We start from the raw sequence: 57671 nt of genomic DNA, 5'->3' as shown, positions 1-57671 counted from the left end.
AGATGAACTTTGAAGAAGAAAAACTGGAACTCCAAACCAGAGTCATCAAATATGCGACTGACATCGAGAACGGCACTATCAAAGCGGGGAAAAAAACCAAATGGATGGTGCGACGATTCTTTAAGGATTTAAAGCAAATTGAAAGTAAGGACTATCCTTTTTATGTGGATTGGAATGAACTCTTGAAGTTTAATCGATGGTCAGGCATGTTTAAACACACAAAAGGAATTTTAGCGGGACAGCTAATCGATTTAACCGACTACCAGTTGTTTTTGGCTGCTAATATTTTTTGTTTCAAACAGAAAGTTAATGACCTGAGACGATTTAGAGAAGTTTACATCCAAGTGGGACGTAAGAATGCCAAAAGTCAGTTTTTGGCCATCGTGGTTTCATACGTGGCATTTTTGTCTGATGAACAAGAAGAAATCTATATTTCGTCTTGGACGAGAGAACAATCTCAATTGGTGTACAACGAAACTCTTTCTCAAATTAGAAAAGTGGACATGTTGCGAGAAAAGTTTAGTGACGCCTATCAAAAAATTACCGTTCTTAATAATGGGTCTGTCATTAAGGCATTGTCTCGTGAAGCACGGAAAACAGGGGATGGGACAAACCCAAGTTTAGCGGTTCTTGATGAATACAAAGATAATCAAACATCTGAATTACGTGACACACAAAAGACGGGGATGGTGGCACGAAAGAATCCGTTATTAGTAGTTATTACAACTGCGGGATTGGATTTGAACGTGCCGTGCTATTCAGATTATCAGTATTACACAAGAATATTGGATCCTGACGATGATGCAGAAAACGAAGAAATCTTTATTGCTATATATGAGTTAGATGTGGGGGACGATGTCAAAGATGAATCTAACTGGATTAAAGCTAATCCTATTGTGGCTACTTATGAACGTGGCTTAGAAGCTCTACGTAGTGACTTGAGAATTGCGTTGGAACAGCCTGAAAAAATGCGGGCCTTCCTTACTAAGAACATGAACATTTGGGTTGACCAGAAAGAAGATGGTTATATGGATATGGCTAAATGGCAAAAGTGTCGAATCCAAACCTATTCCAACAAGGATATGAAACTATTATTGGAGGGATGGAATACATACACAGGAGTCGATTTATCCATGACTACGGATTTAACCAGTGTGGGAATTGTCGCTGTGAAAGGCGGTAAATTCAGAGTGTTCCAGCATTCCTTTATGCCTGAAGAGAATTATCGTGAACGCATGAGCCGAGATCAAACACGCTACGATTTATTTAAAGAAAGCGGCTGTTTAGAATTAACACCTGGTAATGTTGTCGATTATCGCTTTGTTAAACAGTGGATTCTAGATTTCCATAAAGATAACAATATTTTGGAAAATGGTTACGACAAATGGAACGCTCTACATTTGGTTCAAGAGCTTGAAGCCAGTGGCATTACTAACGTGGAAATTCCACAAAATATTTCACATTTGAGTATACCTACAAAAGAATTTCGAGAAGCAGTTTATAGCGGTAAAGTGGAGCATTTTGATGACCCTGTTTTAAAGTGGGCGCTAGGAAATGCTGTCTTAAAAATGGATGAACAAGAAAACGTCATGATCGGCAAAAAAGTATCAAAAGAACGAATTGACCCAGCCGCGGGAGTCATCAACGCCTTTGCCAGAGCAATGTATGATAATCAGAGGATTGACTTGAACGAAAGAATTATGAGTGATGATTTCACATTTTAAGGAGCTGAAAAATAATGAATAAAAAAGCAAACTATTCAAATTTAACTGTACCTGTAACCGTGATGTTAAAACCACGATTTAAATTAGTCATGTGGTATCTAGCAATTCTATCAAGGTTACGACTAGTGAAGCAGATGAAAAAAGTTCATGATCATGTGATGAATAATCCCAAAAGTTATTATGAAGTGAAAGTTGGGATTCTAAAATGAAAACACATTTGATTGAAGGGGAAAATCATCTAGTTGTCGCTCTCGGAGACCTAATTTTGCCAGAAAGTGGCATAGAAAAAGTAAAGCATATTCTCGGTGTAGAATTTCCCGGTTATGACATCACTGTCATCCATGGAAAATTTCAAATGGAGAGGTATCCTAAATATTTGGAAGTCATTAAACAGGAGTTGGCCGAAGGAAATATTTCGGCAAGTGAATACAAAGTAAGACTGAATGACTATTTGGCATTCTTAAAAAAAGAAGAAATGAAAGGTGTGGTCTAAATGCGCAATGCATTATTCGACATTATTTTTGTTATCGGGATGTTGATGATTCTATACCCAATCTTTAATTTTAATGTAGATTTGGGCTTCTTTGTGACAGGTGTTGTATTAACTGTCATTGTGGCCATTTATCAAAGAAAGAAAGGGGGTGATGATAAATGATTGTAGAAACTCTTTTCTCACAAACCACGCGTGAGAAAAGGAATAGTGAGCCAACCAAAGAAGCAATACGTCCGGAAGGCGGTGGCTTCAATTTTTTGATGGATTTATTTGGAAAAAGCAACAGAAAAAAGATTCGTGAAGGAAATGCGGATATTTTTGATGATATTTATTCGTGTGTTAACACTTTGAGTGACGATGTGGCCAAATTACCAATAAAGGTATATCGAACAAAAGACGATAAAATTGTTCGAGTTGGAAAAAAGGAACACAAGCTGGCGAAGCTATTAGCTGGTCGCCCAAACGAATACATGAATACAAGTGATTATATCAAGCTGTTAATGGTCGATTGTCTGATAAGCGGGCAACACTTTTCATTAATTGCTTTTGATGAAGATGGGGAAATAGAAAAATTACTCCCTTTATCAAGCTCAACCAAACCTGTTATTAGTAGTGATGGAAAGCTCTATTATCAAACTACTTTAAAAAACAAAGTCAGAACCTTTTATCCGTGGGAAATCATTCACATCAAAGGTTTTACCAGAGATGGTATCAATGGCTTATCTCCTATTCAAGTTATAGCTGATCGTGTACAAGCGAATGAGATGGCCAATGATTATAACATCAAAATGATTCAAGAAGGTGGGACACCGAACGGGATTTTAAAAGTACCAGGTGTATTAGGTAAAGAAGCTAAGGACCGTGTGAAAGAAGAGTGGAAAAAGGTAAATGGAACGGATGCCATTGCTGTCATCGATAGTGGGCTAGATTATCAACAAATGGGGCTGTCCCAGCAAGACATGCAGTTTATTGAATCACAAAAATACAACACTCAAAAAATTACGGCAATCTACAAAATGCCGTTACATAAAGTGAATGAGCTTGGGCGGGCAACGTATGCCAATATTGAACATCAAGCCTTAGAGTACGTTAAAAATACGCTACAACCGTGGATAACCCGTATTGAACTAGAATTCAACACAAAAGCTTTTACTCTTGAGGAGCAAGAAGACTATTATGTCAAATTTAATTTGGATTCTGAGCTTCGTGGTGATTCGAAAACAAGAGCAGAAGTTCATAAGATTCAAATAGAATCGGGGGCAAAGACACTGGATGATGTTCGTGCCTCAAATGAAGATTCACCATATGACGAAGAGTGGAGTACTGAGCCATTCATCACATTAAACTGGACTCCAGCAAGTAATATAAAAGTTCTACAAAATACGAAAGCGGGAGTTTATAAGCTAGTCAAGGATGATGGCACGCTGAAGGAAGGAGGGATTTTAGAAGATGAAGATAAAAACGGGGAAGAAGGAGCTACGCCAAGTAACGACAACGATTAGTCTTGTTGAGCGCCGTGGTGAAGATGGCGCGATGGAAGAAGTCATTGAAGGTTACGCTTTGAAATTTGAGCGGTGGAGTGAAGTTCTTGGTGGCTGGTTTCGAGAGCGATTGGCAAGGGAGTGCTTGAGAGAGGCTGACATGACAAATGTTGTCGCGCTGTTTAACCATGATGAAAGCCAAATTCTCGGACGTTCTGGTATTAACGTGGAACTTGAAGTTGATGGTATCGGCCTTAAGTTTGTTGTAAAGCCAACCGAAACAAGTTATTCTCGCGACCTAATGGAAAACATTCGTCAAGGCATCGTTAATCAATGCTCGTTTGCCTTTACTGTGGAACGAGAACAAGGGGCAGAGGATTGGCAAGAAAATGAAGAAATGAAGATATACGAGCGGACAATCAATAAAATTAGCCGTATTTTTGACGTTTCAGTTGTCACAACACCAGCTTATCCGGATACGGAAGCAGTGGTTGGTGTCAGAAGTAAAGAATTAGTTGATGATTTGGAGAACCAGAAGCGTTCATTGAATTGGGAAAAAGAAATTGAATTACTTTCGTTAGAAGCAGAATCATACGCTTAATTGTGTTGGTTCTATTTTTATATAAAAAATTGAAAGAGGTAGAAAACCTATGAATGAAAGAGAATTACGCCAATTAGTGGCAAAACGTAAGAAAGCTTATGACGATGCAGTCGGCGAGAAGAAAAGTGTCGATGAATTACGCGCTTTAGTGGCGGAACTGAAAGAAGCCCGTGACTTGTTAGATTTGGAAATTGAAGCCCGTGGTTTAGAAAACCCACCAATTGATCCAGACCCTGAATCAGTCAAACGAGCACGTAAAGATGAGCATGATGAACGGGGACTGGATGAACTGGAAGACGATGAAGTAGAAGCAAGGTATACGAAAGTCTTCCTAAAAGCGATTCGTGGGAAAAATGTGACTCGTGATGATGAAGCAATCTTTGAACGAGTGAAAAACATTCGGAAATTTGAGTCTTCAGTTGATGAAGAGGGCGGTTTAATCATTCCGGTTGATATGCAGACAAAAATCAATGAGTTCCGTCGTCAATTTATTGCGTTGGAAAACCTTGTAACGGTTGAAATGGTTATGACAAAATCTGGTTCCCGTGTTTTAGAGAAATTGGCCGATATTACACCATTCGCAAGCATTGAAGAGTGGGATGAAATTGGGGAAATCGAAAATCCTAAGTTCCAGAATAAAAAGTATGCAATCAAGGACTACGCGGGTATTTTACCAATCCCAAACACATTATTGCAAGACAATGATGCCAACCTTATGGCTTATGTCTACAAGTGGATTGCGAAAAAATCAATCATTACTCGTAACGTGACGATTTTGGTATTGTTAAAGACATTACCTAAAAAAGCGGCAATTACAGACGTGGATAGTTTGAAAGATGTTTACAATGTGGAATTAGACCCAGAATTACTAGCAAGTTCAAGTGCCGTGATGAATCAAGATGCTTTTAACTTTTTAGATAAGCTAAAAGACAAAGATGGGAAGTACATTTTACAACCTAACCCAGTTGATGCCACTAAAAAATTGTTGTTCGGGTCTTATCCTGTTGTGACATTGGGGAATAAATTCTTGCCAACAGTTGCTAAAAAGGCCCCAATCATCATGGGAGACTTAAAAGAAGCCGCTATTGTGTTTGATCGTGGTGTTTATGAAATTAAAGCCACTGACGTTGGTGGGAAATCATTTACAAGAAATACAACGGATATTCGTGTTATTGACCGCTTCGATGCCCAACTATGGGATGATGATGCGGCTATTTGGGGTGAAATTGATTTAACCGCTGTGCCAGCGGGAAACGAGTAGCGCCCTCAGCGTTCGGGGGCGAAGTAACTGAATTGCCTTTAAACATTAAGACGATGAAGAAAGCCCAATTGTGGGCAGAGTTGGACAAGCGCAACATTCCTTATGATGAGTCTGATACTAATGATGTACTTCGAGAGAAATTAGGTGGAGTCAATGGCTGAGATGATTACAGCGGAACAATTAGTTGAAGAACTGCGTTATGAAGAAGAAGACCTTAGTATGGTAAAAGGACGGTTAGCAGCAGCCATTGTGATACTGAAAAATGGAGATGCTTATGATGAAACAAGTGACCTATTACCATTGGTATTATCGATGTTGGTAGGGTTCATGATGGAAAATCGTGAAGCAATGAATGAGGGAGTAAACAATATTGCCATGTTCCCCCTCTCCATTCAGGGACTAGTAAATTCGATGAAGTACAGTATAAAAGAAAGTGGTGAGGGGGATGGCGAAGCGAACCAAGATAGCACGGTATAACAAGCGAATCCAATTTTTCTTTGTTAATCCTGATGACCCATACACATATGATGATGGTGGCAATCTTGTGCCTAATTTTGTGCCGTTTAAGAAAAGGTATTGTAACAAGAAAAACTTGGTAGGAATTAGCCAAGAAAAAACAGAAAGTCTTGCAAATACTGCAACAAAACGTGTTCGGTTGGCATTAAGATATACACAGCTCATTACAAATGATATGTGCTTTTACTGTGATGGCGAGGTCTATGATGTTATTACAGTCGGTGACCCAGATGGATTTGGCAAAGAAACAATTATCATGGGAGAGGTGAAGGCTGATGGCGGACGGAATTGAGTTTAATATAGACGAGCTCATGAAGAACCTTGATTTAACCGAGCAAAAAATGAATCGTGGTGTAAACAAAGTTCTCAAAGAATCAGCCAAGCCTCTTAAACAAGAAATAGAGAGCAGAACGAACCGTTCTGATGCAGTTCATAAGTTTAATGACGGCCACGCAGCAGATGACGTAGTGATTACTAATGTAAAAGGTGGCATGTCCGATGAAAAACATTTGCAGGTGGGCTATCAAAAAACGGCGTGGCGAATGTTTTTTGTTGAGTTTGGCACTTTTTCTATGGGCAATTCGAAGGGCATTGCCCCACAACACATTGTGCAACGATCGATTGTTGTTAAGAAAGCTGATGTAAGACGAATACAGGTGGAAGGGTTAAGGAGGGTGCTTGGAACATGATCATTGATATGACAAGAACGATTGTCCAAACGATTGCTAGCATTCCAGAAGCGATAAACTGGGTGGTGAAAGTCAATAAAGTACCAAATATATCAGCTAACAAGCTACCTCATGCCCAATATCCAGCGATTTCCGTCTTTGAATCAGGAAACGACCCAGAGATGCATGCGGATGACGAGGAACAAACTAGCATGATTACGTATCAGATTTCGTTAGTTTCAACAGATGGTAGTCATGGAAGAGTTCAAAACTTTATTGACTCAAAAATGAAAGAGATGGGATTTATTCGTTTAGCGAATGTCCCTATTTTATTTGATGAAAAAACAACAATCACGAATCGAGTATTGTTATACACACAAGAAATTGAACACTCGGTCTACGAGTAGAAAGAAGGAAAAAGATTATGGCTAAAATTGGCGTACAGCAACTATTTGCATGGGAAATTGATAAAGAAACAGCTGATGCATTACCGACTTATGGGGAGCCTTTTCGTATTGCAAAAGCAATTGAAGTGAGCATGAACCCTCAAAATACTGATGGGTCTTTATATGGCGATGATGCACTAGATGAATTTGAAAGTTTTACGACGGGTTATGATATTAGTCTCCATACGAATGATCTACTACCAGGTATTGAAGCGAAATTATTAGGTCGAAAAGTGGATAAACATGGTGGAGTAACGACTTCTACGGAAGATGAAGCCCCGTTATTTGCGATTGCTTTCCGAATTCCATTATCTAAAGGGGTTGGCGGTGGATTCCAATATCGTATCTTATATAAAACTCGTTTCACACCATTCGGGGAGACCTTTACGACAAAAGGTGAAAGTATCAACTTCCAAACACCTACAATTACAGGGAAGTCAATGCCTCGTGATTTTGACGGGAAATTTAACTATAAGTTAAATGGCGATGACAGCAAAGAAGAAGTAAAAGCAATTACCGAAAAATGGTTCAAAGAAGTGACGGAAGAAGCTGGAGAAGCTGCTTAACAAATAAAAGAAAAGGTTGACCTTAGTGGTTAGCCTTTTTATTTGATATGGAGGGAAAACAATGGAACTAAAACTAAAAGTTAACGGAAAAGAAAAGAAATATAAAAGTAAAGTCATTTCTTTCAAAGTGATGCGACGTGCATTAGAGATGGTCACACAATACGGCGATGAGTTTTTTGGGTCAGGAAGCAATACCGCTCAGCAAATGGATGAAGCTCTTGAGCTTATTCACGCGTACTTTGGTATACCGATTGAAGTGTTTGAAGAACATTTTGAAGGTGAAGGCATGCAAGATTTTTATGAGTTCTTCTTTGGTGTGCTTAACGATATCCAAACAAATGGTGGAAAAAGAAAACCAGAGGTGGATAGTGAGGGAAAGTAGTCTCGTCCCCAAATGACATGGACCCGATGCATTTTGTTAAAAAATTCTACAAATATCTTATGGAAAAGTATAAGTGGAGTCCAGAGAAAATTGATGACGAGGATTTCTTTTATACACAAGAATTAGAATTTGGCGAGTGGTCCAATGAAGTCAGCAGTGAGCCTGTCTATCAATATGCGGACCAATTACCTTTCTAGAAAGGAGGTAAAACATGGCAAGTGGAAGTTTAGGCGTATTAAGTGCCAAAGTAGCGCTTGATACAGTTGATTTTTCCAAAAATCTAACAGCGATGAAGCGGGAGCTTAAAATAGCGAAGTCAGAAACAGAACTCGCCAGTAAAGGTGTTATTGGTTTTGGGCAATCAACTAAAACAGGCGCGGCGCAACTTGAGGGACTGACGAAGCAAATCAATCTTCAAAAACAAACATTAGATACTTACGATGCAAAAATGAAAACGGCGATTGAGACAAAAGGTCGCGATAGCCAAGCGGCACAAAAGGCGGCACTGGATTATAACAAAACAGCTTTAGAAATCCAAAAATTGGAAGCTGAATATAAACAACTTTCTGCAACGATGGCTTATAACTCGAGCGGATATAAAACAGTAGGTGAAGGTTTAGAAAACATTGGTTCCAAGGCTCAGGCTGCTGGAGATGGCATGATATCGGCTGGAAAGAAATGGTCGGTTGCTGGTGCTGCTGTTGCGGGCGTTGCAATTGCGGGAGCAAAAGCTGCTATTGACTATCAACACAGCTTTTCAGATGTGACGAAAACAGTTGACGGAACGGCAGAAGAATTAGACAACTTGTCCAATGGTATCCGGAAGATGGCTACTGAAATACCTGTCTCAGCCAAAGAGTTAGCGCAGTTAGCTGCCACTGCTGGTCAGTTGGGGATAGAAACTCCAAATATAGAGAAGTTTACTCGAACTATTGCTGATATGGGGGTTGCTACCAACCTTGCTGGTGAAGAAGGTGCAGCTACGATGGCTAAGTTCGGTAACGTCACGAAGATGTCACAAACAGACTTTGATCGATTGGGTTCTTCGATTGTTGAATTAGGGAACAACTTTTCGACAACAGAAGCTGACATTATGAATATGGCTATGCGGTTAGGTGCTGCGGGAACACAAATCAACATGAATCAGGCCGACATTCTTGGAATGGCGACTGCTCTTTCAAGTGTTGGTTTGGAAGCAGAAGCAGGTGGCTCAGCCTTTAGCAAGCTGATGATAAACATGCAATTGGCTGTCGAAAAAGGAACTGGCTCATTTAGTGAATTAGGCGAAATGGCGGGAAGCGTTGGTCTAACCCTAGACGAAGTTGGCCAAATTGTTGGTAAAGGCGGAAAAGACTTAAAAGGCTTAGCAGAAAGTCTAGGGATGACATCATCAGACTTTAAGAAGATGTATAAAGAAGCCGACAAATCAAAAACGTCATTGGAAGATTTTGCAAACGTTGCAGGCATGAGTAGTGAACAGTTTTCAAAAGCTTTTAAGGAAGATGCCACTGGAGCAATTGAAGCCTTTATTAAAGGATTAGCAAATGCTGATGAGACGGGCCAAAGCGCCATTATGATGTTGGATAATATGAACATCAAAGAAGTTAGGCTCCGTGATAGTTTACTTCGTGCGGCCAATGCTTCGGATAAAGTAGGCGAAGCTGTTACTATGTCAAATAATGCATGGTCAGAAAATACTGCATTAACTAAAGAAGCCGAAACTAAATATGGAACAACAGCTAATCAAATTGAGATCGCCAAAAATAAAATTAACGACTTAGCGATTAGCTTCGGAAATGAATTATTACCAGTCATTGCAGATGCTTTAGAGCAATCTGCACCACTAATTGAATGGCTAAAGGGCATGATTCAAGGGTTTGCGGATGCAAGCCCAGAATCAAAGAAATTTGCATTGGCTTTGGGGGCTATTGCAATTGCTGGTGGACCGGTATTAATAATGATTGGTTCATTAACCAAAGGCTTTGGTAGCTTGTCAGTCGGTGCGGGAAAAGCAATTCAGTGGTTAGGAAAAGGGAAATTTGGACTGCTGGAGTTAGGTGGTGCAACTAAAGTTGCCGAAGCGGGAGTTGGAGCACTTAATGTGGCAACTGCTGGGGCAACGGTGGGAACAAGTGGTTTTGCTACAGCACTAATTGCTGCCGCACCGTGGGTTCTTGGAATTACTGCTGTCGTTGGAGCAGGTGTTGCAGTTTGGAAACTTTGGGGAGAAGAGGCATATAATTCAGCAGAAAGAACTAAACGTTGGGGTGTTGATGTAGGTGGTGTAACAGATCAAACATTAACCACTATTAAGGAAAACACTCAAAAAGCAACTGGACAGTTTGATTTACTAGCCGAAGGTTTTAATGGCAATAGTGAAGCTATGGCATCCAATTTCGCGAAAATTGGAGACACGATTGAACAGAGTTTAATCAAAAAAATAGAGGGTCTTGATACATTAATCAAGGAGTTACCAGCTTCTATTGACTCTAGTTTAAAAGAATCAATAGAACTGGAAAAGGCAAATGCAGAAAGTTCTTTAGAGATTATTCAACAAAATAATGATCGTATAGCTGATATTCGTAAGAAAGCATCTGATGATAACCGAGAACTAAATATTTCTGAAGCTAGAATTATCCAAGATTTGGCTAAAAATACGACTCAAGCATACGTTGAAACTCTTGATTTGTCAGCAGCCGAAAAGAAAAAAGTGTTATCAGCGATGACGGGCGACGTCGCCAATGCTTCGGAAGAAGAAGCAAAATTATGGTTACAGTCTTTAGGGAAACAAAGACAAGCTGCCGCCGAGCATATGACGGTTAGTCGACAAGAAAAGGAAAAGTATCTTGAAGACTTAGGCTATAACTTGGATGGAGAGTTTGCACAGAAATTTATCAAAGCATGGGATGACATAAACAGAACAACTGTAGATGGGTTTGACAACCAAATGGCAACTATTCTACAAAAGTATCCCGAATTGATGAATGAGGTATTACTTTCTAATGGCCAATTAATTAGTGCAACAGACCAATCAGCTGGTTATATGATTGCGAGTAATCGTGAGATTTTGGAAAGTGCTAATGATATGGCGGATCGTCTAGCAAAGAATGCTGAAAAAAATGCTCAAACTTTGGCTTGGACAGCTGATGAGTTTGGGAAATCAGGTAAGCAAGCAGCTCAAACGTGGAATAATTTAGAACTGATTGACAAAGAAGGAAATATTAAAACGAATGCTCGTGAAATTGTCACTGAAGCAACTAAAGATACAAATACATGGAACCAAATGAGATTAGTTATCCATGATGCTAATTTAGATTCCAATGCTAAATTAATTATTGGAGAAGCAGCCATTGCAAATGGTTGGTGGGATGGTATGGCTTGGGATGATAAAGCGGCAATTCTAAATAGTAACACAAGTGAAGTAGTTATTAAAGCTTTGCGTGATGCGGGAACATGGAACGAGTTGAGCTTGGAAGATAAGACAGCGTTACTATATTCAAATACACCAGAAATAATGGCAGAGACGATGTTCAATCTGGGATTATGGGATAGTTACAATCCATTGATTAAGGACTTGAGAGCTGAAAATTATGAATTATTCCAAGTGTTGTCTTCATCAGAAGAAATGTTGGGTAAATACAATGCAATCCCAATCGAATTAAAGCAATTGATATCCGATGATTCTGGGTCTACCCCCACTGTTAAACAAGCTGAGAAAGCGTTAAAAGATTTCAGCGATCTACCAATTGATATTAAAACACTTTTGAGCGATAACACAGATGTCATGTCAAAACTGCGAGTCGCACAATCAACTTTAGAAACGTATATTGGTACGACACCAGATACGAAGACATTACAAATGCTATCTGACTTAAGTGGTTACTATGATTATGTCAATGCCATGAGCAATGTCCATGATAAAACAGTTACTGTAAGAACCGTTTACTTTGCGGAGAATATTAATGATGCGCCACCAGGTGCAATGGTAGCGACTAGGGAAAAAGGAACCCCTTATCATTATGGCGGTGGCATGATTGTCAACGATCAAAAGGGGGCTTTGCATCGAGAGGCAGTCCGGTTTCCTGGTGCAAATTGGTTTATACCACAAGGAAGAGATGTTTTTATCCCTCATGCTCCAGCTGGAACACAAGTAATGCCAGCTGGGTTAACCAAAGCAATGTTCCCCAATTATGAAGGGGGTGTTGGGATAGACCAGAGTTTAGTTAGGAACCTACAAAACAGTATGATTCCGTTCAAACAGCCACAAGAGTTCACCACTATCTCGCAAGAGTCTCTGCATTCTGGAACTGAACGAATTCTTGCACAATTGATTTCAGAAATGAAAAGTATCAAGCAATCAATTGCTGGTGGCAAAGGTGAAAGAAACTTAAGAGGATTGTTTGAAGGAGCGAATTTTAACTGGAGTGGGACAGAAGATATCCGTAAGTTTATGCAAGACATGGCGTTTGTCATGGATACCGAAGGAAGGAGACTAGAATAATGGAATATGCTGGAAGAAACGCAAAAGAGTTCTATTTAAAATTTACAAGTGAGTTTGATTTGACAAGTGCGGCACAAGACATTGTTTTAGTTGAAGTCTCAGGAATCGACGGTGATCTGGCCATGAGTAATGACAGGCTAAAAGGAGTGAGTAGATCCTTTCCATGTGAAATTCGTTTGCCACCGGGGAAAAGAATTGAAGAAGAGTCTCAGCGTATTACTGATTGGCTACGGACTGGACCAGAAAAATGGCATGACTTTAAGTATGCGGGAGACACGAAATATGTGTACAAGGCTAAACACATTGAAGAGTATAGCGTACAAAGACTACTTAGTAGAATGGGCCGATGTGTATTAGTGTTTCGTTTTAAGCCAATCAAATATTTGATTTCAGGAATGCAACCACTCATTGTCGCTAACGGACAGACAATTAATAATACTGAGAATACCATAGCTAAACCGTTAATCACTATTACTGGCAGTGGTAATATTACCGTGAATATTGGGAAAAGCAAATTGCAATTAGTAGGAGTTGACAAAGGAATTGTGATTGATTCTCAAAGTAAATCTGTTTATTCTCTCGATGGACAACGACCGCAATGGGGGCAAATGGTCGACATCGGAGGATTTCCAGTGATTGAGTTAGGAAATCAAGTCATCACTTGGACAGGTAATGTAACTGAAATGAAAATTGTACCAAGACTGGGGGCGAAACTATGAGTGATGCAATCTTATACGAAAGTAATGAGGTTAGTTTTAGCACTTATGGTCTGGGCCCATTATCAGAAGCTACGAAAGTTCATGTCACAGAGGAAAGGAATGGCATATTTACCCTTGAAATGGTCTATCCAACTAATGGTCCTCATTTTAAGGAGTTGAAAAATAATCGTATTATTAAAGCTCATGCGGGGCACAATCTAAGGAATCAACGTTTTAGGATTAGCAAAGTAGGTAAAGAATTTCGACAAAATGGTCAACGTTATGTCACTGTTTTTGCTTTTCATGTTTCCCAACTAGCCGAAGACTTAGCGATGAAACCGATCGTTCATATCTTAACTTTAAATTGCCAAGAAGCACTAACAGTTTGGAAAGGTGCGATTCTTGATTCTAACCCGTTCATGGTGTCTAGTGATATTACAACAATTGCAAGTACTAACTGGCATATTAAAGATGTACAAAACCCGAGACAAGCCTTGGGTGGCGTAAGAGGGTCGATTTTAGATAAGTATGGTGGGGAGTACAAATTTGATAATTACCATATTTCACTTTTAAAACAAAGGGGAAAGCGTGCAAATACAGTTATTGCGTATGGCCGAAACCTAACAGATTTACAACAAGAAGAAAGCATTATGAACACTTATACCTCTGTTTATCCGTATGCGATATATACAGAAAATGACGAAGAAAAGATGATTACGGTTGATGGGTATATTCTTGATTCTGAACATGTATTAAAGTATCCTAATCGCAAAGTTCTTCCACTTGATCTATCTGGAGAGTTTGATACAGAGAATAATAAGCCAACTAAAGCCAAGGTTAAGAAATTAGCAGAAGAATATATTAAGAATAATAATGTTGGTGTACCATCCGTATCAATGAAAATTGAGTATATTGACTTAACGCAAGTTCTTGATTATAAGGATACAGCAGTACTGGAAGAAATCAATTTATGTGATGAACTTCCAGTGTATTTTGAGTTGTTTGATATTAATACTAGTGCAAAGGTAATTCGCATTGTTTGGGATCAACTAATGGACCGTTACGAATCGGTTGAATTGGGTCACTCAAAACCAACATTTAGCCAAATTGTCAACAACATTGAAAAACAAGTTAATCAAGTACAAACAACGATTAATGAGGTCCAGATTGCTGCTAATGGTAAAAACATGGTCTTTCGTGGACCAGATACGCCGACGGCTCAAAGTGTCGGTGACTCATGGTACAAACCCAATGGAGACGATGTTGAGCTTTACATTTGGGATGGCGTTACATGGGAATTTATTATGAGCACTAAACCCGATCCTAAAATTCAAGAAGCGATTGACGAAGCCAAAGAAGAGGCAAAACAAGCTAAAGAGGATGCTGACACTGCAATGTCAAAGGCAGATGAGTCAAATGCGAAAGCCATCCAAGCGGTATCAGAAGCTGGCTTTGCAAAAGATCAAGCCAATCAAGCTCAGATACTTGCTAATAGTGTTAATAATCAGTTGCCAGCAATCAAGGCGGATGCTAAGGCAGCGCTTGATGCTTATGAAAACATGGAAATCGGTAGCCGAAACTTATTGCTTAATACGAGTGATTTTTCTGGTGGCGTTATTGGACCATCTATAGAAATTCTTCCTCCCAATGAGACTTATAATGGTAATAAAATTTTACGAATGCCAAAAGGAGCTACCGGAGGGACTGCATCTTACATAGACATGTATAGTCCAAGAACGACGGTGAACGTATCCGCTGCGGGGCAATATACATTGAGCATTTATGCAAGAGCTGAGAATGCGAATCAGATTGCAACATTTCATTTTTATTCACCAAACACGACTACACGAGCTGTTACCTCTCAAGGGAATAGCTCAGCTGGAGTTGATGGAGGTATTACGCTTCGTTTAAGTACTTCATGGCAGTACTATTGGATTACGTGGACCCAAACGGAAACCAACACTGGAACTAAGGCTGTAATTATCGGAAGAATTCAAAAAGCGGGTGCTGGTTATGTAGATTTTAATTCCCCTATGTTGGTAAAAGGTAATAAAGCTATGCAGTGGGATAAATCGCCAGAAGATGTCCAAGTGCAGATAACCAATATTAACGGAGAATTATCTCAAAAAGTGTCACAAACGCAGTTCAATCTGTTGCAAGGAACAGTTGCGAGCCAGGGGACGCAAATAACACAAAATAAAAACGACATTGCTCTTAAGTCTAATCAATCAGAAGTAAATACTTTAACTGGCCGTGTGACGGCTGCTGAAGGAGCTTTAATAGTCCAGAGCGGCAAGATTGAAGGTCTTATAACTAAGACAGACGGTCAGACGACACAGCTGACTCAATTGCAACTAACGACTGATGGATTATCCTCAACGGTTGCAAACATCCAAGTTGGTGGTGAAAATTTACTTTCAGCTACAGACACCTTTACTGGGGGTGTTATTGGACCATCTATAGAAATTCTTCCTCCTAATGAGACTTATAATGGAAATAGGATATTGAGGATGCCAGAGGGGGCAACGGGTGGTTCATCCCCCTATATAGATATGTATAGTCCGAGAACATCTGTTATACCTTCCGCTGCAGGGGAGTATACGTTGAGTTTCTATGCACGAGCATCAGTGAATAACAGGGTCGCAACATTTCATTTTTACTCTCCAAATACTACTACTAAAGCGGTCACTTCTCAAGGTAATACATCAACGGCAGTTGATGGAGGGATCACTTTAAGATTAACGCCTATATGGGCCTTATACTGGATAACTTGGACTCAGACAGAAACTAATACGGGTACTAAAGTTGTTCTCATCGGAAGAATCCAAAAATCTGGTGGAGGTTATATTGACTTAAACTCCCCGATGTTTGTTAAGGGAAATAAAGCAATGTCATGGTCTAGATCGTCATCAGAGTTAGCGACTAAGACTGAATTTTCAAAACTAGAACAAACAGTTGCCGGTATTCAAACAACTGTGGCAAACAAAGCTGATCAGACCCAAGTGACTCAATTAGCCAATCAATGGACACAAACAACCAATTTAGCCAATGAGCATACTGGCCAGATAGCAAATTTAGGTAATCAGATCACGTTAGAGGTTAATACTCTAACTAATAATAAGGCTGATAAGACTCAACTGACGTTATTACAAGATCAAATTAATCTTAAGGTTCAGAAGGGCGACACAATCAGTCAGATAAATCTTGAAGCTGGCAAAACGTTGATCCAAACGAATAGTTTAATCCTGTCAGCTGCAACTGTTACTTTTACAGGATCAGCTTTTATACCAGCAGCTAGTATTGTCAACTTAAATGCGGAAAAGATTACTACAGGGACGTTGAATGCTGCTAACGTCAAAATTATTAATATGGATGCTTCCAGTATTACATCTGGGTATTTAAATGCGAATCGAATTGCGGCGGGGTCGATCACTGCTGATAAACTAGCAGCCAATGCCATAATGGTAGGTATAAATAGTATTGGAAATACTATCAAAATATCTCCGACATCTTTGAATTTCTACACGAATGGTGTTTTAGCGGCCGCGATCAGCGACTACGGTATTGATTTCTGGGAAGGGAATTTGAAGATAGGAGGTATAGGTGAGGCTCACATAGAGTCATCACCAGGGATAAGGGGTATATCTAATCAATTGGAGTATTCCGGATCTTATATTTCGTGGGGTTACAAGTTAACCTCCACTGCTAGTTCTTATACTATGTTAATGTATATGGATCCTCGTGGTAAGTTATCAGAATATCCTGGAATGCATGTCGATCAGACAATATATTTGAATAGAGAATTGGGTATTAAAAATGCGTTTCAAACTCTAAAATTCACAACATCATATCTAAATTCAGTATATCATCCGGCATTGTTGGGTGAGTCTAGACAATCTGGAATGTTCTTTGGTGATCGAGAATTATATTTAGTACAGAACAACACTTATACTAAGATGTCCGATATCGCGAGAGTGGTGCGTAAATTAGCAGACATCGGAGCGGTGCAGATACCTACTAGCATTCGAACAACAGACGGAACTGTTGCAACATGGAAAAACATAAACTTTTCAACATAAAAAGGAGAGAATTAAAAATGGCAGGACATATTATCAATTTTAAAAATGGTGAACTAGAACTGACTCACAAATTCTTAATAGAAATTAAGCTGAAGGGGCGTAAATCACGCTCCCGATCTTTATTGTGCAATCGAATCAACGAAAAATTTATTGAGAGGGGTGAGCAACGGACAGAAATTCAAAAAGAATACGCCAAGTTGAGAGAAGACGACGGGGAAATGATTGTCGATGACACTGGAACTATTCTTTTTGAAACTGACCAAGATAGAAAAGATTGCATTAAGGCAATCAACGAGCATGAGCTTGAGGAGGTGGCTATTGATTGTACGGAAATTTTATCCCATATGCAAACGTTGCTGAATGCCTTGGATGAGCTGGATGATGAGCTTAGCGGCGTAGAAGCCGCAATTTATGATACTGTGTGCGAACAACTGGAATCATTGAAATTTGAACCAGCTAAAGAGGAGGAAAAATAAGATGGCATTAAAAACAACTAACTCAATCACGATAACAGGTACATCAGAAATTGAGGGAATCCAAGCAGTCTACTTGTCCGCTACGATTTCACAAGAAATCGGTGGAGCGTCAACTGTTTCTCAAAACATTACAAACAAAGAATTGTACAATGAAAATAAAGTCGAATGTCGAAAAGACATCGCTGATTTTCAGGATCATGTGTACGAATTAGAAGACCAATACAGCAAGAGCCTAGGAAACTAGGTTCTTTTATTTTTTTGTTTGAAAAGAAAGGAAGGTATTACGATGATTAATGAAAATGTAGTAAGCGGAGGAGTGAAATTTATTTTGGTAACATTTGGAGCAATTGTGTCAGCGCAGTTAAGAATATTATATCCTGTTTTGATCTTTCTGATAATCGAAATGATTTTTGATTATGGTTCAGGAGTGGCAGCAGCAAAGTATGAAAAGTTGAAGTTTCCAGAGGATAAGACAAAAGGGCTTTCGTCTAAAATTGGATTTATGGGGATTCTTAAGAAGTCAATGTATGGTGTCCTGGTAGTTGTCGGAATGACGGTTGATTTCTTAGTGGTTCATCTAGCATCAGAGTTAGGGATCCAATTTCCTTATCCCGCTTTCTTTGGTCTTTTAGTAGCCGTGTGGCTTATTTTAAATGACGCGTTATCGATTCTTGAAAATTGTGTTCGAATGGACTTGGGGATCCCACCATTTTTAGAAAAAGTTGTTATGGCCTTGAAGATTAAAGTAGAGGATAAAGGACTGGAACATGAAGATGTAGCAGTAAAGGAAGGATCTGAAACGGTTAACGCTCATTACGATTTAAGGAAGGATGATAAATAATGTCCAGTAAAGAAGCAATGATCAAATGGTTTGATGATCGTCAAGGACGTGTTTCTTATTCAATGGAACGGCGTTTAGGCCCAAACTCTTACGATTGTTCTAGTGCCGTATTCTATGCGTTAGAAGCTGGGGGCTTTCTTAAAGTGTCCTATCCTGGTAACACAGACACTTTGTTCGGCCTTGTCGGAACTTTGCTCAAAGAAATCTCACGCAGTGAAGTCAAACGAGGTGATATTTTCATTTCGGGGGATCCGGGTAATTCAATTGGATCAGGAGGGCATACTGGAGTATTTAAGAGTAATGGATCGTTTACTCATTGCTCTTACACTCATAACGGGATCGCCACAGACACAAACGATGCTTATATGGGAACTAAGTTAGCACATAGGTTTTATCGTATCATTGGTGAAGGTGAAAATGTAGAAGTCCCTGAAGGTGGCTCACAACAAGGTCAGTTGGCTATTGATGGTCAATGGGGAAATGGAACGGCTAGACGATTACAAGAAATATTTAATACAGCTGGTAAGGATGGCATCATCAGCCATCAATATAAACAACCGTATAACCAATACATCTATGCTGCACAATTTGATACTAGCTTGATTGGTTCTAATGTTATTTTCGCTTTACAGCAACGGCTAGCGACTAAAGGTTACTATACAGGCAAGATTGATGGATTATGTGGAGAAGCGAACGTAAAAGCTCTACAACGAGCCTTAGGGACCACAGTTGATGGCGTGATTAGTCCTGTCAGCGATATGGTTAAAGCTCTACAGAGGGCGCTCAACGCTAATAAGTTACCATTTTAGAGGGGGGAATCAAATGAGACAAACAAAATTAACAAATGAGGACAAAGTCAATATGTTTAAGAGTGATTTGGATGAATCTGAGCGGTTGTATAAAGAAGGTAAGTTCAGTGAAGCTTACAAAATGTTGAATCATGCATCGAAAAACTTTATCAAAGGAATGCCTAGTATGAAATAACCAGACACTAAAACAACCAAACCGCTCACGGTTTCGGTTTGGCTGTCTGCGTGTTACCACTATTTGTTATATATCGTTCGAAAATATACTTTGAATATAGAAGAAGAAAACAAGTGGTAACAATTTGATTATATCGCACATTATTATAAAAATCGACTTAAAAATGAAAATACTTATTCTTCGTTAAAATAACAAGTTTGTGTTTATTATTTTACAAGCTAACTACTTCTATTTTTTTTTAAGTTATGATATTTTTTTGTTATAAAAAATAATTAGGGGTGGGGTAAAAATGGATAATGTTATAACAAATATTAGAATAAGAGGTATTGATACTAGTAGTACAGACTGTATTTATGAAGTGTTGTTAGACAACGGAGATATCATTCTAGTTTCAACGGTAATCGAATATATTTCTCTTGGCATAGATTTTTATTTCCGAGACCATTTTGGACAGCTTTTTCTTGTTTCAGACTCCCATCCTATTTATAAAGACAGTTATATTTATTCCGAGTCTGTCTATGAGGAGGTAGACAGTCTCTTGTTGCTTCCAACGTTTTAATCTAGTTAAGTTTGCATTTCTTGGTATTATGCCTCACTTTTTGGGATGGTCTGTTATACCACCAGATGGAAGAATGACGGAACACAAAAAAACAGCCAGGGAGCGTAAATTCTGGCTGTCTTTTACTACAAAACATTGACTATACTCACAAAAGCAATGAAATAGTAGTAATCAAATTATATCTCATATTGTTTGAAATGGCGATATTTTTATTATTTTCTTGTGTTAAAAACGATAGTTATATGAACTCGGTAACAAACAGGAAGACGAGCATACGGGAAACGTCTTTCTGTTTGCTATCAACTAATTATGGGGTTGCAGATATAGTGTGTATTTTAGGTAGGAAGAAATTGATAGCCATTTGAATATACCATATAATTGATTTAGCGAATGGATATTTTCATATATGAAAAATTCACTTATTGTATGAAAAATAAAAATATCCAATTTAAAAGTGATAGTTATTTACAACTTACTTTAAGTTAGTATATAATATTCTGAAAAAGGGGGAGATTTATGATTCAACATGTGACCCATATCAGGATAAGGAATACTGAAAAGCAAGGAACAGAAAGTATTATAGAAGTTTTGTTAGCATTAGGTGAGACAAGGCCAATCAAAACAATGATTGAATATTTAGGTATAGGAGGTCAATATTATTATTTTAACTCTACGAGTGATGTAACGTATATAGAGTCAGTACACCCATTATATAAAGATTCTTATATCCGTTCATGTAATTATGATGGCGTTTACGATAACTTGATGAGTTTACCACATTTTTAATATTAGTCGCATGCAGCTAAGAATTCTTTAGCTGTCTATTTCTTTACAAAGTAAATAGGCTATTCTTCAGGTGAAGGATAACCAGCGGGATTATTAAGGGGTATTTTAATGAACGATTATTCAAACAGATAGGCGAGTATACGGGAAACGCCTATCTGATTGCTACCAATTAAATTACGGAGTTGCAGATATCGTGTGCATTTAAGGTAAGTTATAATCGATAGCCAATTTAATCTAACACATTAGTTGGTTTTGGAGATGAAATTTTCATATAGGAAAATTATTTGTTCTCCTTTTTACAACATTTGTAACATGGTATGAATGATTGAGTCGGAAATTTTTTATGAGCATGCTCTAATGCAGAGGTTTCATTTCTTTCAAAACCGACTAATCGTTGATTAAGTATGTCATCTGTAAAAAGTTCGCACCCCTTTTCATGGATAATATATTCACTACCCGATTCTAAGGTCTCGGTAGTATAATAGTATTTGTATTCTTTCATTCGATCTTCAATTTCTTTTAAGGTCAAAATGTTCACCTCGCTTTCATATAACTTATTTATGCATCGCTAAATGAAAGTGTTTGATGCTGTATAAATAAGTTACTTTTTACAAATTAAAAGACAGCCAGGGAGTTTTATTGTCCGGCCGTCCGCTACCGATTTGAGATTGTGTAAAATATTGATTATAGGATTTTCAACAAAAAAACGAAGTTCGGCAGCTATCTTAAATTTAACGTATTATTAACGAACGGTCAAGTTTTTGTATCTTTACATAATAAAAAGCCCCTAAATATTTAGGGGGCTAGTAAGTTTAAGGACTAATTGTAGTGCAACAATCGTTACATAGAACGTAGGATTTTTTGCTATCTTCCCTATTTGCTCTACTGAGTGCCTCTTGCGGAGAGGCTTCGAAACCAACGAATGCTCGCTCAAGAATGTCATCAGTCAAAAAATTACATTCCTTTTTATGAATAACATGACTGGTTCCTAGCGTAGGTTCTTTTGTAGTGTAATAGTATCGATAGTGTTTAATTTTCTCATGAAGTTCAGGTACGCCCATGGTCTTCACCTCGCTTTCAAGTAAAATGGAACTACAAATAAAAGTTAAGGTGCCGTAATATACGGCCAAAGTGAGTTAGCGCTTAGTAATGGAGTACTAAAGCTATAATTTATTTATACAGCATTTTACGAAAAAATTCAAGACTTATAAATAGCTATTTTTAAAAAAATAAACAGGCTATTCTTTTGTTGAAGGATAACCTACGGAATTATTAAGGAGTATTTTAATGAACGATTATTCAAACAGATAGGCGAATATACGGGGAACGCTTATCTGTTTGCTATCAACAAATTATGGGAATGCAAAAATAGAGTGCGTATTTATTAGGTTGTATTGATAGCTTATTCAATATAGCATATTAATCAATTGGTGAGCGGGATTTTTCCTATATGAAAATTGCTTATTTTTTTACAGATTAACAACATGGTTTTTACCGTTTAAGATATTAAAATTTACCATTTAAACTTTTATTATTTCATTATACTGATATTAGGTTGGCAATTGACTAAGGATTATTACAACTTTAATAGGTTGTTAATACACTGTAAGAATGACAATTTTTCGACAGGAATGGCTTTATTTGGCTATTTATCATTGATAATCAAATTGCTTTTGTTTAGCTAATTAGAATAAAATCTAAAAAATGATACAAAATAGTTTTATTTGTGATACAATTTGCTTATAATGAAGATGATAAAGGTGATGTAATGAGTGATACTAAAATATGCTCAATTATACTAAATGAAAATGCAGAGTTAACCTTGGCTAGTGAGTTGATTGAAAATACCATTGTTAAAGATCCTTTTTTGGCAGATAATTTTCTTCAAATATTGAAATACTTGAAGGTTTATTCAATAAAAGATCAAGCAATAGTAAATAAAGATAAATCTCTGGCTACGTTACCTATAGAGGTAAGCCTGAAGAATCGAATGGGATCGTTACAGAGGTCGCAAATTGTAAAGGTGTTGTCTCATCATTCTTTTAGTTATGAAATTCGACTGGATGAAACTTTTTGTCATCATAGAATCATCTTTTTTCTATATAGTAAATTGAGCTCAGCATTCGCAATGACGTTCGGTTTTACTAAGGTTGATAACGATAAAAAATCAGACTACACAGACTTATGTGCAGCGGAAACTGATAGAATAGTTATTGATATAATAGAAAACGAAAATGATCACTATTGGTTAGGAGCTGATATAAATGAATCCTGAAAAATTTAATGATCTACTAAAAAAATATCAACCAGATTTATTTAATAAGGTTTCGGCCGAACAATCTGGATTGTCAGAAAAAATACTCAGCCTTCGAATAGATAGTGGTTTCGATATTCTCAAAATGGCGAAATTATTAGATTTAAGTCAAGAAGATTACTTGAAATATGAATTTGGTGATTTGGATTTTTCGATAGAAGAATACAAAAAAGTAATCGCAAAAATGAAGATATTTACCTCTAAAAATATCTTGCTTAATATCTCAAGTGTTTTGAATGAGTATTTGGAATCTGATATAAAAAACATATCTAGTAAGTCATTCGACTCCATTACTATTGAGGTACAGATAGATATTGAGACAGATGAATTTCAAGTAAGGATACCTCAGAAGAAAGAGGTATTCAATGTTGATGTCCGTCAAATAAAAACGAAACGTCCTTTCGTTACGAATATTAGGGAGATAACATCGAACCTTTTTAAACAAGAAGAGGTTGTGCTTCCGGATCGGAAGAAATTTAAAGAATTAGAGGTAGTAACATTATGAGTGAATCACTAGGTTTTAGCTTATTGAAACTTTCTGCTACTGAGATTGAGGTGAAATCAATTTCAAAAAAGAAAAATCAAAGTAGCACTTTATCAATTTCGTTTGAAGACACTGATGAATCTTTTGCGGAAAATGGACAGATTACAATACTTGCTGAAGTGAACTTGACGATTAGAAATTTTGATTTTAAAATTGAATTGCTTTCGGTTTTAGAGGTTGATAATCCTGAGTTATTAAGCTATGATAGCATAATAGTCACACATAAACATGAAATAACTAAGCCTGTTCTCTTAAAGGCGAGTAATCTTTTGGCTACTTTAAATGATCAAGTAAGTGAATACCCAATCCTTATTGATCTTCATGATATACTAATCAGAAGAGAGAAAGAGGAACTAGCTAAATAAGTTAGTTCCTCTTTTTATTTTTGCATAGATTAAGAATTGTTATTTTACAATGGTAATATTGCCCCATTGAATGCCCCGTTTTATTTATATAACTATAATATGGTATACACGATTTAAACTCAAAAAGCTAATGTGTAGCGTGAGAGAGACGATCATGTATACCTATAAAATTTGTAAATAAATCGATTTGATGACCACTAAAATTGCCAGTATCTTGGATATTAGATAAGACCTAAAAATGTTGTTTACCTAAAAGTTGCCTAAGTGTAAAGGCCCACCTAAAATACCTGACTTAAGATCAGAGGTTTTAGGTGGGCCTTTTTATGAACGGTTTTATTGATATCGTTAAATGAACTTTTAAGTAAACAGACAAGCAAGCGAATGATTGTCTATCTGTTTGCTACCAATAAATTATGGGGATGCATATATAGAATGTTTTAGTGTAAGAGGTTCTATCGATAGCTAGTTAAGAATATCACAACTCCGCTTGTTCGTAAAGGGGGTTATGTAGGTTAATCTTGTTTTTATGTTTATTATAACGATAGGAGTAAGAACTTAAAACTTAATGTAGGTCTTTTTGTTTATTATAAATAACAAAACAAGATGTTGGACATCAGCAAAGTTCTTGAGTTGCCAAAGGAACGTTTGTTCGAGTATAATAAAGAGGAACAGGAGGTGAGTCAATGACAACGGAAATGCGGTTTCCTTTAAAAAAAGATACATCACGAAAAATCATTCATTTAGACATGGACGCATTTTATGCCTCGGTCGAAGAACGAGATCATCCAGAATTAGTAGGGAAACCGTTGGTCATTGCTCGCCATCCACGAGACACAGGGGGCAAAGGGGTGGTGACAACTGCTAATTATGAAGCTCGAAAATTCGGCATTCATTCAGCCATGAGTGCGCAAAAGGCTTATGAACTCTGTCCTGACGCTAACTTTGTCCAAGGGAATATGGCTCACTATCAGGAAATTTCCGCTCAGATTCATCAAATTTTTCATCGGTATACCGATGTGATTGAGCCTGTGGCCTCTGATGAAGCCTATTTAGATGTGACGGAGAATAAAATAGCCGGTAAAAGTGCCATTCGTATTGCTCGGATGATTCAATTGGATATTTGGCAAGAGTTGCATTTAACCTGTTCTGCAGGAGTCAGCTACAATAAGTTTATTGCTAAATTAGCGTCAGATTTTCAAAAACCTCGAGGGTTAACAGTCATTTTGCCAGAAGATGCAGAAGATTTTTTGCGAAGTTTGCCGATTGAAAAATTTCATGGCGTCGGGAAAAAAACAGTCCCACGAATGCATGAATTAGGTATCTTTACAGGGGATGACTTATACCAGCAAAACGAAATGAGTTTAATTCAAGAGTTTGGCAAAATGGGGTATTCTTTGTATCGGAAAGTCCGTGGCATTCACGATTCTCCAGTTGAACCTAACCGAGTTCGTAAGTCCATTGGCCGAGAAAATACGTTTGGTAGACCGTTAATCACCGAGGAACAAGTTGTCAGTCAGTTGCGTGAATTGGCAGACAGCGTGGCGCGGTCTTTAAAAAAACATCAAAAGCACGGCAAGACAGTGGTTTTGAAAGTTCGTAATACGGATTACGAAACCATTACAAGGCGACGAACGCTTCCAGAGTATGTTAATCAAGGAGAGGATATCTTTTTTCAGGCAAACTTAATTTGGGAAGAGTTAGGTGAGTTGGAACAAGGGATCCGCCTGTTGGGAATTACCGTAACAAACCTAGATCCTTTAGCATATGAGAATATGGTATTGCCACTATAAAGACTGGTCTATTTGGATTAAGAAAGGTAGCCAACATACACTACGGGCACCGTTCGTAGTTACAAAAAACGTGTGTCCCATGGGAAACCAGCTACTCTTGGTTTCCATGAGGCACACGTTTAGTTTATCTTATGTCGGTGTCACTTTGGAGCTAAAAAAGAGCGATCTTTCCCAACATATCAGTGTCTATTTGGCGCGTCAAAGCGTAGGAAAAGTTGTCGAAATGGTTGTCCCAAAAACCGCGAGCCGTGGGATTGATTGTTCCATGTGTGACGAATAAGCGCTTTACGCCAATTTTCAATAACTCGTCATTGGCAAACTTCAGTAATGCCTCACCAATTCCTTTGCCACGATATTGAGGCTCGATAAAGACATCTCCCATGCTCATTGCGTCACCATCATAAGCGGCAAAACCATTGTCTACAGGCTCAGCATTTATCATGCCGATGAGTTTGTCCTTATCAAAAACGGCAAAAATTTTCAGTGTATCTGAAAGAAAATCGTCAAAGCGATTTTCAATAGGTAAGAAATCCTGACAATGATAAAATACTGGGCTCAAGCGTAGATGATTGATTAATTGTCGATACAATTCAATGATCGTATCCTGATAGGCCAGCAATTCCTGTTTGTCGACTTCTCTAAAAACATAGTCAAGTGGCTCAGCATGTATCGATGAATGCACATCTCTTACGACATCTGTTGTGTCCATTGCAAAAGAGCTTGCAATATAGGTCCATAAAACCTCTGAATCATGGGCATAGACATTGATGTTCAAGTGTTGGACATAGTGCTCGCACAAGTTGGCAGCTAAGCTTGTAAAGAGCTTCCCAATAACTTTGCCACGCTCCACGTGTCGGATACCATAACCGTATAGTGGTGATGTCGCTTCTTTCTCTCCAGTATGATTGACGTCAATGCAGCTGAAAGCTAAATATCCGACGATCTTGCCATTTTCTAGAGCCATACAGCCTGTGCCGTCAGTAAGTAAGGACTTAAGGTTATTAACAAAGTAAGACCGCTCAACGTTTGCTTGCAAAGCGCCAACTGACGTTCTTTCTAGATAGTAGTTATCCAGAGCTAACTCAACAAAAAAATCAAAAAAGTGTAAATCTATTGGTTTAATTTCGATACTCAATGGTTCTCCTCCTAATAGATGGAGAGTTACTTGTTTGCATCCCTCCAGTTGTTGTGTGTATACATTGGCTTCATCATTGTCATGTGAGATCACCCTTTCAATTGTTTTTTCTACAGAAAATCTGTTTCATCCTGACAATGAGATGATTGCCGTTGCTAACAAGAGAAGCAGATTTACGTAGAGTATACGTTTATACTAGCATAAAATATCCTTTAACCCAAGATCTGATTGTGTTTAAATGACCATGCTATTAAATTACGTCCTCCTCGAATCCCATAAGATAAGTGGCTATCGCTGATACCGTAAAGCAAATAGCTAGCCCAATGAGATAGTGGGCTAATGTTGGGCCGATAAATGCGGGAATTGTCGTCAAACCGCCAAAAACAAAGGCATTGGCGATGACCTGATTAGCCCCCATATAAGCACCGCCAGCAGCTCCACCTATGATGGAAGCGATAAACGGTTTCTTTAATTTTATCCCAACGCCGTAAATTGCCGGCTCAGTAATACCTGCAAAGAAAATCGATAATAGCGCTGAGGTGGCAAAGGAACGCATTTTGGGATTTTTAGTCTTTAAGATAACACCAAAGGTCGCGCCAGCTTGCCCAAAGTTAGCGGCTGCTGTTAGGGGGACAATTTTATCAAAGCCTATCGTGCTGATATTACTGATCATAATGGGATTAACTGCCCACTGTAAGCCAAAAACCACAAAGACATTCCAAATGCCACCAATTAGTGCCCCAGCGATCAAACCGTTGGATTGGATCAACCGGTTAATCGTTCCAGCAATCCATTCGCCAGCGTAGACTCCGAATGGGCCGAAAACAATCACGGTTAAGGGAACGATTAAAATTAAACCGATTAACGGAACAAAAATTAATTGAAGGGCTGTGGGAATCCATTTTTCCAAGAAGCGTTCCAGATAAGAGTAAATCCAAATAGCTAGAATAATTGGAATCACAGTTGAACCATAGTTCATTAACACGACGGGGATCCCTAAAAAAGTTGTCGTGGCACCGTTACCAATATCGCCCATCAAATGAGTGAAATCTGGGTGCATCAAAGCACCGCCAATCACCATTGCAATATAAGGGTTGGCTCCAAATTTGCGAGCCGCTGTAAAGGCTAGTTCAATTGGCAAAAAATAGAAAACAGCAAGTGACGCGGCTGAGAGAATTCCGTAGGTGCCAGAATCAACTGAAATTAAGCCGAATTGCTCCGCTAACATCAATAATCCTCTTAAAATTCCCGATCCAGCAAGGGCTGGTAAAAGGGGCGTGAAGATGCCTGAAATTACATTAAAAAAACCAGCAATAGGATTTTTACTTTTTAGCTGAGCTTTAGTCTGTTGGTCTTCTAAGCTGATGCTTGAGTTTACGGATGCCCCTAAAATAGTTTCCAGCTCACGGTAGACCTTATCAACATGTGTCCCGATGATAATCTGATATTGGCCACCGCTATCCATGACAGAAAGAATGCCATCGTGGTTTTCCAAAGCAGCAGTATCTGCTAAGCTTTTATCTTTTAATTGAAATCTAAGGCGAGTAGCGCAATGAGTGGACTGATTAATATTTTCTCTCCCACCAAGGTGTTCTAAAATAAATAGTATGAGTTCTTCGTAAGTCATGATGTTTCCTCCTTTTAAATAAACCAAAAAGTTGTTGATGCTTTTTATCAGATAATGTGACGCTAGCATTGGGAGCTACCCACGTTCATGGTTTTTAATCTTTTAGTCGTTGAAAATGAGAATCGTGGGAATACCTCCTTCAGCTTTTTTATTACCGGTAATCTTTTTCGATCTGACTAATCATCTGGAGACGATCGCCGTGTCGGCCACCTTCAAATGTTGCGGCTAACCAATTTTCAACAATCATGATGGCCATATCAGGTCCAATAACCCGTGAGCCGAATGCTAGAATATTTGTGTTATTATGTTCTTTTGACAATTTGGCCGTGTAAGGCTCGCTGCATACGACGGCGCGTATCCCAGGGACTTTGTTAGCAGCTAATGAGATCCCGACACCTGTGCCACAAATTAAAATACCGCAGTCAACTTCCTGAGAGGCGACTTTCAGAGCCACCTCCTTACCGTAGGTTGGGTAATTCGCCCTCTCTGCTGAATAGGCCCCAATATGGGTAACCGTGTGTCCCTTTGTTTTTAAGTAGTCAGTAATGGTTGGAATTAAGGTTAATCCCACGTGGTCATTTCCAATGGCAATTTTCAAAATAGTCTCTCCTCGTTTTTTATTTTTTCAAACGCTGAATAATTTCAGCGTACGCCTCTGCTTGGTTAAAAAGGGTCGATGTTCCTAAGACAAATCCTTCAACACCCAAAGGGTTCAATTCTCTTATTTTTTCTTCTGAAATCGCCCCATCCACCATCAGATGAAAGGTCCAGTTGTGTTGGTGTTTTATCTCTGTTAACCGTCTAAGCTTATCGGTTACCGAGGCAAGATAGGACTGGCCAGCAAAGCCTGGGTTGACCGTCATGACCATTAAATAATCAATCAGCGGCAATAACTCTCGCACTACTTCAATAGAGGTTCCTGGGTTGATCGCAATTCCCACGCCTTTCTTTTTTTGCCTAATCTTGTCAATCGTTCGCGTTGGATGTGTGTCAGCTTCTGGGTGGAAATAAATAATGTCTGCTCCTTTATCAGCGAAAAAGGCCACATAATCGCCAGGTTGCTCGATCATCAAATGAACATCGACCAGTTTAGTGGTTGTCTTGCGAATCACGTCAAAATCTTGTAATCCCATTCCAAAGTTAGGGACAAAACGCCCATCCATAATATCAACATGGAAAATATCACTTCCCGCCGCCTCTAATAGTTTGACTTCTTGCTCTAAGTTGCCAAAATCAGCACACATTAGGGAGGGACAAATCATTAATACCATTCTGTTTTCCTTCTTCCTTTTGAGTAAACGATTACTCAAAGAGTAACTCATCTAACTCATTTTTAGTTTTTATAACAAGTTGAGTAATCGATTACTCAACCCTTAAAAGAAAAAGCTAGGCCGAATCTCTGACAATCAGCTCGACTGGCACTCTCTTTTTCTCAATAACCCCGTCATTACCATTATCTATGTGGATCATTTTTAGCAGCAAGTTGGCGGCCTCTTCAGCTAGTTCAGGAATGTTCTGTGAAATAGTAGTTAAGCTTGGTTGCAGGATTTCACAGATATCATCATTGTCATAACCCACTACCTTTACCTGAGTTGGCACATGGACGCCGTGATCTTTTAGGCCTTGAATAATGCCCCAAGCCAACCAATCATTTGTGGCAAACACCCCATCCACTGGCTGCGTTTGTTTGACTAGCTCTTTGGCGATGTCAACACCGCGAGCATAATTTGATAAGTCTTTTCTATCAGATAGTAACAGCTGATAATTGACATTGGGATGTTGATTTATTTCATTAACAGCACCTTCCACCCTTTTTTGAATGGAGGAAGGACCATCACTCTTGCTGACAATGGCGATTTGTTGGCAGCCCTCTGAAATCAAATGTTGACTTGCAACTGTCCCGCCAGTTAAGTTGTCAGACTGGACAAAACCAACTTCGCCCTTAACATTAGGGTTACGGTCAATACAGACTAAGGGGATTCGCCGAGACATCACACTTAGATCAAGATATTCTTGCCCAGAGATACAAATTAGTCCATCGACTAGTTTGGCATCCAACGCTTTTAGATAGGCCGTTTCCTTAGCCGAGTCCTTATCTGTTGTACAAATAATAGTTGAATAACCACGAGTAAAGAGGGTGGCTTCAATTTGATTGATTAAATTAGCGAAAAACCCATTTTTGATATCAGGTACGATCATTCCAATCGTCGTAGAACGCTGACTACGCAAAGTTTGGGCAATGGAATTAACCTGGTAATTATTTTCCTTAATGACTTTTAACACTTTTTGTCTGGTTTCTTCAGAAAAACGCCCATTATCATTTAAAACACGGGAGACGGTGGCCACTGAGACGCCTGACAAGGCGGCAATTTCTTTAATAGACAGACTTTTTTTCATTTGGTGACCTCCTTGGGTAATCGTTTTCCTAAAGTTAGAATATCATGAAAGCTTTTTTATGTAAAGTCCTTTTTTCGTTTAAGGCGAATCAAGGTTATCGTAGATAAGTTGATTTGGCTAATAAGGAATCCAGCTATTAGTGACAATTACTTAAAATCAGTCTCGAGTCTGATGAAGGCGACGATAACTTAGTGCTATACTTTTAAAAACGAGACATCTCTCGTTTTAATACGAGAGGAGACACAACATGAAGAAAAAAATTGTAATCGTAATGGTAGCGCTAGGTGTGATTGGCGCAGGTCTGTATGGTGGTGCTTATCTAATCTATCAAACGAAAGTCAAAAATATTGAACTGACTCATCCAAGTCTGAAAGACGTGGCAGATGGTCAGTACACAGGAGGAGTTAATGCTATTTTTGTGCAAGCCACTGTTAAGGTGGATGTAAAAGATCAGCAAATCACAACTATTGAGTTAGTTAAACATGTGAAAGATCGAGGTGAAAAGGGAGAAGGTGTGGTAGCGGAAGTCCTTGTTGCTCAAAGTACAGATGTTGACACTGTCAGTGGCGCTACCAACAGCAGCCGTGTTATTTTAAAATCAATTGAAAATGCCTTGGAAAAAGGAGTCGACTAAGATGCCCAAAGTGACAGAAGAACACAAGGAGAACATGCGTCGGAAAATTAGAAGGAGTGCCAAAAAATTATTTTTGGAAAAAGGTTTTCGGGCAGTGACGATGAAGGATATCGTCACTGCGTCAGAGTTGAGTTTTGGCGCAGTCTATTCTTATTATAGCAACACCTCAGATATTTTTTTAAAGCTAAAAGAAGAAGAAATGTCAGCCGATCAGGAAGATTATCAGCGGATTTTTAACGCCATTAGCAAGTCTGCGATCATTGAAGACTATTTAGTTTTTTTGACTAAAAGACTGGCTAACATACATGAAACGTTGATTCCTGCTACCTATGATTATTTAACCTATGTCGAAAAAGGAACGCATCATAATGAAATCAGTGAGATTGTCTACAAGCAAATTGACGAACAACTCCAGGGGTTTTTCCAGCAAACTGAGCTAGTTAAGGAAGAAGAGATTATCAACATAACGGCGTTTTTAGCTGTTTATGTGGAAGGACTTTACTTTCAACAGGCGTTTATCGAAAAGCCGGCGACTGAAAAATCCCTTGAAAGCTTGAGATATCTACTCAACAAATTATTATTGTAAACTAATGACAGGCATTTTTGAGAAAAGAGGTAGTACGATGTTAAGTAGCGAAGCACAAACAGCGATTAATAAAATGTTAATTGATCGAGAAAAAAATGGTCATTACGCGTTAACAGAGCCACTTGAAAACCAGCGAAAGGAATGGGAAGACAGTGCAAAAGAGGTCCGTTTCCCCGCCGATTTAATCTGTCAGGAACAGACTATTGCTGAGGTGACAGGTGAGCGGATTAGCCTGAAGGCAATGCCTCAGAGGGCTAAAGACCAGCTGATTCTGCATTTTCACGGAGGAGGACTAAATCAGGGATCAGCAATTACTCACCGGAAATTAGGAGGGCTGATCAGTCGTCATACGGGAATTCCCGTCTTTATTCACAACTATTCACTGGCGCCTGAGCACCCCTTTCCGGCAGCTTTAGTAGATACTGTCAAGGTCTATCAGACATTACTAAAGACATATTCCCCTGAAATGATGGTATTTGGTGGTGACTCATCAGGGGCTAGCTTATTGTGTAGCACATTGCTGTATCTTAAGGCGCAACAGATTGACTTGCCTAAGACTGTGTATTTGTTGTCGCCTCAATTAGACAACTGTTTTACTGGGGAAACCATGCTGACCAATCAAAAGGCAGACCATCGGGTTTCACTGGCGGATTTAGCAAACTGTGTCGAGGATTATCGTGGTCAGAAGCCTGTGGAAGATCCGTTGATTTCCCCCTTATATGGAGACGTGACTAACTTTCCCCCCACCTTTATTCAAGTAGGCAGTTCAGAACTTTTGTTGAGTGACGCCACTCGGTTTGAACAGCGACTTAACCAAGCAGACGTCGCAGTAGAGCTCGATATCTGTCCGGATATGTGGCATGTCTTTCAAAGTAGCGGTGATAAGATTCCCGAGGCAAAAGAGGCTTTGGAACGGTTGGCCCATTTTGTAAATCGGAAGATGAGATAAGGAGCATATTGAAAAAGTTAAGGCATAATGCTTGTACGAGTTGTTATGATTTTGAGCATCCCAAAAACATCCTGTCAGATCTAACAGGATGTTTTTAGGTCTATTTAATGTCATCGATTGATTCTGTGATGATCCAGTCGTCCATATTTTTTTCACGACGGTATTTAAAAGGCTCAATGGCTTCCAGTTTATCAATCTCAAAAACCGCTAAAAACTTTTTACCAGCCCAGCGTTTATACTGGTCTTTTGACAGGTTAAGTTCTTTTTCGTAAGTATTGACAAACGTGACAGACTCATCAGGCGTCATCTTTTCCGTTTCAATGACATTTGTGATGATGCCACGGTGAGTGACCATCATATCGCCCCCAGTTTCAACAAAATAGACAATGTCATCTATTTTAGCTCTGCCGCCTAAGGGGGATTTTCTGCCAGCGGCTCCGCGGATAAGCATCTTTTTTTCTTTGTTTAGCATTTTTTCCAATTCTTTGGCTTTACTGTTCAAATAGACTAAATGTTCAGCGCGGCCTTCTTTTGGTTGGTACCATTCACTGACTGCCATTCTATCATCTCCTAGGTTCATAATAATGAGTATATCACGATTTTAAGTTAGGAAACAATCACCTCTTTCTTTGCAACTGGCGCCCAGATTTCCACCTCATCCCCTGAGCCGTAAACTTCTAAATCAGGTGCAACTGATAGCATTTTTCCAGTTTGATAACCAGAGTTTAAAAGCTGGTAGTCTGATTTTGGTGCCCACTTTCGAACAATGTTTCGTTGTGTTTGGCGATTGGTTTTTAGTGTACAAGGAAAAACTGCCCAAGTCATAGCAGGAACTAGATAGTCTGTTAAGTTTGCTGGTGTCTCAGAATTTGTTGCGACAGCAATATAATAATCAAACTTTTGGCTGTCAGTTTCGTCAACATTATAGACACTTGCTCCAATTAAACCAAATGGTTGCCGACTCATAAAAGGCAACAAGCTTTCTGGTTTGTTTTCTTTGATCATTTTTTTCCAGAAAGCTGGGCAATCGCGCATTCCCTTCATAAATGAATTGGTTGAGCGAATGTGGTACCCCATTAGTTTAAAGGTGTCTAAATGTTCAATTCGATAGTCCATAGGTGTCACTCCGTTTCAGTTGTTTTGTCCAGTGTAACTCATAAGTGAGCTGAAAACCTCGCATTTTCTGGCAAGAATGGTCAGGTTTAAACTTACCTGTGCTTGCTTTACGGTAACATTTGCCTCATGGTACAATTAAGTCATGAAAACAACTTATAAGATACTTTTAGTGGAAGATGATCGAACCCTTTCTGCCACCCTTACCTATAATTTAGAGCAAAAAGATTGGGCAGTGACCTGTGCTTATACCTTTCAAGAAGGAATGGCTCTTTGTCATGATGACTATGATTTATTTATTTTGGATGTTAATTTACCAGATGGAAATGGCTTTAGTCTCTGTCGTGAGGTTCGCAAAACCAGTGATAAACCAGTTGTCTTCCTTACAGCTAATGATATGGAAGCTGATAGCATTCAAGGATATGATGTCGGAGCCGATGATTACATTACCAAACCATTTTCAATTGCGGTTTTTTTGAGGAAAATCGATGTCTTGTTTAAGCGGTTACTGCCACAAAAAAATCAGCGTTACTCAGATGGTTATTTAGACGTGGATTTAACTGGGATGACGGTCAGTTGTGGGGGGCAGTTAGTCAGTTTATCTGCTTTGGAGTTTCGCACATTGCAGCTTTTTATCGAGAATCGTCGAGCGGTCCTGACCCGTCAACAATTGCTGCAAACCTTATGGGACGATGAAGGAGACTATGTGGATGAGCATGCGTTGACCATGGGCATTAGCCGGTTGCGGAAAAAAATTGAAGACCAGGACCATGTTTACATTAAAACGGTGTATGGGTTAGGTTATATGTGGGTAGGTGAAAAGACATGAATCAGGTTATTTGGCTAGGCATTGGTTTAGGAATGATGATGATGTCAGTAGGGGGGATTTATTACACACGACGTCAACTTGTGAAAATTATTGGCCAAATTGACGCTCAAATTGATAATCTTACAAATGGCAATAAAATCGATGCTGAGCTAAACGATGAAACCTTAACAAGCAAGGTTTTCTTAAAGCTTAAACGGCTCTCGGAAATGCTGGTGGCTCAACAAACCGCCAGTCAGCAACAACACCAACAAATTCAACAGCTAATAGCCGATATTTCCCATCAGGTTAAGACACCGATTGCCAATATTAAAATGCTGAACGACACCCTTTTGGAGCAACCGCTAGCTGAAAACAACCGCCAAGAGATGCAGAGGCAATTGACGGGGCAAGTGAATAAACTGGCAGAATTGGTTCAAGGTATGTTAAAAGCATCACAATTAGAAACTGGCGCTGTTGTCGTCCAGCCCAGTGAACAACTGTTGCTAGGAACCCTTGGACAAGCGATCAGCGACATTGGGGTTCAGGCGGAAAAACGCTCGATTGAGATTCATGTTGAGTGTCCTGAAGTCATCGTTAAGCATGATCCTAAGTGGACAGCAGAGGCTTTTTTTAATCTGTTGGACAATGCAGTGAAATATACACCGGTAGGAGGAACCATCCAGATTGTCTGTCAGCCCTTGGAACTCTACACGCGTATTTCTATTACCGATACAGGAATGGGAATTTCAGAGGACGAACAGGCTCAAGTTTTTCAACGCTTTTATCGTTCGCCAAGTGTTAGTCAGATTGAAGGGGTTGGGATTGGTCTTTTTTTAACCAATCAAATCATTCAGCAACAAGGAGGCTATTTAAGGATGACTTCCGAAGTAGGCGCAGGTACGACCTTAGACGTGTTTTTGCCGAATCATTAATTTGGTGAGATTTCTGTGATATTTGCTGTTTATGCTAGGGGTATCACAAAAAGAAAAGAGGAAATGATATGAGCATATTACAGACAATCAATCTAACGAAACACTATGGCAAGGAAGGAAATCTCACCAAAGCATTAGACGGCATTAGCTTGAGGGTGGAGCAAGGCGAGTTTGTCTCAATTGTGGGAACATCGGGAAGTGGGAAATCAACGCTGTTGAATATGATGGGAGGACTGGATTACCCCACAGCGGGTCAAGTAATTGTGGACGGCATAGACTTATCACAATTGTCAGATGATAAATTAACCGTTTTTCGGCGCCGCAATATTGGCTTCGTTTTCCAACATTTTAACTTAGTGCCAACTTTAAATGTCTTTGAAAATATTGTCTTACCTTTGCAGCTAGACGGTGCCAAGTATGATAAAGCCTATATTAAGGAAATTATTCACCTACTGCACTTGGAAGGAAAGGAAGAAAATCTGCCAGGAGCTTTATCAGGAGGTCAGCAACAGCGGGTGGCCTTAGGACGAGCCTTAGCAACCAAACCGGCGATTATCCTCGCCGATGAACCTACGGGAAATTTGGACAGTAAAACCAGTTTTGACGTCATGGGCTTATTGAAGTTAAGTGCCCAACGATTTGGCCAAACGATTGTCATGATTACCCATAATGACGAGTTGGCACAAATGACGGATCGGATTGTGCGAATTGAAGATGGGATCATTAAACAACGAAAGGCCCCACTTTCTCATGCTGTAAAAGGAGAGTGGTAAAATGAATCGGAACGATAACCGCTCTGTTATTAAGTTGTTAGCCAGACGAGGCAATCAAGGGAAGGCTTCGCGAAACGTCGTGGCAATTTTAGCTATCGCCTTAACCACCATGATGTTTACCACTGTTTTTTCAATTGGCTTTTCGATGTTGGACAGTTTAGCTCAACTAGGCATTGCTGCCTCATCAAGCACTCAAGGACTGTTGATTGCTATCATGGTTATCCTGTCTATTTTAGTCAGTGGTTACTTAATTATCTCCAATATTTTTGAGGCTTCAGTGACGCAAGATATTCAGTATTATGGGTTATTAAAAACCATCGGCACGACGAAAACGCAAATAGGGCGCTTGATTCGTCAGCAAGGCATCAGTCTTTGCCGCAAAGGGATTCCTTTAGGCTTGGTGGCAGGCTTTGTTATTAGCATGGTGGTGGTACCACTGGTCTTAGTCTCATTTGAAGCGAAACATGTGTTATCGTTAAATCCCTTGATTTTTATTGGTGCCGCTCTTTTCGCAATTTTGACCGTTTTAATCGCCACCAATAAACCTGCCAAACTAGCTGGCAAAGTCTCGCCAATGCAGGCCTTGGCCTATGTGACGGATGAAACTAAACAGCAAGCATCAGCCAAAAAATCGACGAAGACCTTAACCCCCAAAATCATGGCAAAAAATAACTTAGAGCGCAATAAAAAGCTTAATTTCCGCGTGATTCTATCGATTACCCTTGGCTTCACCTTAATGAATACTTTTTATGTCTATCAAAACAGTTTTGATCAGGACGCTTACGTTGACGCCTTTATCGGCAGTGATTTAGCGATGCAAGTCACAGATAATCAACAAGCACTTCCCAAATCACTGGTGGATATGAACCTTAAAGGCGTTGTCACTGGGGGGGATGTTTATTACACGGAACAATCCGCGGTGTTGAATTCGGATGTTAAGACGCGTCTTCTCAATTATTATCAACAGGAAGGGCCTCGTTCATGGTTGGAAAGTACAGAGGCAGCCATGACACAATACGATCAACTAAAAGCGACAGGTAGGACCGATGTGGGGATCTTTGGTGCCGATCAGTTTACGGCTTCAATGGGAAAGATCTTTTTTGGGGAGCTAGCTGCAGAACAGTTCCAAAAAGGCAATTATGTGATCGCCTTTGCCTTAGCTGATAACGGTGAAGGCAGTCTTCATTATGACGTCGGCGATCAGATTGAACTGGCAGGCAAGTCCTATGAGCTAATGGCAGTCATGGAACCTAAAGCGACCCTCTTGGACATCGGCAGAAGTGCGTTTGTCTCTGAGAGTAATGGTTTAGATATTCACTACATGATTTCCGCTGCTAATTTTAAGCAAGACTTTCCTGAGGGCAAGCGAATTAGTACCTTTGCTAATACTAAAAATACCTCAACAAGAAAGAAACTGCAAAAAGAATTAAGTCAATCCTATCCAGACTATCACGTTAGTTCTCAAGAAAGTTTTCAGGCGCGTTTTCAGTCACAAGTGCTGGCACAAGTCATTCTTGGGTATACGTTGGGGATTATTATGGCAGTGATCGGCATATTGAACTTTGTGAATGCCATGTTGACGGCAATCATCACCCGAAAACGCGAATTTGCTGTCCTGGAGAGTATCGGGATGACTAAAAAACAGCTTAAGGAGATGTTGATTCACGAAGGCTTAACTTATGGATCAAAAGCGATTGTCCTAAGCTTGCTGTTATCGATTGTCGTCGCTAATAGCTGGGTGGCCAATAGCGTCTCTGATTCGTGGGTAGCTGCTTATCACTTCTCTTTAGCGCCTTTTTTAGTCATCATCCCGTTGATGTTATGCCTGGCCTATCAAATTCCGATGATCTGCTTTAAAGAAACACAAAAGAAAAGCTTGGTAACTCGCTTGCGAGAGACCAATTAGAATGAAGCCAAAAAGATAATCAATTGGAGAGGGGGCTCTTTGATTGATTATCTTTTTATGTCATACCACTTTTTTTAGCTTAATCAAAAAAGTAAACAAAACTACTGAGCATCTTTCAGTTTAATCGGTAAGTATCGTTGCATTTGTCGGTACCCAAGGCCTTTTTCGATGTCTTGTTGGTGCTGATTATCTTCATCCAAATAAGGCATGTTGAACATAAAACAACGGCTTTCATCTAATTCAAAATTTGTTCTCTCGATCCATTGGCAAATTTTGTCTTGAACTTTTCGGATGCTTTCATCGTCTTCGTCAATGCTGACCGCCATGGCGTACAAACCGCCAGGAAAGTCAATCAACTTAAGAGGATTGACATCTGCATCACTTACTTCATCATTAACAGCACAAATCATTTCCCCTTCTTCATCATTCTTGACCAATGTGAAATCCAGGCAATCAAAAATAACCGTTTTAAATGAGTGGTAATGCTGCCATAATTGAAACATATAACCTCCTTCTTTAAAAATCGCTTCCCAAGTATGTTCTCCAGAGGTCAGAGCTTTAAATGCTGGGACTCTCACGACCATGACGTCGGGAATTTTTTTATCTAATTGATCGGTTACTTCAATTAAGCGGTTAATATTAGTAGGTTTGCCGATGTAGTCAACATTCACAATCTGGGTTTCAATATCTTTTGCTTTGCTATAGAGCTGTTTAATATCTGAAGTATCCGCAAAATTTAATTGTTCAATCTCTTGGATGAAATCCAGAACGATCTCTTTCAACTCAAACAACAAGGCCACTTCATCATCAATTGTTGCGACTTTTTTACCCAATACATCTAAGACTACCTCAGAACCAGCGGCACTAAAAATCCGTTGAATGTCTTTGATGCTAATGTTTAATTTTCGTAAAATTAAGATTTGTTCAATTCTCCTAACAGCTTTTTCATCATACATGCGATACGCCACATCCTCATTGCGAATGCTCGTCAGCAGTCCCATATCTTCGTAATAACGCAAGGTACGGGCAGTGACATTATAGGTGCTAGAAACCTCTCTGATTTTGGCTAAATGAGTCATCCTCTTGTCTTCCTCTCTGTCGGTGATATGATTCCAGTATAGCGGCTTCCCTAAAGGAAGAGTCAAGACGCTAATCCAAATTTTTATGATTGGCACGATCACTTCTCATGAGGTTGTCGTTGATATCGTTAAATTTTTGAGTGGCCAACTGACTAGGTTCCCCTTTCTTGCAAAAAGAGAGCTTCCCTAGTTTAGGAACCACTCGTTCAACGATTAGCTTGCCATCTACGGATTTTTCAGCAAGCCGTTGATAGGCATCTGTAAATCGTTGATCCTGAAGAGCTGTTTGATAAAAAGAGAGCACATATACATAATAAAAGAGATTATATCCTCGAAATGGATACTCAGTTTGCATGAATAACGTGCCAATCCCATAATGACAAGGGCTAATTGGCCGTTTGATTTCCCAGTGGTGAAGCAGGAACTCAATTGCCTTACGGGTAACGGCCTCTTTTTCGGGAAATTCAAAAAAACGTAAACAATCTAGTATAATAAGGGTGGTATTAGGCGTTGAATAAGTGGTTTCTTCCCCGCGACCAAAACTATATTTGTGGCACTTCCAGCCGCCATCAACCTCCTGGATGTTTATCAAGAAAGCCAAGGAGTGCTGCAAGCGCTCATCAGAGGAATGGCCTAAGTAACAGAGTGTCTTGAGGGCCAATGCCACATGGCAAGGGTAAATAGCACCAGCTGGACTAATTTTAAACCGACCATCTTTCCTCCAAGTCGAAAAAATCAGGTCTGCCACCTTTGCAAACAGTGGATCTGATAATGGCAAGCCAAGCTCAAGCAGATAGAGAGGACTTTCCAACGTTGTGAAGGGGGCTCCTTTTAATAACTTAAGATCAGGCGTTGTCCATAAATCAAAGCCATTGTCTGTTTGATGAGACATTATTGCCTCAATATCATGTTTAAACTGGTTCATCATCAGTGCTCCTTTTTTTTACTAAAAGACCAAGCTTGAATTAGGTTGGCCTTTAACTCGCGAGAAAACGTTATCTTTTTAAATCGTACCGAAAACCATCATCAATTATTTACCACCACTGACTCTCTCGCTTTTGACAAGGAGCGGGTCAGTGGTGGAAATTAGGTTACTTTTTTAAATGGAGAATCGGATAGGGTTTATTAAAACCATCTGTGTCACTTCTTGAAGCGACTTTAAAGCCGTGATGTTGGTAAAAGGACAGTGCTTTAACATTTTGTTCATTCACATCGACCTGCTTAATGCCTTGATTCTCAATTAACCAGTTTAGAATGTGATGACCATAACCACTGCCAATAAAAGTTGGCTCCAGAAACAACATCTCCAATTCTTGTCCAGTATTTCCACTAAAGCCCACAAGCTGTGGCCCATCAAACCAAAGGCGTAACTCCACCTGATCTAAAAAGGTTGGAATCATCTGTTGATAAAAAACAACATCCTCGTCTAATAAAAAGGGATGAGTGGCTAAAACAGATCTTTCCCAGATTCTTAGAATGGCTGAATAGTCCTTCGGTACAGCTGTTTTTGAGGTTAACATGTCTTTTCCTGCTTTCTATTGTTAGTTGGTATCCTCCCCTTTCTACTTGTTAATTGATGATTCTCAGTGTCAAGCCCCAAGAGCAAAAGTAATTCATTGAGATCCCTCTATTCGTATGGTTTGCTCGTTTTGCGATCCATTAATAAGTGCCTTCTTCTCCTTGTGAAGTCAAAATAATTGGTCCATTTTGAGTAATTGCAATACTATGTTCGTATTGACAACTCAGACTGCCATCCAGTGTTCGGGCTGTCCAGCCATTGGCTTCCATCTGCATTCTCCAAGAGCCGATATTAACCATTGGCTCGATCGTAATGGTCATGCCTTCTTTCAATCGAATCCCTTTATTCGGCTCGCCATAATGAGCAAAAAACGGTTCTTCATGAATGGTAGGGCCGATGCCGTGAGCGATAAAATCGCGAACAACCCCATAGCCTTCTGCCTCGACATAGGTTTGAATAGCATGTCCAATATCTCCGACACGTTTACCGATTTGCGCTTGTTCAATGCCTAGATACAACGCTTTTTTAGTTACGGCCATTAACCGATGGGGTTCTTCAGGGACGTCCCCTACGGCATAGGACCAACAGGAATCAGAAATAGCCCCATTCAAACTGACACACATGTCCACCTTAATCAAATCACCGTCTTGGAGTTTCTTTTTTCTGGGAAATCCGTGACAAATTTCATCGTTAATGCTACAGCAAGTCGCATACTCGTAGCCTTCAAAGCCAATTTGGGCAGCAACCCCTCCATGACGTTCAATGTAATCGCGAGCAAAAGTTTCAATTTGCCAACTGGTTACACCCGGTTTAATAAATGATCGCAATTCTTTGTGGACATTTGCCAGTAAAGCACCTGACTCCGCCATTTTCTCGATTTCTCTGTTTGATTTCAATGTATACAATTAGCTGCCTCTTTTCTTTTGATGGAACTGCCTATCTCTTCGTCATAGTAAGCTATTCGATGATAAGCTTGCTATACTCTGTCTGGTCAGTTATGATGGTCTGATTGTAAACGTGTTTACCGACTAATGCCTTAAATTGCTTGATATCTGCCAATCCTTCGGCTGTCGATATCTCAATGATCAAGACCGGATTGGCAAGCTCGTCTTGGATAACCGCTGAAATAAAGCCGTAGTACTGATCCAAGAGGTCTTCTAAAGGGTATTGCCGATCGTCCCATTCACCCAATTCTTTTTCCAGTTCAAAGGACAGTGTTATGACGTAATAGCCTTTAAGGACGAGTTCATTTGAAAAAAGAGTTTGATAAATACCTTCTTCAATCAACTTGTAGTTGGTCGTATCCTGATACTTGGTCAATGTGACCATTTGAATCTGTTTCATGAGATTATTTCGCCTCCTTTTCGTGGCATAAAGCGCCAGTTGTCACCCTTTATTGTATCATAATTCTGTCATTTTTTTGTTTGTTAACCTCAAAGTTTAACAGGAGACACAATCAAAACGAAGGAAAAAGAGGTATATATATCATGTTAACTAATCAAACAGATAGTTCCCTTGGATAATTCGCATAATCATCCGCCAAGAGTGGCACTTTCAGCTTTTTTCTGGCTAAACGTTTAACGGTAAAGGATGATTATTTAATGGGAACTATACAGCTAAAAATGTTAGTTGACGAACGTATGTTCTGTATTGTATAATCAATCTACCAATAATGAAAAGAGGTTCTAACATGGCAAAATTATACCCGTACTTAACGTTTAACAATTCAAAAGAAGCACTTGACTATTATGGACGAGTCTTTGGTGCAACGAATATTCAGCGCGTTACCCCTCAAGTTGAGCAAGCAGCAGCTTTTAAGCTGACAGCCAGTGAGTTGGACAAGGCGACAATTCATGCTAGTTTCAGCATTTTAGGCACAGAGCTATTTTGTTCAGATTGTTTTGGGTATGAGATGACATCTGGCAATCAGATATCGATCATGTTGGACATTAACAGTGAAGATCCAGAAGCTGTTATTGAAGCAGAGGCTTTTTATCAACGGCTTGTTGAATCTAAAACAGTGACGGTCAGCATGCCTTATGAACCACAGTTCTGGGGTGGCAAGATGGGGGCTTTTACTGATCAGTATGGCATCCCTTGGATGTTGCATTCTCAGCCTTACTCTAAACAACAAAAGTAACCCTCCTCACGTGATAAAAGTCAGTAGCTGTTAATTCGGTGCTGACTTTTTTTAAGTTCACTAGATGACAGAAATGGAAGAGAGGGCATGAAAATGACACATAAAAAGGCATGGCGGCAACAGATGTTGCTGATTATGAGCGATGAGCAGTGGGAAATAAATCCTAAGAAAGTGGCAGAGGTTCAACGGCTTGCCAGATTACTTGAACAACTGACTATTCCTAGACAGGACTTGGAAAAATTGAGTTTAGGGGACTATGAAAGTTGGCTGTCCGGTGGGCATCCCAAGGCGGAAATTGCTAGACAACACGGCGTTTCACTGGCTACGTTAGGTCGATATATAAAAAAATTACGAGAAAAAAGGGCAGTCGGGTAACTTTTTCAGAGTGCTAAAAGCACTCTGTGTCCTTTGGGTGAAGAGCAGTATCTAAAACGAGTTTAAATCCTTTCTAAGCATTCGTAAGAGGGAAAATCGGAAAGGTGTTAATTATAAGTTGAGCTGGCCCACATTTCTTTTCTTAAATAAATAGACTATAATAAATTTAAAGAAGCTTTAAAAGGAGCTTTAAAAGGAGCCTCCTAAGTCCTGAATAAGAGCGCTCCTAACATTGTCTGATAAGTTGGACCAATTATGATAAATGAGGTGTCTCTTGTAAATAAAAGTTAGGTTGGATTTGTGATAGTTTTAACTTGTGTAAGGCAAGTAGAAAGGTGCGTAGGTCATGAAAAGAACCGTTCTAATTGAAGCGATGCTAGAATTGACTGGAAGTGATGAGGCAGATTCTCTTGTGAAAATAGTGGAATGTGTTTCTAAATATTACCAAATGCCTGTGTTAGTTTGTACAATTGATTATGTGCTTCTGGCCCAGTTTCCCAATAGCCCAATCAATGACGCTGGTTGGAATATGTTTTTAGAACAACAAATCGCTTCACCAGAGTACTTAAGGGAAGTCATGGATTCAGAGTTGATGTCTCAATCATTTGAAGCTAACACCGCTTTTTTTAGCGAATCACAGGTATCTAATCACGAGCCGCGAATCATTTCGCCGATTAGAATAAACCAGTCTGTTGTAGGATATTTAGTTATTTTTTGGAGAAAAGATCAAGTGTATTCAGCAGAAGAACAGGAACTGGTATTGTCGATTTCGTTGGCAATCGCCATTGAATTTAGAAAAAGATCGACTGGAAATTTCACGGTAAACCCAGCAACAAATTTATTTCTAAAAAATTTGTTGGAAGGACGTTTAGTGACCACACCAGATATTGAACAATGGGGAAAGTTAGCAGATGTGGATATCGGAGGGCGATATGGCTTGATTGCTGTTATTCAACCCAATTCGACTGAAACCAGCCTAAAACAATTATTAGTTAAACTTAACCTGACGGTTGATCAAGGGCCTGCTCAGATCCTGTCTATCGCTTTACAAAATCGTGTATATCTACTAGTCACGCGCATAGAGAGCAAAGAAGAGCTATTGCCTATTTTTCACATGTTAGAAGAGAATCAGTTATACTATGGAGCAAGTGAATTATTTAGCGACTTGCTAACCATCATGATGGTTAAAAGACAAGCGGATGATACAGTAGCCTATGCTGAAAAAAGGCAACAAGCAGGGCCTATTTTTTACGAAGACGTAATGTTGCCAATTTTACTTGAACGGATGGAACATGTATTTTCAGAAAATTTTTATCACAGTTCATTAGCTAAAATAAGTCATTTTGATCACCAAAATGGCACGCCTTACTACGACACATTGAAGCATTATGTGTTAAATTTTTTTAGTATCAGTGAAACAGCTAAAGAGCTCTTTATTCATCGAAATACGATGACCTATCGCTTAGCCAAAATTTCTGAAATAAGTGGGCTCAATTTTAACGACCCTCAAGTAAAAGTATTGTTATTGATGAACATTTATTATTTGAAATAAAGGATTGTGAGTGAACGGAGCATTGGGCACGATGCACAATTGAGTCGTTCTTTTTTCTATCTATCCATCAATGACCCTTCTGTACCTAGTTAGGTATAATAAAGAAAACATATAGGAGGTAATAAGATGATGACAGATTTTAGACATTCCTTTACACCTTTCAAAATTGGCAGTGAAACCATCAAAAATCGCTACTGCTTAGCTCCGATGGGCAATAGTCATACGATGGACGCCACAGGGGCCCACACTCCTGATTCGATGGAATACTTTGTGGAGCGAGCTCGTGGTGGCTTTGGCCTGCTATACACTGGGGCGTACTTTTCGGACTTAGAAGTGGATGCAAATCCCACGGATCCACTGCTAAAAGTCGACAGTCCGCTGAATCATCCAGTGGCGTTTCGAGCGTCTTCCATGGAACTTAATGAACGAATCAGTGTATACGGTGCTAAGATGTTTGCTCAAATAACCTTAGGGGTTGGACGAAATTACTTAAATATGAAAGCGCCATCTAAAATAGAAGTGTTCGGTCATCCAGGTGTCATGGCAGAGGCGTTAACTAAGGAGGAAATCAAGCTCAAAGTTGATTATGCTGTTAAAGCAGCACAGTTGATGCAACAATCGGGTTTTGCAGGGGTTGAAGTCCACTCGATTCACTGGGGCTACTTACTGGATCAGTTTGCTCTGGCCAACAGCAATCATCGTACGGATGAGTACGGTGGCTCTCTTGAGAATCGTTTACGTATTTCTCGTGAAGTCGTTGAGGGAATCAAAGCAGCCTGTGGTCAAGATTTCCCCGTCACAATGCGGTTTAGTATTAAATCGTATCTGAAAAAATCTGGTAAGGCCTCACTGGATGGTAGTGAGGAGTATGGTCGAACAATCGAAGAAGGAATAGAAATTTGTCGCCTATTAGAAAGTTACGGTTATGACGCTTTGAATGTGGATACTGGCATGTACGAGTCTTATTATTACGCAACACCGCCTATGTACTTAGAGCGAGGTTATATGATTAACTTTGTCAAAGATGTGAAGAAAGCCATTAACATTCCATTACTAACAGGTAGCCACATGAATGACCCTGTAAAAGCTGAACAAGCTGTAAAAGATGGGATTACAGATGGGATTGTTATAGGGAGAGCCGCTATCGCTGACCCAGAGTACCCGCGGAAACTCCAGAGAAATGATGCTGAAGCTATTCGGCCGTGTATTTCTTGTAATATTGCTTGCATTCATCGGCATTTATTTGCTGGTGTTGGTTTTTCATGTGCAGTTAATCCTGTTGCTAGCAGAGAGTTGCGCTACGCCTTAAAGCCTAACTTTAACAGCAAACAGATTGTGGTTGTTGGCGGTGGGGTAGCAGGGATGGAAGCGGCCAGATCAGCAACTTTACGTGGACACAAGGTTATTTTATTTGAACAAAAGAATCAGCTGGGAGGTCATCTAGTACCAGGGGGATCGCATCAGTTTAAGCAGCAAGTTGGAGCGCTTAATCAGTGGTACCAACAAGAGCTAGGCAAATTAGATGTTGAGATTCATTTAGAGGAAAAAGCGACGGTTGATACGTTGGCAAAAATAAATCCCGATGCTGTCATTCTAGCTAGTGGCTCAACATCTATAACACCACCGATTCAAGGGGTAGATGAACCCATCGTGTATTCATCAATCGAGGCGTTAAATAATCCAGAAAAAATTGGTGAGAATGTGTTGATTATCGGTGGTGGTTTAGTAGGCTGTGAGATTGCACTGGAATATAGTCGGGAAAATAAGAACGTTACGATCGTTGAAAACCTTCCTGAAATATTGCTGTCAAAAGGAGCCCCAGTCCCTTATCCAAACAAGTTGATGCTCAGCGACTTATTATTGGAAAGCCAAGTGGCTATTTGGACCAACCATCAATTAACTAATATCACTGCTGATGGAGGATTTGTCAGTCATAATGAGAGCAAGGAGGCGACCTTTATTAAAGCGGATAGCATTATCCTTGCAGTTGGGTTTACCTCAAATGTGGAAATAGCCAGTCAATTAACCTCCGTGCCATATGACATTTATCAAATCGGTGATGAGCGGAATGTCAGCACAATTCAAAGCGCAATATGGGACGCTTATGAGGTGGCCAGAAGCATTTAAAGGTGGGATGAACGAGTTTGCAATGATTAAGAAGCGCTTGTTTTAGTGACAGATGTGGTAATTAAAGAGAAGTGACGGATATTGCCGGTTCTTTCTCATTCATAGGATTAAAGAAGGCTGTTCGATTATCTTAAAACAGATAATTGGATAGCTTTTTTTGCACGAGAAAAGTCGCTGATTCTCAGACGTTAAAGAGAAGTTGAGAAGAGGTTATCCTCAAGCCTGATAGATGCCTCTGTCACCGCAGTGAATAAACATCAAACAGGCCTAGCTTCCCTAGTTAAGATCGTTTCTTTCCATAACAGAGAGAGAATCTTCTTTATCAATTAAATTTCAATCAATGACCTTCTGCAATTCTTTTTTTACGATTAAATCTAACCATATACGTGTGCTGCGGCCATTCCCCTCACGAAATGGGTGAGCGATAGTCATTTCCACATATTTTGCGACGATTTCCGCAAGCGTCGCTTGCGGCATGGCATCAATAGGCTCCAGAGCTAGCTTTAAATACATAACCGGTGCAAATCGAAAGTGTCTCTTGGCCAAATTAACTGTGCGAAGTTTGCCAGCAAAATCATAGATATCTTCAAATAAATAGGTATGGATGGCTTTTAAGCCATGATAGGTGCCAACTTCCAAGTCGTTAATAATGCCAGAATCATACAATTATTTTGCTAATAAATCTTTAACCATGTGAAGAGTGTCGTTGAGGAGATGTTTGTCATTCGCTGGTAAGAAAATGACCATTCAAGAAGGAAAAGTGACTGTTTAGGATTAAAATCGCTGTGTGTCTTACTTTTTTAGTACAATCAATCCTGTAAGTGTCGTAATAATAAGGAGTGAGAAGTGATGGAAGAGTTATTAAAACTGAAACATATCGGGAAACGTTTCAAAAATAAAGAGGCCTTGAAAGATATCAATCTTCAAATTCGTCCAGGCGAAATCGTGGGTTTTTTGGGGCCATCAGGATCAGGTAAGACAACCACGATCAAAATTGTAACAGGTCAGTTGCGCCAATCTAAAGGGGAAGCAACGATTTTAGGACGAGACACCCAAAAAATTGATGAAAAAATCTACGAACAAATAGGAATTGTCACGGATCAAAGTGGCATCTATGAAGAGTTTTCAGTCTATGATAACTTACTCCTGTTCGCTAAATTATTAAACGTCTCACCTTCTGAAATTGACCGTTTGTTAACCAGAGTCGGGTTATCGGAACAGAAAAAGCAGCCAGCGGGAAAGCTATCCAAAGGTCAAGGTCAACGCCTAGTTTTAGCGAGAGCCGTTTTGCATAAACCGAAACTATTATTCTTAGATGAACCAACATCAGGATTGGACCCTTCTACGGCGCTAGAAATCCATAAGTTGTTGTTGGAGTTGAAACAGTCAGGGATGGGGATCTTTTTGACCACGCATAATATGGAAGAAGCCACAAAGCTTTGTGATTATGTGGCCTTATTGAATGACGGTGAAATTGTTGAATACGGGACGCCAGAGGAAATTTGTCTGCGATATAATGCCGAAAAACGTTACCGCATTTTGCTAAACACCAAGGAAAGAGTGGTGTTGGATCACTGCAGTGAGACTAGTCAGCAAATTCAAGAATGGTTAAATGACAATGTCATAGAGGCGATTCATTCATGTGAACCGACATTGGAATCAGTCTTTCTAACAGTGACAGGGAGGGAATTACAATGAATCTATCATTGAGTAAATCAAGCGCATTAATGCAGTTTAAAACAAGGGAATTATTAAAGAATAAATCATTTTTAGTTGGAATCTTATTACCAATTGGTTTTATCTTGGTCTATCGTTTTGGTTTAGCAGATCTCTTTTCTGATAAAGAGACAAGGGCCATGGGATTTTCGTTAATATTGAAGATGGGGATTTTATTTACGATTTGCATGATCGCCTTGATGATGCCAGCGACTCTTTTAGCAAAAGATAAAGAAAAACATACATTGCGGACCTTGATGACTTCATCGGTATCGGGAATGGACTATTTTGTTAGTACGGTCATTCCAGTAGTCGTGGTGACGGTGCTATCCAATGTGGTTGTCTTACTTTTAAGTGGGATACCATTAGAAGAGGTTAACTTATTAACTTACTTTCTGGCTATTTTTCTGGCGACATTGACGACCTGCGTTATAGGCATGATTGTCGGGATATTCTCTAAAGATCAAATGGCGGCGTCTAATAACATGGTATTTTTTATGATGGTCTTGATGATGGTGCCAATGTTTAGCGATATGTTCGCCGGTTTACAAACAGTTAATCAATACCTCTACACAGGTATTTTAGCGACGATGACCACTGAAATTGCGTCAGGTAATAAAAATCCCTTGGCAATGCTTGACTGGGTCATTTTAGTCGCAAGCTGTCTCGTATTTTTTGTTATTTTTCTGATTGTTTATCGGAAAAATGGTTTTGAAAAGGATTAAAATAGGCGGGAAATTCGTTGCTGATCAGTCATATTGAGAGTCTGGGAGATAGTGTCCTAGGCTTTTTTTGTTTAAAATCTTTAGCACCTTTAAATAAATAGTTATATGTGCACTATTGTGCAAAACGCCATCAAGAAAGCCGTCAACTATTGACGAATACGCTTTCAGATGGTATTTTTTTACTTGTGAAGGAATTGTTTTTATGTTTCATTTGAAACTTAATAAAGGGCTTTGACAAGTCAAAAGTGAAGAAGGAGAGGTGACGTTGTGATGAATTTTTGATTATCAAGAAGAGAACTTTCGGTAGCGATTAGTAAAAAGAAAGGGTGGATCGTAATGGAAACAATTGTACCAGATCAACTTATTATGGGGTTAATCTTACATGCCGGAGATGCCAAACAACATATTTACCTGGCGCTGAGTCAGGTAAAACAAGGAAAGGTTGAAGAGAGTGATCAAGAAATTAAATTGGCAGAAGCGGCACTGACAGAAGCACACAATATGCAAACGAGTTTTTTAGTCCAAGAAGCAAGTGGCAACAAAATGGAGATAACCGCATTGTTTATCCATGCCCAGGACCATTTAATGACAACGATTACGGAAATTAATTTAATTAAAGAGATCATTGAGTTAAGAAAAGAACAACAAAACTAACTAGATAAAGGGAGAGTATGATTATGATTAAAATAGGTTTATTTTGTGCAGCAGGTTTTTCAACAGGAATGTTAGTCAACAATATGAAGATAGCAGCTGAGAAACGAAATGTTGACGTAGTGATTGAGGCGTATCCTCAAGCCAAATTATGTGATTGTGTGACAGGGATTGATGTGGCCTTATTGGGACCACAAGTCAGTTATACTTTCGATCAATCAGAAGGAATTTGTAAAGAATGTGACGTGCCACTGGCAGTCATTCCAATGGCTGATTATGGCATGTTAGATGGTGAAAAAGTCCTGAGTTTGGCTTTAAGTCTATCTAAGAAAAAAGCAACTATCTAAGGAGGTAATCCGTAAATGAATACGAGTCGTTCACAAAAAATTATTAAGCCGATCATGAAATTTGTCAACATGAAAGGAATTATTGCATTAAAAGACGGCATGTTATCGATCTTGCCCCTAACCGTTGTGGGCTCGATTTTCTTAATTATCGGCCAAATTCCTTTCGAGGGATTTAATCAGGCGGTTGCTAGCGTATTTGGCTCTGATTGGACAGAACCCTTTATGCAAGTTCATGCCGGGACTTTTGCCATTATGGGATTAATATCATGTTTTTCAATTGGTTATTCTTACGCGAAGAACAGTGGAGTTGAACCCTTACCAGCAGGTGTCCTTTCTCTTTCGGCATTTTTTATTACCCTTCGGTCCTCTTATGTGCCAGAAAGTGGGGAACCACTTGCTGATGCCATCGCAAAAATTTGGTTTGGCGGTCAAGGGATTATTGGGGCGATTATCATTGGTTTAACAGTGGGAGCAATTTATACAACCTTTATTACTAAAAAAATTGTGATCAAGATGCCGCAACAAGTGCCTCAAGCCATTGCCAAACAATTTGAAGCCATGACGCCGGCCTTTGCGATCTTCTTACTGGCGATGATCGTGTATATCGTCTCGAAAGCCCTGACTGGCGGAACATTTATTGAAATGATCTACGACGTTATTCAGGTTCCCTTACAAGGGTTAACTGGCTCATTACCTGGGGCCATTGGTATTGCCTTCTTTATCTCGTTCTTATGGTGGTTTGGGGTTCATGGACAATCGGTCGTCAACGGCATCGTAACAGCCTTGCTTTTGTCTAATTTAGATGCCAATAAAGCCTTATTAGCTACCGGAGATTTATCCTTGGAGAAAGGCGCTCATATTGTCACTCAGCAATTTTTAGATAGTTTTTTACTGATCTCTGGTTCAGGTATTACCTTTGGCTTAGTTCTAGCCATGTTAATGGCAGCCAAATCACAACAGTATAAAGCCTTAGGAAAGGTAGCCGTTTTACCAGCACTATTTAATGTGAATGAACCGATTATTTTTGGCTTTCCCATCGTCATGAACCCTGTCATGTTTGTGCCATTTATGCTAGTTCCAGTGCTTTCGGCAGTGTTGGTTTACGGTTCAATCGCCATTGGTTTTATGACCCCTTTTGCCGGCGTTACGTTACCTTGGAGTACGCCTGCTATTATTTCGGGACTGATGGTCGGCGGTTGGCAAGGTGCAGTTGTCCAACTCTTAATTTTAGTCTTATCATCGATTATTTATTACCCATTCTTTAGAATTCAAGATGGCATGGCCTATAGCAACGAGCAAGAAGCTGCCTCCCTAGAGGTAGTAGAATAAAGTGATGAATGGCTGACTATACGTAGTTATAAGAGGGCCAGCAAAGGAGCGATTGGGATGATGTTAACGACAGAGGAACAACAGCTTTTAGTTAAACAATTGGCGACATTAGAGCATGAAATAATCATAAAAGCCTGCTTAGGTGACGATGACAATTCCCGCATGGTAAAAGCATTTTTAGACGAAGTGATTGTCCTCTGTCCCCGACTTTCCATTGAAACAACAAGTTTATCTCGCACACCTTGTTTTGCTTTGGCTAGAAAAGGGGCAGAAGCACGCGTTGAATTTGCTGGCCTACCATTAGGTCATGAATTTGAGTCATTGATTGTTGCGATTAAACAACTTGATGGTGTCCTCCCTGCCATACCTGAGGAGGTGAGTGTGCGACTAACAGAGCTTGATAAAGACATTCATTTTGAGACGTATGTTAGTTTAAACTGTCATAATTGTCCAGTGGTTGTCCAATCATTAAACCTCTTAGCGATAATTGCCCCTAACATCTCTCATACGATGATTGAAGGTGCGATGTTCGATAAAGAGCGTAGCAAACGAAATATTTTAGCCGTTCCGACAATCCTCATTGAGGGAGAAGAAGTGGCCAGCGGTCGCCAAACAGTTGCGCAACTGCTGGACCTCGCAATTGGGCGAACGAGTATCCCTGCCAGCTTAAAGAAGATTATTTTTGATGTCCTCATTATTGGCGGTGGACCTGCTGGCAATAGCGCGGCCATCTATGCTGCTCGTAAAGGGCTGAAAGTGGGGCTGGTTGCTACTGACTATGGTGGTAAAGTAATGGAGATAGCCGGGATTGAAAATATGATTGGCCAACCCTATACTGAAGGGGCTCGCTTAATGAGCGAGGTAGAAATACATGTCAATCAATTTGCTGTAGAGATACTGAAAGATCAACGGGTTAAGTCCATTCGGAAGAGTCAACTGATCGAAGTAGAACTGGAAAGCAACGCCATTCTTAAGGCAAGAGCGGTTATCTTGGCAGTAGGAGCAACCTGGGAAGAATTGGCGATTCCTGGTGAAAAGGCCTTTTTCGCGAAAGGCGTCACCAATTGTCCCCATTGTGATGGTCCCCTTTTTTCTGGTCAAAAGGTGGCAGTTATTGGCAACAGCAATCAGGCCGTTGAAGGAGCCATCGAATTGGCTAATTATACTGAGCGCGTGTATCTTCTTGGGGAAAGCTCTCAGCTTAAAGCCGATCAACTTCTGCTGAACCGCCTCAAAGTTTTACCGAATGTGACAGTCATTACCGACGCTGAAGTGTTGGAAATAAAGGGAACTGACCGTGTGAGTGGCTTGTGTTATGTCCACCGAGAAACCAATCAGAAACACCTGATTGAGTTACAAGCTGTTTTTATTCAAACGCGTTTAGTTCCCAACACAGACTGGCTGATTGAATCAGGAATACGTTTAAATGAAGCGGGGGAAGTGATGATTGATCATCGCGGCATGACCAATCTTCCGGGTATATTTGCAGCAGGAGACTGCACGGACAGTGCCTACAAACAAATTATTATTTCGATGGGGTCAGGTGCAACGGCGGCTTTAGGAGCAGCTAATTACCTTATGCGTTAGAAGGGTCAGCCGCAAAAATTCAACTGCTGAATTTTGCGACTGACCTCTTTAATTTGCTATCAATTTGCTCTTTTTATTGCCGACGTTGCTTACCCATTTGAGTGAATCAGCTATTAAGAACAAGTCTTTCTTTCAGCGCTTGGCTAAAATAGCATTATCTTCATCAATCGATTGCTCGTTCTTCAAGATATATAGCCCATCCTTTTCAATTATTCTTGCGAATGTCTCTTCCGTTATTTGTTGGGAGCCGTATTGATCTCTGGTTGTATCATACCTAGAAATTATTTCTCCTTTGTCCGTGTTAAGTTCCCTTATAATTTCGTCACCTTCGATAGTATAAGTTATGATTCGTATATTGTCGGCTTCACCTTTGACCACTTTTTCTGAAAATTGTAAAAACCGATCATAATTCTCAGTTTGATCCCGTAGTTCAATAATAACATTGCTTTCATTTGAGTTTGCAGTGTCATTTGAATGTGAGGTTGCCCTCGTCTCCCTTTTCTCCGAAGTGTCGTTTGTGATAGATTTAGTTCCATCACAAGCTGTCAAAAAAATAATAGAGAAAATTAATAAAGTCAGCATTTTTTTCATTATTAGTCCTCTTTTTCATTTTTAGTTAAATTATGATGGAATCTATCGGGTAATTCGATTCTAATAATGATAATATATCACATTGCTCTTCGTTTTAGCGATATAAAAATCTTTATAAGTTTTTTTGTATTAAAAATCGTTTGTCGAGAAGTAAAGGTTATGGTTGAAGAAAAGTGATCTGAAGAACAAGTCATTAAGCTCAACACAGCAGCCCTTATCTTACAAGACAAGTGATACCATGATCTTCCATAATATCTCTAAAATAAGCCAGATCTTCCGTATGCAGTTGGGGAATATCTGCCATTCTGTAGTCCCGCTTCAAGTTGTCGTATTTTTGTTGACCATATTGATGAAATGGTAGTAATTCAATCTCCTTGACCTTCAGCTGATTAAATAGCTGTGCGAATTTTTCGGCATCTTGAGGGCTGTCATTAAAATGAGGAATGACGGGGATGCGCACGATTAGCTGATCATGATGCTTTAAAGAGTAAGCCAAGTTTGCTAAAATCAGCTCATTTGTCACGCCAATTCCTTCGCGGTGTTTTTCTGGATCATAATGTTTAACATCAAAGTATAAAGTGTCGACTTGTTTCAGATAGGCGGCAAATACCTCTTGTTTAGCGTAGCCGGTTGTTTCAGTTGCGGTATGTATCCCTTTTTCTTTAAGTAATCGCAATAACTCGGTGGCAAATTCTGCTTGATAGAGGACTTCCCCCCCTGATAAAGTCACTCCGCCACCAGATTCTTCATAAAAAAGAACATCTTGCATCACTTCGTCAATCACCTCGTCAATCGTTCGATATTCTCCAACAGTGGTGTATTTTCCCTGACTAGTGTTCCACATATCTTCAGGGGTACCTTTTTGAGATTCTGGATTGGAGCACCAATAACAACGTAGAGGACACCCTTTAAAGAAGACAACGGTTCGGATACCAGCGCCATCATGGAGACTAAATTTTTGAATATTAAAGATGCACGCGGTTAATTTTGGCTGAGTGGTCATAGAAATTTCCTTCTTTCCATTTTTATATACAATAAGTTTAGCACAATACTTAATAAACGTAAACGATATTAGTTACGAACGAAACTATAGTTGGCGATGTTGAAAGCTTTTAGTAAATATGATATGCTAACAAAATAAAAGCGAGGGATGATTATGTCACGAGAAGAAGAAATTATTTCGATTGTCAGCAGAGATAAAAAAATTGAAGTTAATAAATTGGCGTTGTTGCTTAATGTCTCCCGTGTGACGATTCGTAAGGACCTAGATAAGTTGGAAGCTAGAGGGATTTTGCATCGCGAGCATGGATTTGCAGTTATTAATAATCAAGACGATATCAATTACCGCCTAGCCTCTAATTATGATTTAAAACGCAGAATTGCTTTAGAAGCAGCCAAACTAGTAAAAGACGGAGAGACCGTGATGATCGAATCTGGCTCGACGTGTACACTGTTGGCAGAAGAATTGGCCTATAATAAGAACGACATAACCGTGATTACCAATTCTTGTTTTATTGCGTCTTATATCAGAAAAGCCGAATCCGTCAAAGTGGTCTTAATCGGTGGTGAGTACCAAAAAGACTCACAGGTCAATGTTGGCCCATTGGTTCGAAAGTTGATCAGTGAGTTTTGTGTCGACAAACTGTTTGTAGGTATTGATGGATTTGATAAAAGACGAGGGTTTACGGGCAGTGACATCACCCGCTGTGACACAGCAAATGCCATGATGTCATCAGCCAATAAAACCATTGTCTTAACGGATTCCAGTAAATTTTCTCAGGTGGGGGTCGTCTCGGAATTTTCTTTCAGCGACATCGCACTGGTTTACACCGATAAAGGCATTCCAGATGATGCAGCAACATTTATTAAACAACAGAAGATTGAATTAATCACCGTTTAATAGCAAAAATTTTAAAGGAGTTGCACGATTGTGCAGCTTCTTTTTTCTTTTGAAAATGCGTTAAGTTTCGTTTGACACCTTATCCCATAGCATGCTATATTTATTTCGAAAGAAATAATAAATAGTTTCGAATGAAGAAAAGGAGAATTCTTATGGACACTCAATTGACAGAAAAAAAACCAGCTAATCAACCCTATTTCGGCTCACTGACCAACCGCATGAACCATTATCGCGAGTCAGTGTTAGACAAGAAACCTTATATTTGCGCTGAACGGGCTTTGTTAACAACCGAAGCTTATCAAGAGCATCAAAATCAACCGAATGTCATGAAGCGAGCGTTGATGCTAAAAAATATTTTAGAAAAAATGTCCATCTATATTGAAGAGGACACGCTGATTGTCGGAAATCAAGCAGCATCGAATAAAGCTGCCCCGATTTTTCCTGAGTATACCCTTGAATTTGTGATCGACGAGTTGGACAAGTTTGACCAACGTGACGGGGATGTTTTCTATATTACGGAAGAAACAAAAGAACAATTACGCGCCATCGCCCCATTTTGGGAAAATAATAATTTACGAGCCAAGGCCGGGGCTTTATTGCCAGAAGAAGTCCAGGTGTATATGGAAACGGGCTTTTTTGGAATGGAAGGCAAGATGAATTCTGGTGACGCCCATTTAGCAGTCAACTATCAAAAGGTCTTGCAACATGGGTTAAAGGCCTTTGAAAAACGAACCCTTGAGGCCAAAGCGGCGCTAGATTTAACGGCAACCGAGAGCATTGAAAAATATCATTTCTATCGTTCTGTGCTAATCGTTATTCAGGCAGTCAAAACTTATGCCGAACGATATGCGAAGTTGGCGAAAGAAATGGCTGAGACGGCCACTCCTGAGCGCCGTGAGGAATTGCTTGAAATCAGTCGAATTTGTACCAAAGTCCCTTATGAACCAGCTGAAACTTTTGCTGAAGCCGTTCAAGCTACCTGGTTCATTCAATTGATTTTGCAAATCGAATCCAATGGTCACTCCCTCTCTTATGGACGTTTTGACCAATACATGTTGCCGTTTTATCAAGGGGATATCGCCAGTGGCAGATTGAGAG

The 57671-nt window shown here is 39.5% G+C and carries 59 protein-coding genes and 1 pseudogene (1 of these 60 only partly in view); 45 read left to right on the top strand and 15 right to left on the bottom strand.

Annotated elements, in window-relative coordinates; translation table 11 throughout:
- The first annotated feature begins 2 nt into the window (after positions 1-2).
- The 26 genes from I6N95_RS05045 (at position 3) to dinB (ending at position 26075) form a co-directional block, all read left to right on the top strand.
- Positions 3-1724, top strand: a complete 1722-nt coding sequence (locus I6N95_RS05045) for a terminase large subunit (RefSeq protein ID WP_209525267.1) — start codon at positions 3-5, stop codon at positions 1722-1724.
- Positions 1725-1738: 14 nt separating this feature from the next.
- Complete coding sequence (locus I6N95_RS05040; protein WP_209525266.1) at positions 1739-1933, top strand: hypothetical protein; 195 nt, start codon at positions 1739-1741, stop codon at positions 1931-1933.
- On the top strand, positions 1930-2217 hold the full coding sequence (locus I6N95_RS05035) for a hypothetical protein (RefSeq protein WP_209525265.1): 288 nt from the start codon (positions 1930-1932) through the stop codon (positions 2215-2217). The genes I6N95_RS05040 and I6N95_RS05035 overlap by 4 nt, the downstream gene beginning before the upstream one ends.
- Entirely contained in the window at positions 2218-2379 is a 162-nt protein-coding gene (locus I6N95_RS05030) for a DUF1056 family protein (protein WP_209525264.1), read from the top strand. It begins immediately after the preceding gene.
- Positions 2376-3719 (top strand): phage portal protein, encoded by a 1344-nt coding sequence (locus I6N95_RS05025; protein ID WP_209525263.1) that lies wholly within the window; start codon positions 2376-2378, stop codon positions 3717-3719. Before I6N95_RS05030 ends, I6N95_RS05025 begins: the two co-directional genes overlap by 4 nt.
- Positions 3667-4299, top strand: a complete 633-nt coding sequence (locus I6N95_RS05020) for an HK97 family phage prohead protease (RefSeq protein WP_209525262.1) — start codon at positions 3667-3669, stop codon at positions 4297-4299. The genes I6N95_RS05025 and I6N95_RS05020 overlap by 53 nt, the downstream gene beginning before the upstream one ends.
- Positions 4300-4348: 49 nt before the next feature.
- On the top strand, positions 4349-5560 hold the full coding sequence (locus I6N95_RS05015) for a phage major capsid protein (protein ID WP_209525261.1): 1212 nt from the start codon (positions 4349-4351) through the stop codon (positions 5558-5560).
- 153 nt (positions 5561-5713) lie between these two features.
- Positions 5714-6037 carry a hypothetical protein gene (locus I6N95_RS05010; protein WP_209525260.1) on the top strand — a complete coding sequence of 108 codons (324 nt, stop codon included), beginning with the start codon at positions 5714-5716 and terminating at the stop codon, positions 6035-6037.
- Entirely contained in the window at positions 6006-6368 is a 363-nt protein-coding gene (locus I6N95_RS05005; RefSeq protein WP_209525259.1) for a head-tail adaptor protein, read from the top strand. Before I6N95_RS05010 ends, I6N95_RS05005 begins: the two co-directional genes overlap by 32 nt.
- Complete coding sequence (locus tag I6N95_RS05000; protein ID WP_209525258.1) at positions 6352-6765, top strand: HK97-gp10 family putative phage morphogenesis protein; 414 nt, start codon at positions 6352-6354, stop codon at positions 6763-6765. Before I6N95_RS05005 ends, I6N95_RS05000 begins: the two co-directional genes overlap by 17 nt.
- Complete coding sequence (locus I6N95_RS04995; RefSeq protein WP_209525257.1) at positions 6762-7151, top strand: hypothetical protein; 390 nt, start codon at positions 6762-6764, stop codon at positions 7149-7151. Before I6N95_RS05000 ends, I6N95_RS04995 begins: the two co-directional genes overlap by 4 nt.
- Positions 7152-7168: 17 nt before the next feature.
- Positions 7169-7756 carry a major tail protein gene (locus tag I6N95_RS04990; RefSeq protein WP_209525256.1) on the top strand — a complete coding sequence of 196 codons (588 nt, stop codon included), beginning with the start codon at positions 7169-7171 and terminating at the stop codon, positions 7754-7756.
- A gap of 61 nt (positions 7757-7817) precedes the next feature.
- Entirely contained in the window at positions 7818-8138 is a 321-nt protein-coding gene (gene gpG / locus I6N95_RS04985; RefSeq protein WP_209525255.1) for a phage tail assembly chaperone G, read from the top strand.
- Between the two features lie 211 nt (positions 8139-8349).
- Positions 8350-12639 (top strand): phage tail tape measure protein, encoded by a 4290-nt coding sequence (locus tag I6N95_RS04980; RefSeq protein ID WP_209525254.1) that lies wholly within the window; start codon positions 8350-8352, stop codon positions 12637-12639.
- Positions 12639-13358, top strand: coding sequence for a hypothetical protein (locus I6N95_RS04975; RefSeq protein ID WP_209525253.1), 720 nt, complete (start codon positions 12639-12641; stop codon positions 13356-13358). Before I6N95_RS04980 ends, I6N95_RS04975 begins: the two co-directional genes overlap by 1 nt.
- Positions 13355-17416 carry a phage tail spike protein gene (locus tag I6N95_RS04970; RefSeq protein WP_209525252.1) on the top strand — a complete coding sequence of 1354 codons (4062 nt, stop codon included), beginning with the start codon at positions 13355-13357 and terminating at the stop codon, positions 17414-17416. Before I6N95_RS04975 ends, I6N95_RS04970 begins: the two co-directional genes overlap by 4 nt.
- The gene (locus I6N95_RS04965; RefSeq protein ID WP_209525251.1) at positions 17389-17892 is read left to right on the top strand and encodes a DUF1617 family protein; all 504 of its coding nucleotides are present in this window, start codon (positions 17389-17391) and stop codon (positions 17890-17892) included. The genes I6N95_RS04970 and I6N95_RS04965 overlap by 28 nt, the downstream gene beginning before the upstream one ends.
- A gap of 1 nt (position 17893) precedes the next feature.
- Positions 17894-18136, top strand: a complete 243-nt coding sequence (locus tag I6N95_RS04960) for a hypothetical protein (protein WP_209525250.1) — start codon at positions 17894-17896, stop codon at positions 18134-18136.
- A 42-nt stretch (positions 18137-18178) separates the two neighbouring features.
- Positions 18179-18733: a phage holin family protein gene (locus tag I6N95_RS04955; protein ID WP_209525249.1), complete on the top strand. Its 555-nt coding sequence runs from the start codon at positions 18179-18181 to the stop codon at positions 18731-18733.
- Positions 18733-19542: a C40 family peptidase gene (locus tag I6N95_RS04950; protein ID WP_209525248.1), complete on the top strand. Its 810-nt coding sequence runs from the start codon at positions 18733-18735 to the stop codon at positions 19540-19542. Before I6N95_RS04955 ends, I6N95_RS04950 begins: the two co-directional genes overlap by 1 nt.
- A 13-nt stretch (positions 19543-19555) precedes the next feature.
- Entirely contained in the window at positions 19556-19717 is a 162-nt protein-coding gene (locus tag I6N95_RS04945) for a hypothetical protein (RefSeq protein WP_209525247.1), read from the top strand.
- A gap of 1075 nt (positions 19718-20792) precedes the next feature.
- Positions 20793-21062: a hypothetical protein gene (locus I6N95_RS04940; protein WP_209525246.1), complete on the top strand. Its 270-nt coding sequence runs from the start codon at positions 20793-20795 to the stop codon at positions 21060-21062.
- A gap of 1726 nt (positions 21063-22788) precedes the next feature.
- Positions 22789-23337 carry a hypothetical protein gene (locus tag I6N95_RS26930; protein ID WP_245249246.1) on the top strand — a complete coding sequence of 183 codons (549 nt, stop codon included), beginning with the start codon at positions 22789-22791 and terminating at the stop codon, positions 23335-23337.
- Complete coding sequence (locus I6N95_RS04930; RefSeq protein WP_209525245.1) at positions 23327-23881, top strand: hypothetical protein; 555 nt, start codon at positions 23327-23329, stop codon at positions 23879-23881. The genes I6N95_RS26930 and I6N95_RS04930 overlap by 11 nt, the downstream gene beginning before the upstream one ends.
- A complete protein-coding gene (locus I6N95_RS04925; protein WP_209525244.1) occupies positions 23878-24285 on the top strand; it encodes a hypothetical protein in 408 nt (135 codons plus the stop codon). The genes I6N95_RS04930 and I6N95_RS04925 overlap by 4 nt, the downstream gene beginning before the upstream one ends.
- Positions 24286-24968: 683 nt before the next feature.
- Entirely contained in the window at positions 24969-26075 is a 1107-nt protein-coding gene (dinB, locus tag I6N95_RS04920) for a DNA polymerase IV (RefSeq protein WP_209525243.1), read from the top strand.
- Between the two features lie 151 nt (positions 26076-26226).
- On the opposite strand, the gene I6N95_RS04915 is transcribed toward dinB, so the two are convergent.
- From I6N95_RS04915 to I6N95_RS04895, 5 genes are all read right to left on the bottom strand, one after another.
- On the bottom strand, positions 26227-27210 hold the full coding sequence (locus I6N95_RS04915) for a GNAT family N-acetyltransferase (protein WP_209525242.1): 984 nt from the start codon (positions 27208-27210) through the stop codon (positions 26227-26229).
- A 250-nt stretch (positions 27211-27460) separates the two neighbouring features.
- Positions 27461-28837 carry a PTS transporter subunit EIIC gene (locus tag I6N95_RS04910; protein WP_209525241.1) on the bottom strand — a complete coding sequence of 459 codons (1377 nt, stop codon included), beginning with the start codon at positions 28835-28837 and terminating at the stop codon, positions 27461-27463.
- A gap of 151 nt (positions 28838-28988) precedes the next feature.
- Positions 28989-29435 (bottom strand): ribose 5-phosphate isomerase B, encoded by a 447-nt coding sequence (rpiB, locus tag I6N95_RS04905; protein WP_209525240.1) that lies wholly within the window; start codon positions 29433-29435, stop codon positions 28989-28991.
- Between the two features lie 19 nt (positions 29436-29454).
- Positions 29455-30108 carry a ribulose-phosphate 3-epimerase gene (rpe, locus tag I6N95_RS04900; protein WP_209525239.1) on the bottom strand — a complete coding sequence of 218 codons (654 nt, stop codon included), beginning with the start codon at positions 30106-30108 and terminating at the stop codon, positions 29455-29457.
- A 115-nt stretch (positions 30109-30223) separates the two neighbouring features.
- On the bottom strand, positions 30224-31234 hold the full coding sequence (locus tag I6N95_RS04895) for a LacI family DNA-binding transcriptional regulator (RefSeq protein ID WP_209525238.1): 1011 nt from the start codon (positions 31232-31234) through the stop codon (positions 30224-30226).
- Positions 31235-31481: 247 nt separating this feature from the next.
- On the opposite strand from I6N95_RS04895, the gene I6N95_RS04890 reads away from it, so the two are divergent.
- Genes I6N95_RS04890 through I6N95_RS04880 form a run of 3 tightly spaced genes read left to right on the top strand, consistent with a single transcriptional unit; the run spans position 31482 to position 33403 of the window.
- Entirely contained in the window at positions 31482-31868 is a 387-nt protein-coding gene (locus I6N95_RS04890; protein WP_209525237.1) for an FMN-binding protein, read from the top strand.
- Position 31869: 1 nt separating this feature from the next.
- A complete protein-coding gene (locus tag I6N95_RS04885) occupies positions 31870-32454 on the top strand; it encodes a TetR/AcrR family transcriptional regulator (RefSeq protein ID WP_209525236.1) in 585 nt (194 codons plus the stop codon).
- A 37-nt stretch (positions 32455-32491) separates the two neighbouring features.
- Entirely contained in the window at positions 32492-33403 is a 912-nt protein-coding gene (locus I6N95_RS04880) for an alpha/beta hydrolase (RefSeq protein WP_209525235.1), read from the top strand.
- Between the two features lie 100 nt (positions 33404-33503).
- On the opposite strand, the gene I6N95_RS04875 is transcribed toward I6N95_RS04880, so the two are convergent.
- Positions 33504-33962 (bottom strand): hypothetical protein, encoded by a 459-nt coding sequence (locus I6N95_RS04875; RefSeq protein WP_209525234.1) that lies wholly within the window; start codon positions 33960-33962, stop codon positions 33504-33506.
- A 47-nt stretch (positions 33963-34009) separates the two neighbouring features.
- On the bottom strand, positions 34010-34519 hold the full coding sequence (locus I6N95_RS04870; RefSeq protein ID WP_209525233.1) for a GyrI-like domain-containing protein: 510 nt from the start codon (positions 34517-34519) through the stop codon (positions 34010-34012).
- A gap of 142 nt (positions 34520-34661) precedes the next feature.
- Between I6N95_RS04870 and I6N95_RS04865 the strand changes: the two genes are divergently transcribed.
- From I6N95_RS04865 to I6N95_RS04850, 4 genes are all read left to right on the top strand, one after another.
- Entirely contained in the window at positions 34662-35345 is a 684-nt protein-coding gene (locus I6N95_RS04865) for a response regulator transcription factor (protein ID WP_209525232.1), read from the top strand.
- A complete protein-coding gene (locus I6N95_RS04860) occupies positions 35342-36256 on the top strand; it encodes a sensor histidine kinase (RefSeq protein WP_209525231.1) in 915 nt (304 codons plus the stop codon). The genes I6N95_RS04865 and I6N95_RS04860 overlap by 4 nt, the downstream gene beginning before the upstream one ends.
- A 68-nt stretch (positions 36257-36324) precedes the next feature.
- Entirely contained in the window at positions 36325-37029 is a 705-nt protein-coding gene (locus I6N95_RS04855) for an ABC transporter ATP-binding protein (protein WP_209525230.1), read from the top strand.
- Position 37030: 1 nt separating this feature from the next.
- Positions 37031-38935, top strand: coding sequence for an ABC transporter permease (locus I6N95_RS04850; protein ID WP_209525229.1), 1905 nt, complete (start codon positions 37031-37033; stop codon positions 38933-38935).
- Positions 38936-39036: 101 nt separating this feature from the next.
- Here I6N95_RS04850 and I6N95_RS04845 read toward each other — a convergent pair whose 3' ends face one another.
- The 5 genes from I6N95_RS04845 to I6N95_RS04825 all read right to left on the bottom strand — a co-directional run bounded on the left by I6N95_RS04845 (position 39037) and on the right by I6N95_RS04825 (position 42877).
- Complete coding sequence (locus I6N95_RS04845) at positions 39037-40014, bottom strand: MerR family transcriptional regulator (protein WP_209525228.1); 978 nt, start codon at positions 40012-40014, stop codon at positions 39037-39039.
- 70 nt (positions 40015-40084) lie between these two features.
- Complete coding sequence (locus I6N95_RS04840) at positions 40085-40942, bottom strand: prenyltransferase/squalene oxidase repeat-containing protein (RefSeq protein WP_430727524.1); 858 nt, start codon at positions 40940-40942, stop codon at positions 40085-40087.
- A gap of 163 nt (positions 40943-41105) precedes the next feature.
- Positions 41106-41534, bottom strand: coding sequence for a GNAT family N-acetyltransferase (locus I6N95_RS04835; protein WP_209525226.1), 429 nt, complete (start codon positions 41532-41534; stop codon positions 41106-41108).
- A gap of 139 nt (positions 41535-41673) precedes the next feature.
- Positions 41674-42438 (bottom strand): type I methionyl aminopeptidase, encoded by a 765-nt coding sequence (map, locus tag I6N95_RS04830; protein WP_209525225.1) that lies wholly within the window; start codon positions 42436-42438, stop codon positions 41674-41676.
- A 52-nt stretch (positions 42439-42490) separates the two neighbouring features.
- Entirely contained in the window at positions 42491-42877 is a 387-nt protein-coding gene (locus tag I6N95_RS04825) for a hypothetical protein (RefSeq protein WP_209525224.1), read from the bottom strand.
- Between the two features lie 346 nt (positions 42878-43223).
- Between I6N95_RS04825 and I6N95_RS04820 the strand changes: the two genes are divergently transcribed.
- The 4 genes from I6N95_RS04820 (at position 43224) to I6N95_RS04805 (ending at position 47727) form a co-directional block, all read left to right on the top strand.
- Positions 43224-43673 (top strand): VOC family protein, encoded by a 450-nt coding sequence (locus tag I6N95_RS04820; protein WP_209525223.1) that lies wholly within the window; start codon positions 43224-43226, stop codon positions 43671-43673.
- 93 nt (positions 43674-43766) lie between these two features.
- Positions 43767-44048 (top strand): helix-turn-helix domain-containing protein, encoded by a 282-nt coding sequence (locus I6N95_RS04815; protein ID WP_209525222.1) that lies wholly within the window; start codon positions 43767-43769, stop codon positions 44046-44048.
- A gap of 346 nt (positions 44049-44394) precedes the next feature.
- Complete coding sequence (locus tag I6N95_RS04810; protein ID WP_209525221.1) at positions 44395-45600, top strand: PucR family transcriptional regulator; 1206 nt, start codon at positions 44395-44397, stop codon at positions 45598-45600.
- Positions 45601-45729: 129 nt separating this feature from the next.
- The gene (locus I6N95_RS04805; RefSeq protein WP_209525220.1) at positions 45730-47727 is read left to right on the top strand and encodes an oxidoreductase; all 1998 of its coding nucleotides are present in this window, start codon (positions 45730-45732) and stop codon (positions 47725-47727) included.
- 336 nt (positions 47728-48063) lie between these two features.
- Here the strand turns inward: I6N95_RS04805 and I6N95_RS04800 are convergent.
- Positions 48064-48393, bottom strand: a pseudogene (locus I6N95_RS04800) (Fic/DOC family protein); the annotation flags it as partial.
- A gap of 183 nt (positions 48394-48576) precedes the next feature.
- On the opposite strand from I6N95_RS04800, the gene I6N95_RS04795 reads away from it, so the two are divergent.
- The 6 genes from I6N95_RS04795 to ahpF all read left to right on the top strand — a co-directional run bounded on the left by I6N95_RS04795 (position 48577) and on the right by ahpF (position 54082).
- Complete coding sequence (locus tag I6N95_RS04795) at positions 48577-49425, top strand: ABC transporter ATP-binding protein (RefSeq protein ID WP_209525219.1); 849 nt, start codon at positions 48577-48579, stop codon at positions 49423-49425.
- Positions 49422-50168, top strand: a complete 747-nt coding sequence (locus tag I6N95_RS04790; protein WP_209525218.1) for an ABC transporter permease — start codon at positions 49422-49424, stop codon at positions 50166-50168. Before I6N95_RS04795 ends, I6N95_RS04790 begins: the two co-directional genes overlap by 4 nt.
- A 336-nt stretch (positions 50169-50504) precedes the next feature.
- Positions 50505-50822, top strand: a complete 318-nt coding sequence (locus I6N95_RS04785; RefSeq protein WP_209525217.1) for a PTS lactose/cellobiose transporter subunit IIA — start codon at positions 50505-50507, stop codon at positions 50820-50822.
- A 23-nt stretch (positions 50823-50845) separates the two neighbouring features.
- Positions 50846-51166 carry a PTS sugar transporter subunit IIB gene (locus I6N95_RS04780; protein ID WP_209525216.1) on the top strand — a complete coding sequence of 107 codons (321 nt, stop codon included), beginning with the start codon at positions 50846-50848 and terminating at the stop codon, positions 51164-51166.
- A 15-nt stretch (positions 51167-51181) separates the two neighbouring features.
- Complete coding sequence (locus I6N95_RS04775; RefSeq protein WP_209525215.1) at positions 51182-52495, top strand: PTS sugar transporter subunit IIC; 1314 nt, start codon at positions 51182-51184, stop codon at positions 52493-52495.
- Positions 52496-52552: 57 nt separating this feature from the next.
- Complete coding sequence (gene ahpF, locus I6N95_RS04770) at positions 52553-54082, top strand: alkyl hydroperoxide reductase subunit F (RefSeq protein WP_209525214.1); 1530 nt, start codon at positions 52553-52555, stop codon at positions 54080-54082.
- 132 nt (positions 54083-54214) lie between these two features.
- On the opposite strand, the gene I6N95_RS04765 is transcribed toward ahpF, so the two are convergent.
- The gene (locus I6N95_RS04765) at positions 54215-54673 is read right to left on the bottom strand and encodes a DUF4362 domain-containing protein (RefSeq protein WP_209525213.1); all 459 of its coding nucleotides are present in this window, start codon (positions 54671-54673) and stop codon (positions 54215-54217) included.
- A gap of 214 nt (positions 54674-54887) precedes the next feature.
- The gene (locus tag I6N95_RS04760) at positions 54888-55676 is read right to left on the bottom strand and encodes a glycyl-radical enzyme activating protein (RefSeq protein ID WP_209525212.1); all 789 of its coding nucleotides are present in this window, start codon (positions 55674-55676) and stop codon (positions 54888-54890) included.
- A 153-nt stretch (positions 55677-55829) separates the two neighbouring features.
- Here I6N95_RS04760 and I6N95_RS04755 point away from each other — a divergent pair, with 153 nt between their 5' ends.
- Together I6N95_RS04755 and I6N95_RS04750 are read left to right on the top strand one after the other, a co-directional pair.
- Positions 55830-56573, top strand: coding sequence for a DeoR/GlpR family DNA-binding transcription regulator (locus tag I6N95_RS04755; RefSeq protein WP_209525211.1), 744 nt, complete (start codon positions 55830-55832; stop codon positions 56571-56573).
- Positions 56574-56725: 152 nt separating this feature from the next.
- On the top strand, positions 56726-57671 hold the start of the coding sequence (locus tag I6N95_RS04750) for a glycyl radical protein (protein ID WP_209525210.1). Its footprint extends 1493 nt past the window's final position; 946 of the gene's 2439 nt are visible here — the first part of the coding sequence; it begins with the start codon at positions 56726-56728; the stop codon falls past the right edge of the window.

This window comes from Vagococcus allomyrinae, assembly GCF_017829975.1.
Taxonomy (GTDB): Bacteria; Bacillota; Bacilli; order Lactobacillales; family Vagococcaceae; genus Vagococcus_D; species Vagococcus_D allomyrinae.
The sequence above is the reverse complement of the archived record's forward strand: the minus strand, read 5'-3'. Positions and strand labels throughout refer to the sequence as shown.

Coding starts and splice junctions, on each gene's coding strand:
- I6N95_RS05045 (WP_209525267.1), top strand. CDS start 3: ATGAACTTTGAAGAAGAAAAACTGGAACTCCAAACCAGAGTCATCAAA.
- I6N95_RS05040 (WP_209525266.1), top strand. CDS start 1,739: ATGAATAAAAAAGCAAACTATTCAAATTTAACTGTACCTGTAACCGTG.
- I6N95_RS05035 (WP_209525265.1), top strand. CDS start 1,930: ATGAAAACACATTTGATTGAAGGGGAAAATCATCTAGTTGTCGCTCTC.
- I6N95_RS05030 (WP_209525264.1), top strand. CDS start 2,218: ATGCGCAATGCATTATTCGACATTATTTTTGTTATCGGGATGTTGATG.
- I6N95_RS05025 (WP_209525263.1), top strand. CDS start 2,376: ATGATTGTAGAAACTCTTTTCTCACAAACCACGCGTGAGAAAAGGAAT.
- I6N95_RS05020 (WP_209525262.1), top strand. CDS start 3,667: ATGAAGATAAAAACGGGGAAGAAGGAGCTACGCCAAGTAACGACAACG.
- I6N95_RS05015 (WP_209525261.1), top strand. CDS start 4,349: ATGAATGAAAGAGAATTACGCCAATTAGTGGCAAAACGTAAGAAAGCT.
- I6N95_RS05010 (WP_209525260.1), top strand. CDS start 5,714: ATGGCTGAGATGATTACAGCGGAACAATTAGTTGAAGAACTGCGTTAT.
- I6N95_RS05005 (WP_209525259.1), top strand. CDS start 6,006: ATGGCGAAGCGAACCAAGATAGCACGGTATAACAAGCGAATCCAATTT.
- I6N95_RS05000 (WP_209525258.1), top strand. CDS start 6,352: ATGGCGGACGGAATTGAGTTTAATATAGACGAGCTCATGAAGAACCTT.
- I6N95_RS04995 (WP_209525257.1), top strand. CDS start 6,762: ATGATCATTGATATGACAAGAACGATTGTCCAAACGATTGCTAGCATT.
- I6N95_RS04990 (WP_209525256.1), top strand. CDS start 7,169: ATGGCTAAAATTGGCGTACAGCAACTATTTGCATGGGAAATTGATAAA.
- gpG (WP_209525255.1), top strand. CDS start 7,818: ATGGAACTAAAACTAAAAGTTAACGGAAAAGAAAAGAAATATAAAAGT.
- I6N95_RS04980 (WP_209525254.1), top strand. CDS start 8,350: ATGGCAAGTGGAAGTTTAGGCGTATTAAGTGCCAAAGTAGCGCTTGAT.
- I6N95_RS04975 (WP_209525253.1), top strand. CDS start 12,639: ATGGAATATGCTGGAAGAAACGCAAAAGAGTTCTATTTAAAATTTACA.
- I6N95_RS04970 (WP_209525252.1), top strand. CDS start 13,355: ATGAGTGATGCAATCTTATACGAAAGTAATGAGGTTAGTTTTAGCACT.
- I6N95_RS04965 (WP_209525251.1), top strand. CDS start 17,389: ATGGAAAAACATAAACTTTTCAACATAAAAAGGAGAGAATTAAAAATG.
- I6N95_RS04960 (WP_209525250.1), top strand. CDS start 17,894: ATGGCATTAAAAACAACTAACTCAATCACGATAACAGGTACATCAGAA.
- I6N95_RS04955 (WP_209525249.1), top strand. CDS start 18,179: ATGATTAATGAAAATGTAGTAAGCGGAGGAGTGAAATTTATTTTGGTA.
- I6N95_RS04950 (WP_209525248.1), top strand. CDS start 18,733: ATGTCCAGTAAAGAAGCAATGATCAAATGGTTTGATGATCGTCAAGGA.
- I6N95_RS04945 (WP_209525247.1), top strand. CDS start 19,556: ATGAGACAAACAAAATTAACAAATGAGGACAAAGTCAATATGTTTAAG.
- I6N95_RS04940 (WP_209525246.1), top strand. CDS start 20,793: ATGATTCAACATGTGACCCATATCAGGATAAGGAATACTGAAAAGCAA.
- I6N95_RS04930 (WP_209525245.1), top strand. CDS start 23,327: ATGAATCCTGAAAAATTTAATGATCTACTAAAAAAATATCAACCAGAT.
- I6N95_RS04925 (WP_209525244.1), top strand. CDS start 23,878: ATGAGTGAATCACTAGGTTTTAGCTTATTGAAACTTTCTGCTACTGAG.
- dinB (WP_209525243.1), top strand. CDS start 24,969: ATGACAACGGAAATGCGGTTTCCTTTAAAAAAAGATACATCACGAAAA.
- I6N95_RS04910 (WP_209525241.1), bottom strand. CDS start 28,837: ATGACTTACGAAGAACTCATACTATTTATTTTAGAACACCTTGGTGGG.
- rpe (WP_209525239.1), bottom strand. CDS start 30,108: ATGGTATTAATGATTTGTCCCTCCCTAATGTGTGCTGATTTTGGCAAC.
- I6N95_RS04895 (WP_209525238.1), bottom strand. CDS start 31,234: ATGAAAAAAAGTCTGTCTATTAAAGAAATTGCCGCCTTGTCAGGCGTC.
- I6N95_RS04890 (WP_209525237.1), top strand. CDS start 31,482: ATGAAGAAAAAAATTGTAATCGTAATGGTAGCGCTAGGTGTGATTGGC.
- I6N95_RS04885 (WP_209525236.1), top strand. CDS start 31,870: ATGCCCAAAGTGACAGAAGAACACAAGGAGAACATGCGTCGGAAAATT.
- I6N95_RS04880 (WP_209525235.1), top strand. CDS start 32,492: ATGTTAAGTAGCGAAGCACAAACAGCGATTAATAAAATGTTAATTGAT.
- I6N95_RS04875 (WP_209525234.1), bottom strand. CDS start 33,962: ATGGCAGTCAGTGAATGGTACCAACCAAAAGAAGGCCGCGCTGAACAT.
- I6N95_RS04870 (WP_209525233.1), bottom strand. CDS start 34,519: ATGGACTATCGAATTGAACATTTAGACACCTTTAAACTAATGGGGTAC.
- I6N95_RS04865 (WP_209525232.1), top strand. CDS start 34,662: ATGAAAACAACTTATAAGATACTTTTAGTGGAAGATGATCGAACCCTT.
- I6N95_RS04860 (WP_209525231.1), top strand. CDS start 35,342: ATGAATCAGGTTATTTGGCTAGGCATTGGTTTAGGAATGATGATGATG.
- I6N95_RS04855 (WP_209525230.1), top strand. CDS start 36,325: ATGAGCATATTACAGACAATCAATCTAACGAAACACTATGGCAAGGAA.
- I6N95_RS04850 (WP_209525229.1), top strand. CDS start 37,031: ATGAATCGGAACGATAACCGCTCTGTTATTAAGTTGTTAGCCAGACGA.
- I6N95_RS04845 (WP_209525228.1), bottom strand. CDS start 40,014: ATGACTCATTTAGCCAAAATCAGAGAGGTTTCTAGCACCTATAATGTC.
- I6N95_RS04840 (WP_430727524.1), bottom strand. CDS start 40,942: ATGATGAACCAGTTTAAACATGATATTGAGGCAATAATGTCTCATCAA.
- I6N95_RS04835 (WP_209525226.1), bottom strand. CDS start 41,534: ATGTTAACCTCAAAAACAGCTGTACCGAAGGACTATTCAGCCATTCTA.
- I6N95_RS04825 (WP_209525224.1), bottom strand. CDS start 42,877: ATGAAACAGATTCAAATGGTCACATTGACCAAGTATCAGGATACGACC.
- I6N95_RS04820 (WP_209525223.1), top strand. CDS start 43,224: ATGGCAAAATTATACCCGTACTTAACGTTTAACAATTCAAAAGAAGCA.
- I6N95_RS04815 (WP_209525222.1), top strand. CDS start 43,767: ATGACACATAAAAAGGCATGGCGGCAACAGATGTTGCTGATTATGAGC.
- I6N95_RS04810 (WP_209525221.1), top strand. CDS start 44,395: ATGAAAAGAACCGTTCTAATTGAAGCGATGCTAGAATTGACTGGAAGT.
- I6N95_RS04805 (WP_209525220.1), top strand. CDS start 45,730: ATGACAGATTTTAGACATTCCTTTACACCTTTCAAAATTGGCAGTGAA.
- I6N95_RS04795 (WP_209525219.1), top strand. CDS start 48,577: ATGGAAGAGTTATTAAAACTGAAACATATCGGGAAACGTTTCAAAAAT.
- I6N95_RS04790 (WP_209525218.1), top strand. CDS start 49,422: ATGAATCTATCATTGAGTAAATCAAGCGCATTAATGCAGTTTAAAACA.
- I6N95_RS04785 (WP_209525217.1), top strand. CDS start 50,505: ATGGAAACAATTGTACCAGATCAACTTATTATGGGGTTAATCTTACAT.
- I6N95_RS04780 (WP_209525216.1), top strand. CDS start 50,846: ATGATTAAAATAGGTTTATTTTGTGCAGCAGGTTTTTCAACAGGAATG.
- I6N95_RS04775 (WP_209525215.1), top strand. CDS start 51,182: ATGAATACGAGTCGTTCACAAAAAATTATTAAGCCGATCATGAAATTT.
- ahpF (WP_209525214.1), top strand. CDS start 52,553: ATGATGTTAACGACAGAGGAACAACAGCTTTTAGTTAAACAATTGGCG.
- I6N95_RS04765 (WP_209525213.1), bottom strand. CDS start 54,673: ATGAAAAAAATGCTGACTTTATTAATTTTCTCTATTATTTTTTTGACA.
- I6N95_RS04760 (WP_209525212.1), bottom strand. CDS start 55,676: ATGACCACTCAGCCAAAATTAACCGCGTGCATCTTTAATATTCAAAAA.
- I6N95_RS04755 (WP_209525211.1), top strand. CDS start 55,830: ATGTCACGAGAAGAAGAAATTATTTCGATTGTCAGCAGAGATAAAAAA.